Annotated in this window: 49 protein-coding genes and 2 pseudogenes (2 of these 51 running past the window's edge); 28 read left to right on the top strand and 23 right to left on the bottom strand. The window is 66.0% G+C overall.

Annotated features, from left to right (window positions below; genetic code table 11):
* A protein-coding gene (locus AC5RU7_RS08075) for an ABC transporter ATP-binding protein (RefSeq protein WP_494051825.1) crosses the window boundary here: on the top strand, positions 1–1,818 show its 3' portion. 201 nt of this gene lie to the left of the window's left edge; the window shows 1,818 of its 2,019 coding nt (coding positions 202–2,019); its start codon lies beyond the left edge, outside the window; its stop codon occupies positions 1,816–1,818.
* A gap of 81 nt (positions 1,819–1,899) precedes the next feature.
* On the opposite strand, the gene AC5RU7_RS08070 is transcribed toward AC5RU7_RS08075, so the two are convergent.
* Positions 1,900–3,261 carry an aspartate aminotransferase family protein gene (locus AC5RU7_RS08070; protein WP_494051824.1) on the bottom strand — a complete coding sequence of 454 codons (1,362 nt, stop codon included), beginning with the start codon at positions 3,259–3,261 and terminating at the stop codon, positions 1,900–1,902.
* A 30-nt stretch (positions 3,262–3,291) separates the two neighbouring features.
* Entirely contained in the window at positions 3,292–4,350 is a 1,059-nt protein-coding gene (locus AC5RU7_RS08065) for a phosphotransferase (RefSeq protein WP_494051823.1), read from the bottom strand.
* A 254-nt stretch (positions 4,351–4,604) separates the two neighbouring features.
* On the opposite strand from AC5RU7_RS08065, the gene AC5RU7_RS08060 reads away from it, so the two are divergent.
* Positions 4,605–5,279 (top strand): HAD family hydrolase, encoded by a 675-nt coding sequence (locus tag AC5RU7_RS08060; RefSeq protein ID WP_494051822.1) that lies wholly within the window; start codon positions 4,605–4,607, stop codon positions 5,277–5,279.
* A 59-nt stretch (positions 5,280–5,338) separates the two neighbouring features.
* Here AC5RU7_RS08060 and AC5RU7_RS08055 read toward each other — a convergent pair whose 3' ends face one another.
* Both AC5RU7_RS08055 and AC5RU7_RS08050 read right to left on the bottom strand, forming a co-directional pair.
* Positions 5,339–6,013, bottom strand: a complete 675-nt coding sequence (locus AC5RU7_RS08055; protein WP_494009568.1) for a GntR family transcriptional regulator — start codon at positions 6,011–6,013, stop codon at positions 5,339–5,341.
* A gap of 168 nt (positions 6,014–6,181) precedes the next feature.
* Positions 6,182–7,105 carry an ABC transporter substrate-binding protein gene (locus tag AC5RU7_RS08050; protein ID WP_494009567.1) on the bottom strand — a complete coding sequence of 308 codons (924 nt, stop codon included), beginning with the start codon at positions 7,103–7,105 and terminating at the stop codon, positions 6,182–6,184.
* Between the two features lie 323 nt (positions 7,106–7,428).
* Between AC5RU7_RS08050 and AC5RU7_RS08045 the strand changes: the two genes are divergently transcribed.
* The 4 genes and pseudogenes from AC5RU7_RS08045 (at position 7,429) to metH (ending at position 13,258) form a co-directional block, all read left to right on the top strand.
* Complete coding sequence (locus AC5RU7_RS08045; protein WP_494009566.1) at positions 7,429–7,659, top strand: cupin domain-containing protein; 231 nt, start codon at positions 7,429–7,431, stop codon at positions 7,657–7,659.
* 244 nt (positions 7,660–7,903) lie between these two features.
* Positions 7,904–8,512, top strand: a pseudogene (locus tag AC5RU7_RS08040) (ABC transporter ATP-binding protein); the annotation flags it as partial.
* Between the two features lie 28 nt (positions 8,513–8,540).
* A complete protein-coding gene (locus AC5RU7_RS08035; RefSeq protein ID WP_494051821.1) occupies positions 8,541–9,365 on the top strand; it encodes an SNIPE associated domain-containing protein in 825 nt (274 codons plus the stop codon).
* 245 nt (positions 9,366–9,610) lie between these two features.
* On the top strand, positions 9,611–13,258 hold the full coding sequence (metH, locus tag AC5RU7_RS08030; protein ID WP_494009564.1) for a methionine synthase: 3,648 nt from the start codon (positions 9,611–9,613) through the stop codon (positions 13,256–13,258).
* Here the strand turns inward: metH and AC5RU7_RS08025 are convergent.
* Both AC5RU7_RS08025 and AC5RU7_RS08020 read right to left on the bottom strand, forming a co-directional pair.
* Positions 13,248–16,112: an ATP-binding cassette domain-containing protein gene (locus AC5RU7_RS08025; protein WP_494051820.1), complete on the bottom strand. Its 2,865-nt coding sequence runs from the start codon at positions 16,110–16,112 to the stop codon at positions 13,248–13,250. The genes metH and AC5RU7_RS08025 overlap by 11 nt on opposite strands.
* Entirely contained in the window at positions 16,109–16,666 is a 558-nt protein-coding gene (locus AC5RU7_RS08020; protein ID WP_494051819.1) for a hypothetical protein, read from the bottom strand. The genes AC5RU7_RS08025 and AC5RU7_RS08020 overlap by 4 nt, the downstream gene beginning before the upstream one ends.
* Positions 16,667–17,028: 362 nt before the next feature.
* On the opposite strand from AC5RU7_RS08020, the gene AC5RU7_RS08015 reads away from it, so the two are divergent.
* The 11 genes and pseudogenes from AC5RU7_RS08015 to AC5RU7_RS07965 all read left to right on the top strand — a co-directional run bounded on the left by AC5RU7_RS08015 (position 17,029) and on the right by AC5RU7_RS07965 (position 26,995).
* A complete protein-coding gene (locus AC5RU7_RS08015) occupies positions 17,029–17,382 on the top strand; it encodes an ArsR/SmtB family transcription factor (RefSeq protein WP_494051818.1) in 354 nt (117 codons plus the stop codon).
* A 276-nt stretch (positions 17,383–17,658) separates the two neighbouring features.
* Positions 17,659–18,267: a gluconate 2-dehydrogenase subunit 3 family protein gene (locus AC5RU7_RS08010; protein WP_494051817.1), complete on the top strand. Its 609-nt coding sequence runs from the start codon at positions 17,659–17,661 to the stop codon at positions 18,265–18,267.
* Positions 18,260–19,978: a GMC family oxidoreductase gene (locus AC5RU7_RS08005; RefSeq protein ID WP_494051816.1), complete on the top strand. Its 1,719-nt coding sequence runs from the start codon at positions 18,260–18,262 to the stop codon at positions 19,976–19,978. The genes AC5RU7_RS08010 and AC5RU7_RS08005 overlap by 8 nt, the downstream gene beginning before the upstream one ends.
* Positions 19,979–19,993: 15 nt before the next feature.
* Positions 19,994–20,203: pseudogene (locus tag AC5RU7_RS08000) on the top strand (tautomerase family protein); the annotation flags it as partial.
* An 83-nt stretch (positions 20,204–20,286) separates the two neighbouring features.
* Entirely contained in the window at positions 20,287–21,099 is an 813-nt protein-coding gene (locus AC5RU7_RS07995) for a cyclase family protein (protein WP_494051815.1), read from the top strand.
* Positions 21,100–21,163: 64 nt separating this feature from the next.
* Complete coding sequence (locus AC5RU7_RS07990) at positions 21,164–22,573, top strand: MFS transporter (protein ID WP_494009557.1); 1,410 nt, start codon at positions 21,164–21,166, stop codon at positions 22,571–22,573.
* A gap of 72 nt (positions 22,574–22,645) precedes the next feature.
* Positions 22,646–23,056, top strand: a complete 411-nt coding sequence (locus AC5RU7_RS07985) for a GlcG/HbpS family heme-binding protein (RefSeq protein WP_494051814.1) — start codon at positions 22,646–22,648, stop codon at positions 23,054–23,056.
* Positions 23,057–23,065: 9 nt separating this feature from the next.
* On the top strand, positions 23,066–23,821 hold the full coding sequence (locus tag AC5RU7_RS07980; protein WP_494009555.1) for an SDR family NAD(P)-dependent oxidoreductase: 756 nt from the start codon (positions 23,066–23,068) through the stop codon (positions 23,819–23,821).
* 125 nt (positions 23,822–23,946) lie between these two features.
* The gene (locus AC5RU7_RS07975) at positions 23,947–24,465 is read left to right on the top strand and encodes an OsmC family protein (protein WP_494009554.1); all 519 of its coding nucleotides are present in this window, start codon (positions 23,947–23,949) and stop codon (positions 24,463–24,465) included.
* 537 nt (positions 24,466–25,002) lie between these two features.
* Positions 25,003–25,476: an SRPBCC family protein gene (locus AC5RU7_RS07970; protein ID WP_494051813.1), complete on the top strand. Its 474-nt coding sequence runs from the start codon at positions 25,003–25,005 to the stop codon at positions 25,474–25,476.
* 394 nt (positions 25,477–25,870) lie between these two features.
* Positions 25,871–26,995, top strand: a complete 1,125-nt coding sequence (locus tag AC5RU7_RS07965) for a response regulator (protein WP_494051812.1) — start codon at positions 25,871–25,873, stop codon at positions 26,993–26,995.
* 74 nt (positions 26,996–27,069) lie between these two features.
* Here AC5RU7_RS07965 and AC5RU7_RS07960 read toward each other — a convergent pair whose 3' ends face one another.
* From AC5RU7_RS07960 to AC5RU7_RS07945, 4 genes are all read right to left on the bottom strand, one after another.
* A complete protein-coding gene (locus AC5RU7_RS07960; protein ID WP_494051811.1) occupies positions 27,070–28,950 on the bottom strand; it encodes a pectinesterase family protein in 1,881 nt (626 codons plus the stop codon).
* On the bottom strand, positions 28,950–30,317 hold the full coding sequence (locus tag AC5RU7_RS07955; protein WP_494051810.1) for a pectate lyase family protein: 1,368 nt from the start codon (positions 30,315–30,317) through the stop codon (positions 28,950–28,952). The genes AC5RU7_RS07960 and AC5RU7_RS07955 overlap by 1 nt, the downstream gene beginning before the upstream one ends.
* 491 nt (positions 30,318–30,808) lie before the next feature.
* A complete protein-coding gene (locus tag AC5RU7_RS07950; protein ID WP_494009549.1) occupies positions 30,809–31,282 on the bottom strand; it encodes a GNAT family N-acetyltransferase in 474 nt (157 codons plus the stop codon).
* Positions 31,283–31,314: 32 nt separating this feature from the next.
* The gene (locus AC5RU7_RS07945) at positions 31,315–31,674 is read right to left on the bottom strand and encodes a VOC family protein (RefSeq protein ID WP_494051809.1); all 360 of its coding nucleotides are present in this window, start codon (positions 31,672–31,674) and stop codon (positions 31,315–31,317) included.
* Between the two features lie 77 nt (positions 31,675–31,751).
* On the opposite strand from AC5RU7_RS07945, the gene AC5RU7_RS07940 reads away from it, so the two are divergent.
* Complete coding sequence (locus AC5RU7_RS07940) at positions 31,752–32,495, top strand: GOLPH3/VPS74 family protein (protein WP_494009547.1); 744 nt, start codon at positions 31,752–31,754, stop codon at positions 32,493–32,495.
* A 3-nt stretch (positions 32,496–32,498) separates the two neighbouring features.
* Here AC5RU7_RS07940 and AC5RU7_RS07935 read toward each other — a convergent pair whose 3' ends face one another.
* The 4 genes from AC5RU7_RS07935 to AC5RU7_RS07920 form a co-directional block, all read right to left on the bottom strand.
* Positions 32,499–34,184, bottom strand: coding sequence for a DUF5671 domain-containing protein (locus tag AC5RU7_RS07935; protein ID WP_494051808.1), 1,686 nt, complete (start codon positions 34,182–34,184; stop codon positions 32,499–32,501).
* Positions 34,181–34,648 carry an LpqB family beta-propeller domain-containing protein gene (locus AC5RU7_RS07930; RefSeq protein WP_494051807.1) on the bottom strand — a complete coding sequence of 156 codons (468 nt, stop codon included), beginning with the start codon at positions 34,646–34,648 and terminating at the stop codon, positions 34,181–34,183. The genes AC5RU7_RS07935 and AC5RU7_RS07930 overlap by 4 nt, the downstream gene beginning before the upstream one ends.
* Positions 34,649–34,818: 170 nt before the next feature.
* Positions 34,819–35,604 carry a 5'/3'-nucleotidase SurE gene (gene surE / locus AC5RU7_RS07925; protein WP_494009544.1) on the bottom strand — a complete coding sequence of 262 codons (786 nt, stop codon included), beginning with the start codon at positions 35,602–35,604 and terminating at the stop codon, positions 34,819–34,821.
* A complete protein-coding gene (locus AC5RU7_RS07920) occupies positions 35,601–36,587 on the bottom strand; it encodes a PfkB family carbohydrate kinase (RefSeq protein ID WP_494051806.1) in 987 nt (328 codons plus the stop codon). Before AC5RU7_RS07920 ends, surE begins: the two co-directional genes overlap by 4 nt.
* A 393-nt stretch (positions 36,588–36,980) precedes the next feature.
* Between AC5RU7_RS07920 and AC5RU7_RS07915 the strand changes: the two genes are divergently transcribed.
* From AC5RU7_RS07915 to AC5RU7_RS07905, 3 genes are all read left to right on the top strand, one after another.
* Complete coding sequence (locus tag AC5RU7_RS07915) at positions 36,981–38,336, top strand: MFS transporter (RefSeq protein ID WP_494009542.1); 1,356 nt, start codon at positions 36,981–36,983, stop codon at positions 38,334–38,336.
* 51 nt (positions 38,337–38,387) lie between these two features.
* Positions 38,388–39,641 carry a M24 family metallopeptidase gene (locus AC5RU7_RS07910; protein WP_494009541.1) on the top strand — a complete coding sequence of 418 codons (1,254 nt, stop codon included), beginning with the start codon at positions 38,388–38,390 and terminating at the stop codon, positions 39,639–39,641.
* 72 nt (positions 39,642–39,713) lie between these two features.
* Positions 39,714–40,550: an IclR family transcriptional regulator gene (locus tag AC5RU7_RS07905; protein WP_494051805.1), complete on the top strand. Its 837-nt coding sequence runs from the start codon at positions 39,714–39,716 to the stop codon at positions 40,548–40,550.
* 9 nt (positions 40,551–40,559) lie between these two features.
* Here AC5RU7_RS07905 and AC5RU7_RS07900 read toward each other — a convergent pair whose 3' ends face one another.
* Entirely contained in the window at positions 40,560–42,128 is a 1,569-nt protein-coding gene (locus AC5RU7_RS07900; RefSeq protein WP_494051804.1) for a PucR family transcriptional regulator, read from the bottom strand.
* A gap of 106 nt (positions 42,129–42,234) precedes the next feature.
* On the opposite strand from AC5RU7_RS07900, the gene AC5RU7_RS07895 reads away from it, so the two are divergent.
* From AC5RU7_RS07895 to AC5RU7_RS07880, 4 genes are all read left to right on the top strand, one after another.
* On the top strand, positions 42,235–43,770 hold the full coding sequence (locus tag AC5RU7_RS07895; protein ID WP_494051803.1) for a purine-cytosine permease family protein: 1,536 nt from the start codon (positions 42,235–42,237) through the stop codon (positions 43,768–43,770).
* A gap of 56 nt (positions 43,771–43,826) precedes the next feature.
* Positions 43,827–44,774: a polysaccharide deacetylase family protein gene (locus AC5RU7_RS07890; protein ID WP_494051802.1), complete on the top strand. Its 948-nt coding sequence runs from the start codon at positions 43,827–43,829 to the stop codon at positions 44,772–44,774.
* A 97-nt stretch (positions 44,775–44,871) separates the two neighbouring features.
* Positions 44,872–45,066 carry a hypothetical protein gene (locus tag AC5RU7_RS07885; protein WP_494051801.1) on the top strand — a complete coding sequence of 65 codons (195 nt, stop codon included), beginning with the start codon at positions 44,872–44,874 and terminating at the stop codon, positions 45,064–45,066.
* Positions 45,063–45,272, top strand: a complete 210-nt coding sequence (locus AC5RU7_RS07880) for a hypothetical protein (protein WP_494051800.1) — start codon at positions 45,063–45,065, stop codon at positions 45,270–45,272. The genes AC5RU7_RS07885 and AC5RU7_RS07880 overlap by 4 nt, the downstream gene beginning before the upstream one ends.
* A gap of 208 nt (positions 45,273–45,480) precedes the next feature.
* Here AC5RU7_RS07880 and AC5RU7_RS07875 read toward each other — a convergent pair whose 3' ends face one another.
* From AC5RU7_RS07875 to AC5RU7_RS07855, 5 genes are read right to left on the bottom strand one after another with little or no spacing between them, the layout of a single operon-like run.
* Positions 45,481–46,854 carry a DUF3100 domain-containing protein gene (locus tag AC5RU7_RS07875; protein WP_494051799.1) on the bottom strand — a complete coding sequence of 458 codons (1,374 nt, stop codon included), beginning with the start codon at positions 46,852–46,854 and terminating at the stop codon, positions 45,481–45,483.
* On the bottom strand, positions 46,851–48,077 hold the full coding sequence (locus AC5RU7_RS07870) for an amidohydrolase (RefSeq protein ID WP_494051798.1): 1,227 nt from the start codon (positions 48,075–48,077) through the stop codon (positions 46,851–46,853). Before AC5RU7_RS07870 ends, AC5RU7_RS07875 begins: the two co-directional genes overlap by 4 nt.
* 30 nt (positions 48,078–48,107) lie before the next feature.
* Positions 48,108–49,655, bottom strand: coding sequence for an aldehyde dehydrogenase family protein (locus tag AC5RU7_RS07865; protein WP_494051797.1), 1,548 nt, complete (start codon positions 49,653–49,655; stop codon positions 48,108–48,110).
* Between the two features lie 32 nt (positions 49,656–49,687).
* Complete coding sequence (locus tag AC5RU7_RS07860; RefSeq protein WP_494051796.1) at positions 49,688–50,599, bottom strand: NAD(P)-dependent oxidoreductase; 912 nt, start codon at positions 50,597–50,599, stop codon at positions 49,688–49,690.
* Between the two features lie 31 nt (positions 50,600–50,630).
* Positions 50,631–51,536, bottom strand: coding sequence for a MurR/RpiR family transcriptional regulator (locus tag AC5RU7_RS07855; protein WP_494051795.1), 906 nt, complete (start codon positions 51,534–51,536; stop codon positions 50,631–50,633).
* 150 nt (positions 51,537–51,686) lie between these two features.
* Between AC5RU7_RS07855 and AC5RU7_RS07850 the strand changes: the two genes are divergently transcribed.
* Entirely contained in the window at positions 51,687–52,325 is a 639-nt protein-coding gene (locus AC5RU7_RS07850; protein ID WP_494051794.1) for a GOLPH3/VPS74 family protein, read from the top strand.
* A 122-nt stretch (positions 52,326–52,447) separates the two neighbouring features.
* On the opposite strand, the gene AC5RU7_RS07845 is transcribed toward AC5RU7_RS07850, so the two are convergent.
* Complete coding sequence (locus AC5RU7_RS07845) at positions 52,448–52,870, bottom strand: universal stress protein (RefSeq protein ID WP_494051793.1); 423 nt, start codon at positions 52,868–52,870, stop codon at positions 52,448–52,450.
* Positions 52,871–52,985: 115 nt separating this feature from the next.
* A complete protein-coding gene (locus AC5RU7_RS07840; protein WP_494051792.1) occupies positions 52,986–54,434 on the bottom strand; it encodes an HNH endonuclease in 1,449 nt (482 codons plus the stop codon).
* Positions 54,435–54,630: 196 nt separating this feature from the next.
* On the opposite strand from AC5RU7_RS07840, the gene AC5RU7_RS07835 reads away from it, so the two are divergent.
* Positions 54,631–55,449, top strand: coding sequence for an oxygenase MpaB family protein (locus tag AC5RU7_RS07835; protein WP_494051791.1), 819 nt, complete (start codon positions 54,631–54,633; stop codon positions 55,447–55,449).
* The gene (locus tag AC5RU7_RS07830) at positions 55,442–56,341 is read left to right on the top strand and encodes a DUF817 domain-containing protein (RefSeq protein WP_494051790.1); all 900 of its coding nucleotides are present in this window, start codon (positions 55,442–55,444) and stop codon (positions 56,339–56,341) included. Before AC5RU7_RS07835 ends, AC5RU7_RS07830 begins: the two co-directional genes overlap by 8 nt.
* A gap of 169 nt (positions 56,342–56,510) precedes the next feature.
* On the opposite strand, the gene AC5RU7_RS07825 is transcribed toward AC5RU7_RS07830, so the two are convergent.
* Positions 56,511–56,841: the 3' end of an LLM class flavin-dependent oxidoreductase gene (locus tag AC5RU7_RS07825; RefSeq protein WP_494051789.1), read on the bottom strand. Its footprint extends 1,049 nt past the window's final position; only the last 331 of its 1,380 coding nucleotides appear in the window; its start codon lies off the right edge, out of view; the stop codon is at positions 56,511–56,513.

The raw sequence follows: 56,841 nt of genomic DNA, 5'->3' as shown, positions 1-56,841 counted from the left end.
CGGGCGTGGCTGCTGCTGGTGTTCATCACGGCGGTGGCCGGGGTGGCGCTCTCGGTGATCGGGCCGCGGCTGCTGGGGGAGGGCACCAACCTGATCTTCGCCGGGGTGGTGTCCCGGGACCTGCCGGCCGGGACCACCAAGGAGCAGGTGATTGCGCAGCTGCGGGCGGCGGGGGAGAACCAGCAGGCGGACATGCTGACACCCATGGCGCTGACGCCGGGGCAGGGGATCGATTTTGCCGCGCTGGGGAACGTGCTGACGTGGGCGCTGGTGCTGTATGTGCTGTCGTCCGCGTTTATGTGGGTGCAGGCGTATGTGCTGAACGGGGTGGTGCAACGGACGGTGTTCGGGCTGCGCGGGGAGGTCGAGGCGAAGATCCACCGGCTGCCGCTGCGGTATTTCGACTCGATCCAGCGCGGTGAGCTGCTGAGCCGGGTGACCAACGACGTGGACAACATTTCGCAGAGCCTGCAGCAGACCATCAGCCAGGCGGTCACGTCGGTGCTGACGGTGCTGGGCGTGCTGGTGATGATGTTCATCCTCTCGCCCACGCTGGCGCTGATCGCGCTGGTGACCATTCCGCTGACGCTGGGGATCACGGCGCTGATCGCTAAGCGCTCGCAGAAGCTGTTCGTGGCGCAGTGGAAGCACACGGGGGAGCTGAACGGGCAGATCGAGGAGACCTACACCGGGCATGCGCTGGTGAAGGTGTTCGGCCGGCAGCAGGAGGTGGGCGAGCGGTTCCGGCAGAAGAACGCGGAGCTGTATTCCGCCAGTTTCGGGGCGCAGTTCATTTCCGGGCTGATCATGCCGGCCATGACGTTCATCGGGAACCTGGTGTACGTGGGGATTGCCGTGGTGGGCGGGCTGCAGGTGGCGTCCGGGGCCATGCAGCTGGGCGACGTGCAGGCATTCATCCAGTACTCCCGACAGTTCACCATGCCGCTGGCGCAGCTGGGGTCCATGGCCAACGTGCTGCAGTCCGGGGTTGCCTCAGCGGAGCGGGTGTTCGAGCTGCTGGATGAGGAGGAGGAATCTGTTGAGCCTGCTGCTTCTGCTTCGCCGGTGTTTGGGCGCGGGCGGCTGGTGTTTGAGGACGTGTCCTTCTCGTACTCGCCGGACAAGCCGCTGATCTCTTCGTTGTCTTTGGTGGCGGAGTCGGGGCAGACGGTGGCGATCGTGGGGCCCACCGGTGCAGGAAAGACCACGCTGGTGAACCTGATGATGCGGTTCTACGAGCTGGACGCCGGGAGAATAACGCTCGACGGCGTCGACGTCACCTCGGTCCCGCGGCGCGAGCTGCGCTCGCGGATGGGGATGGTGCTGCAGGATACGTGGCTGTTCGGCGGGACCATCCGCGACAACATCGCCTACGGCCGGCCAGGTGCTTCCGAATTTGAAATTCTCGAAGCCGCACGCGCGACGTATGTGGACCGGTTCGTGCGCTCACTGCCGGACGGGTACGACACCGTGCTGGACGACGAGGGCGCGAACGTCTCCGCGGGGGAGAAGCAGCTGCTGACGATTGCGCGGGCGTTCCTGGCCCGGCCGTCGGTACTGATTCTGGACGAGGCGACCTCTTCTGTGGATACCCGGACCGAGGTGCTGGTGCAGAAGGCCATGAGTGCGCTGCGGAGCGACCGTACGTCCTTCGTGATTGCGCACCGCCTCTCCACCATCCGCGACGCCGACCTCATCCTGGTGATGGAGGCCGGCCGGATCGTGGAGCAGGGCACGCACGCCACACTGCTGGCCGCCGGTGGGGCATATGCCCGGCTGTACGAGGCACAGTTCGCGGCGCCCGTGGCGGAGGTTTGACCGGCGGGGGTACCGCGTGATGGGCGGCACCCCCGCGGTGGCATCGACGCCAGGATGTCATGTGCTTTCCGGAACTTGCGTCTACCGCAGCGCCTTGAAAGCGCGGCCGATTCCATCCAGGAGGCGGTCGGCGTCGTTGCTGGAGAAGGGCATTGGCGGCCGGAGTTTCAGGACGTTTCCTTGGGCTCCGCAGGCGGAGATGAGGATCCGATCCTCGCGGAGGGCGTTCACGATGCCCGCGGCGGCGTCCCCGTCGGGTGTGAGTGAGGACCGGTCAGTGACGAGGTCAACGCCGATAAAGAAGCCGCTTCCGCGGACTTCTGCCACCTGGTCCAGGCCCTGGGCGAGGTCCTTCAACCCGGTGATGATCTTCTCGCCCACCTTCAAGGCGTTGTCGATCAGGGATTCCTCGCGGATCACGTTCAGGACGGCCTGGGCGGCTGCGATGGCTACAGAGTTGCCGCCGAATGTGTTGAAGTAGCGGATGTTCCTGCCGAACTCCACGAGCAGTTCGGGTTTGAAGATGGCCGCAGCGACGGGAATGCCGTTGCCCATGGGTTTGCCGATGGTGACGATGTCCGGAACGATTGCGTGGCGTTGGAAGCCCCACCAGTCCTGGCCCGTCCGGCCAAAGCCTGGCTGTACTTCATCGGCGATGTACAGGCCGCCGGCGGCGTGAACCTCTTCGATGATCGGGCGCAGGAAGCCTGCCGGGCCCGCGAAGACGCCGTCGGAGGAGAAGATGCTGTCGGCGATGAAGGCCGCCAGTCCAATGCCGTGCCGGTGGAGATCGGCGATGGCTGCACGCACCTGGTTCCGGAGGTGGTCCTCGAGGGAGACCTGATCCGATGAGTATCGCAGGGCGTCCGGGGCGTCGATGACGCGTACGTTTGCGCCAAGGGGCACGCCGATACCCAAGGACGGCGAGAAGGACGCGACCTCCGCTGTCAGGCCGTGGTACGCGCCGGAGGTGACGATGATGCCCTGGTTTCCGGTGGCGTATTTTGCCACGCGCATGGCGAGGTCATTGGCCTCGGACCCGGTGCAGGTGAACATGACATGGCCAAGCCCGGCGGGAAACGTGGACAGGAGGTCCTCGGAGTAATCAAGGATGGATTCCTGGACGTAACGGGTGTTGGTGTTCAGGGTCTGCATCTGTTCGTGGACAGCCGCGATGACCTTCGGGTGGCAGTGGCCCACCGAGGGGACGTTGTTGTATACGTCCAGGTATTCGTTTCCGTCCCGGTCAAAGAGTGTGACGCCCTTGCCGCGGACCACTTCCAGGGGAGTGTCGTAGAAGAGCCGGTATCCGGGTCCGAGGCTCTGGTCCCGTCGCCGGATGTTCTTCCGGATCTGATCCGGGAGCTCATCGGTGCGGTTGGGGTCAAATCCGTTGACCATGGCCTTGGAAGGCTTGCGGATGCTTTGGACGGTATTGCTCATCATTTCTCCTTGACGGCTTGGGTGTCTGACTCAGGGTGTGAAAGGGCAGTTTGGTGCAGGGGCTGCGGCTGTGGCGGCGAGCCGGTCCCAATCCGGTTTCGAGTGGGAGAGGAGATAATCGCGCCTTTGGGGCAGGTGTCTGGCCCGCCACTGCGTAATCAGTGCCCGCAGCAGGAGGCGGGCCTGGGCCGAGACCACCAGGGCTTCAAACTCCTGTCCCGGCAGCGGGTTGACGCTTTGGTATCCGTCCAGGACGGACAGTGCGCGCTCCCAGGGGCTTTCGGGGTCTGCCCCCAACAAATTGGCCATGGTCACGCTGACGTCGAAGATCACGGGAGTTCGGACCACGTCGCCGAAATCGATAATCCCCGTCACGTAGGCCGGGCTATTGGGGTTGACGAGGACATTAAACGGACTGAAATCCCCATGGACAACCTGCGAGGGAAGGGTATCCAGTAGTGGAACTACTTCTGCATCGAACTGGTCGAAAATGCCCTCGGCCAGGGAGCGCTTTTCCTTGTCATCAACGTAGCCAAGTAGCGACCGCATCCTATGAAAGTGCTTGAGGTCCCAAAGGAGCAGACGGTCCGCCCGCGGATGGTCGAAGTCCTGCAAGGCGAGGCCAACGCTTGCCAGGCTTGAGCCAACCAGCTGAAGATGGCCAGCGGACGCGTCGTGCTTGGCCAGCAACTCTCCCGGCATGAAGCGCATCACCCGAAGCACCCTGTCGAAGGGGCCAGTAGGCGCCGGGATGAGGACTTCCGCGGCTCCACCAAGGCTCCTGACAAGGCGCTGGACCGGCAACCCGGGAGCGGTCCGCTCCAGGTGAACCATGCACGCCGTCTGCAGTTGGACAATCCCTGGATCCTCTTCAGGTGAGGAAACCTTCACCAGAAAGGCCTCTTCTCCGCCTTGAAGGCGGAACGTCTCGTCCTTTTCCGTGGGAATCCGTACCAGCTTCCCCTGCAGGCCGTAGAAACGCTCAAGGAGTCGCTTCACAGTCGAGTCAGTGAGCTGCGACTGCTCTGTCAGGAGCCCGCTTTCTGCAACCACGGCATTAAAAAAATCGGAGTCGGTTCGGACGTCCATGGCTCTGGGCTCCTGTCGCTTGGTGAATAGATTCGACATGCTCGGTGCTCTGCTGTTCAACAGTTCTACAGAGTATGACACCGCGCACCCCGCCTGCGCAATGAAATGCCCGGCAGGTCTACTGTTCAACTGTTGACAATTTTGCTTGTGGAGTTTTAAAGTCGTTCTATGAGCGGACTCCCTTGGAGGACCGTAGTGATCACCATTCATCCGCCCTGTGCAGGGCCGCCTACACCTCAACGAACGGACAAACCATGGCTGACAACAACTCCCGGCCGAAGTACATCTCCTTCGATATCTACGGCACGCTGATCAACTGGGACACGGATTCCACTACCCGCCGCCTGCTCGCGGGCAGGCTGCCGGAAGAGCAGTGGCCGGCGTTCAAGAAGGTTTTCCGCGGATACCGCTTCGACGAGGTCCTCGGTGACTACAAGCCCTACGAGGAGATCCTCCAGAATTCCTTTGACCGCGTTTGCAGGTTCTTCGGCATTGGCCCCACTCCCGGCGCCGGCGCGGAGTTCGCTGAGACCGTCCGCGGCTTTGGTGCCCATGATGACGTACCGGCTCCATTGAAGCTCATGGGCGACAACTACAAGCTGGTTGCCCTGTCCAATGCGGACGACAGCTTCCTGGACATCAGCATCCCCAAGCTGGGCGCTAACTTCTATGCGGTGCTGACTGCTGAGCAGGCGCAGGCGTACAAACCGCGCTACCAGGCGTTCGAATACATGCTGGACACCTTGAACGCAAAGCCGGAGGACTTCCTGCACATCGCCTCGCACACCCGCTACGACATGCATCCGATGCACGATATGGGCTTCCGCAACCTCTGGGTGCTGGACCGTGGCTACGACCCCATTACCGGCGGCTACGACTACAACACGGTAAAGTCCCTGGACGAGATCAACCAGCATCTCGGCCTCTAGTTCCAGCCGACCTGGACAGAAAAGTAAAGACCGCGGCCCCAAGGCCGCGGTCTTTACTTTTACGTCGTTGAGTGCCTCTTGGCGATAACGTCGCGGATCGATTCGCGGTACTGGATGATCGTGTCCGAGATGACCTTTTCCGCCAGGACGGGGTCACGGGAGTCAAGAGCGTCCACGATGTTCTGGTGCTCGGCCTCGAGCGCGTCCGGGTCCTCGTATTCGTGGTGCTCAATCGAAAGCACGAACATGAAGTACCGCAGCTCGGTCACCAGCTGCTGATAGAACGTCCTCAACTTCTGGCTTCCGAGGATTCCCACGATGGCGCTGTGGACCGCAAGGTCCTTTTCGACAATCTTGAAGGGATCGCCAGTTTTCAACACTGCCCGGAACTCCTCCATGGCGGCGTGAACCTCATCGAGGGAGGTGCTTTCGGAGATGCTCCGCGCGGCAGTGGTTTCCAGATGATACCGCGCGTTATAGACGTCCATGATTTCCGCGTCGGTGGGGTCCCAGACGATGGCTCCCTGGTTTGCCCGGTGGCGGATGAGGCCGCCTGCCTGGACGATGCGGACCGCCTCGCGGACCGTATTCCTGGAAAGGCCGAGGTTCTCCGCAAGGAGGCTCTCCCGGAGGCGCTCACCGGGCTTGAGCCCTCCGCTGAGGATCATGGCTGTGAGCCCGTCCGCAACCTGTTGCACGGTGGACGAGTGCACTATCTTGATCTGCTCAACCATGCGTTTCATCCTACAGTCGTGGTCAACTGTAGGGCAGTGGACCATCTTTTCGGTAGTTTCTCTGGCCGTTGCCCGCCAGGGCCAATGCCCCGCATGCGCGAACGGGTCCGGAGCCAAAGCCGAGGCTTCAACTCCGGACCCGTCCCGCTTTAGGGTGGCACGCAGCCGTTAGCGGATTGCTGCTTCTGAAATAGCCGATTCGGCCAGGCCCCAGTACTCGAGGGATTCCTTGTACTCCGGGCTCTCGAGAACCGACTGGATGGCTGCCTGCAGGGCCGGCGTCAACGGTGATCCCTTCTTCAGCCCCATGGCAACATTGGTATTCGTCCGGGTATCCATCCTGGGCTCCAGGATGGAGAAATGGTCCGGCTGCTGGGCGTCCGCCCAGGCCAGGCCGCTGGCGTCGTAGAAGACGCCGTCGATCCGCTTGGAGTCCAGCTGTGTCAGAGCCTCCTGGACGTTGGGCAGGGTGATTGCGTTGATTGCGGGCTGCCCCTTTTCCTCACAGGTCCACTTGGAGACGTTGGGCAGGTGCTTGAGTTGCTGCGTGGAACCCTTGGTCACGCCGATGTTCCTGCCGCAGAGGGTGTCGTTGGTCAGGTTGAGCGGGTTGCCCTTCGTTACCGCCACGGCCGAGCCGCCCTTGAGGTAGTTGATCATGTCCATGACCTTCAGGCGCTCTTCCGTGGCGGACATGGTGGTCGCTGTGAAGTCGAAACGGCCGCCGTCGATGCCGGGGATGATCGTATCGAAGGCCGTGTTTTCGAACTTCAGCTTCAGCCCCAGCTTCTTTGCCACCAGGCGGGCCAGGTCAGGGTTCACGCCAATGGGCGTCAAATTGTCCTCGGCGAGGAACGTCATGGGCGGGGAACTCAGATCCATCGCGACCGTAAGCTCGCCCTTGGCTTTGTAGGACTCGGGGAGCAGGGCAACTGCCTCCGCATCCGGCTGGACACCTTCTGAGATGTCACGGGTGTTTTGCGTCTTGGGAACGTCAGTTGCCTCGGTGCCCGTGGCCGCGCCGCCACAAGCGCTCAGGGCCAGCAGGACTGCTAGTCCGGCGGCCACCGTCTGGATCTTTTTTCTGCCCATTATGTGCTTCCCTTCAGTGGGCTCAGCGGCAAGTGCCTACTGAGAATGCAGTTCTATCCATGCCTGCCGCTCGGGTATCGATGCGGCACCACGAGGGCTGCTAACCGCCGGCGCAGCAGCGAAGGTGTGATTCAGCTCTCGTTCCAGACACCAATAAAACTCCGCCGGGCGACGGTTGTCAACAGTAGAACAGTTGAGCTACGGGGGATGTCGCATGTATCCGAGGCCTCGGAGGTTGGGAATATGCATTGGTAGAAGCGCTGCCGGATAGTCCTCTACAGAGCTCAGTCGTCTCCCGGCCGGACGGAAGTTTCCCACCAAATGTGGGCCAGGGAGGATCTCAGGACGGGGATCTGGGAGGTTACCTCGGGCGAAGTCAAGAGCACTGGCCTGGCTACGACGAGATCTGCCAAATCCTCAGCGGGAGCGGAACCATCGCTGAACCGGACGGCAGCAGCTTTGAGGTCGGCCCCGGTACCCTCTTCGTGACTCCCGCCGGCTGGGAGGGTCACTGGACCATCCGCGAGACTGTCCGCAAGATGTGGGTTTGTTAAGAACGTCCCGGCAGCCGCCGAACAGTAAACGTCAAACCTGAGAACGGAGGGCATGGTGCAGCAGTTGCTGCCCATGCCCGCCTTTCTGTGTCTCGCCCTGCCCAACGCGGACTCCAGTTTCCTGGACAGCAGCATTCCCAAGCTCGGCTGCCGTTAACGTCCGGGGCGATGTCCCGGCGTTCATCACGCGGCAGTTCAACATGCCGCTGGCGCGTGGGGCCATGGCCAACGTGCTGCAGTCCGGTTGGTGGGGGAGCCGGGGCAGGCGGCGGCCATTGTGGGGACCACCGGGGCGGACAAGACCAGGCTGGTGAACCTGATGATGCGGTTCTACGAGCTGGATGCGGGACGGATAACGCTCGACGGCGTGGACGTCACCTCGGTGCCGCGGCGAGAGCTGCGCTCGCGGCTGGGGATGGTGCTGCAGGTGGCTGTTCGGCGGGACCATCCGGTACAACATCGCCTACGGCCGGCCAGGTGCTTCCGAATTTGAAATTCTCGAAGCCGCACGCGCGACGTATGTGGACCGGTTCGTGCGCTCACTGCCGGACGGGTACGACACCGTGCTGGATGACGAGGGCGCGAACCCGCGGGGGAGAAGCAGCTGCTGACGATTGCGCGGGCTTTCCTGGCCCGGCCGTCGGTGCTGATCCTGGATGAGGCCACGTCTTCCGTGGACACCCGTACGGAGGTGCTGGTGCAGAAGGCGATGAGTGCGCTGCGGTCCGACCGTACTTCTTTCGTCATTGCCCACCGCCTGTCCACCATCCGCGACGCCGACCTCATCTTGGCGATGGAGGCCGGCCAGATCGTGGAACAGGGGACGCACGCTTTATTGCTGGCCGCAGGGTAGCAAGTTCGTTCGCGACCTTTCTGCCCTGTTGCTTCGTGCCTACAACGCTGAGGCCGAGAACTGTGTAAAGACCGTGAAAGCCGGAAACCTTCACACTGCAGCAGCCCGCCTCGAGAAAGCGCGGGAGCAGATCGCAAAGCGGGGCACAGTGATAGGTCTGCAAATAACCAACGCCTTCCACTCATTGCGCGAGAAGGAACTTGAACTCGCGGCACGGCACCTGGAAGCCGTGGCAATTCAGAAGCAGATGGAAGCCGAGGCGAGAGCCGAAGCCAGGGAGGCTGCCAAGGCGCAGCGAGAGTGGGAAGCGCTAAAGGCCAAGCAGCAGAAGGAGGTCGACCACTATGCCAACGTTCTCATGCAGCTCCAGGCCGCGGGAGACCTTGAAGGTGTCCAGCGTGTCCAGGAGCAGCTCGAGGACGCAGAAGCAAAGCTCGCCGACGCAGAGGACAACGCGCTCAACACTCGCGCTGGGTATGTCTACGTCATCTCTAACCTAGGCGCATTCGGTGAAGGGGTAGTCAAGATTGGAATGACCCGCCGCCTCAACCCCATGGAACGAGTGCGCGAACTTGGCGATGCCTCGGTCCCGTTCCTCTTTGACGTCCACGCCCTGTTCTTCTCCAAGGACGCTGTGGGCATTGAAACGATGCTCCACCAGCATTTTGCTGGCCAGAGAGTGAACTTGGTAAATCTGCGCCGTGAGTACTCTTACGCGTCCCCTTCCGACGTGAAAGACGCCTTGGTGGAGCATCACGTGGAACTGGTGGAATACCACGAGAACGCACCCGCCGAGGAGTTCGCCGCATCCCAAGACCTGCGCGAGGCAGGGCTAATACCGGCCGCCGTCTAACACCACCTGCGGCAGTGAAGTGGAGCGGACTACGGCGGGAAGTTCCGACGTCGTTCGCTCCACTATCTGAGAGACGCACACTCTTGGTCCATTAGAGAGAAGTTACGCGGCCATCCCCGATGGCATCACGCTGCAGTTCGCCATCCGCTCTGAGCCCGCACGACGATCAGTTCGATGCAACCATCCCGACGTAGCACACAGAAACACTAAGCAATGTACTTGGCCTCCCCGCGTAACCTTGTTTGATGCCCCGTTTTGCGCTCGACATCGAATCCGTGCCCCGCCCTGCCCGCGCGCAGGAACTCCTGGACGCCGTGAACCACAGCGTGGTCATTGCCGACGGCGCCATGGGCACCATGCTGCAGGGCCGGGACCTCACCCTCGAAACAGACTTCCAGAACCTGGAAGGCTGCAACGAGATCCTCAACGACACCCGGCCGGACGTCATCGCCGACATCCACGACGCCTACTTCGCCACCGGCATCGACGCCGTGGAAACCAACACCTTCGGCGCCAACTGGTCCAACCTCTCCGACTACGGCATCGACGACCGCATCGCCGAGCTCGCCCTCAAGGGCGCCAAGATCGCCCGCGAACGCGCCGAAGCGGCCGAAGCAACAGACGGCCGGATGCGCTGGGTCCTCGGCTCCATGGGTCCGGGCACCAAGCTCCCCAGCCTTGGCCACACCAGCTACGACTACCTCAAGCAGACCTTCGCACTGCAGGCCGAGGGCCTCATCGACGGCGGCGCGGACGCGTTCCTCATCGAAACCAGCCAGGACCTCCTGCAGACCAAGGCCGCGGTCAACGGCTGCAAGCAGGCCATCGTCTCCCGCGGCGTCCGGCTCCCCATCTTCGTCGAAGTAACTGTCGAGACCACCGGCACCATGCTCATGGGCTCCGAAATCGGCGCCGCGCTCACCGCGCTCGAGCCGCTCGGCGTCGACGCCATCGGCCTGAACTGCGCCACCGGCCCGGATGAGATGAGCGAGCACCTCCGCCACCTCTCCAAGCAGTCCTCCGTCGCCATCGCATGCATGCCCAACGCCGGCCTGCCCGTCCTCGGCGCCAACGGCGCGCACTATCCGCTCTCACCCACCGAACTCGCCACCGCGCACGAGCAGTTCGTCCGCGAATTCGGCCTGGGCCTGGTGGGCGGCTGCTGCGGTACGACGCCGGAACATATGGCCGCCGTCGTCGAACGCCTTGCCCCCTTCCGCGCCCAGGCGACGAAAGCCGGCAGCGGCAAGACGCAGCCCGCCCGCGTGCCCACCGAGCGCGAGGCCGGCATCGCCTCCCTCTACCAGCACGTGAACTTCGACCAGGAATCCGCCTACCTAGCCATCGGTGAGCGCACCAACGCCAATGGCTCCAAGGCCTTCCGCCAGGCCATGCTCGAAGAGCGCTGGGACGACTGTGTGGACATCGCCCGCGAGCAGATCCGCGTCGGCGCGCACCTGCTGGACGTCTGCGTGGACTACGTGGGGCGCGACGGCGTCGCGGACGTCAAGGAGATCGTCTCCCGTTTCGCGTCGGCCTCCACCCTCCCGCTCGTCATCGACTCCACCGAACCGCCCGTCCTGCAGGCCGGCCTGGAACTCATCGGCGGCCGACCGGTGGTCAACTCCGTCAACTACGAGGACGGCGACGGACCCAACAGCCGCTTCGCCCGCATCATGCCGCTGGTCAAGGAACACGGCACCGCTGTTATCGCCCTGACCATCGACGAACAGGGCCAGGCCCGCACCACCGACGGCAAGGTGGCCATTGCCTCCCGCCTCGTCGACGCCCTGGTGGGTGAATGGGGAATGCGCGTCGAGGACATCATCGTGGACGCCCTGACCTTCCCAGTCGCCACCGGCCAGGAAGAAACCCGCCGGGACGGCATCGAAACCATCGAGGCCATCCGCCAGATCACCGCCAAGTACCCCGGCATCAACACCACCCTGGGCGTCTCCAACGTCTCCTTCGGCCTGAACCCGGCCGCGCGCATCGTCCTGAACTCCGTGTTCCTGCACGAGGCCACTGAAGCGGGTCTGACCAGTGGCATCATCGACGCCGCCAAGATCGTCCCGCTCGCCTCGATCCCGGAAGACCAGCGCAAGGTGGCCCTGGACCTGGTCTGGGACCGCCGCGAATACGACGCCGACGGCAACACCACTTACGACCCCCTCGCCATCATGCTCGACATGTTCGCCGGCGTGGACACCGCAGCGCTCAAGGACCAGCGCGCCGCCGAACTCGCGGCGCTGCCCACGGGCGCGCGCCTGGAACGGCGCATCATCGACGGCGAAGGCAAGGGCCTCGAGGAGGACCTGGACCTGGCCCGCAGCGAGGGGCTGACCCCGCTCGGCATCATCAACGACCACCTGCTCGAGGGCATGAAGGTGGTGGGCGAACGCTTCGGCGCCGGCGAAATGCAGCTGCCGTTCGTGCTGCAGTCCGCCGAGGTGATGAAGAACGCCGTGGCCCTGCTCGAGCCGCACATGGAGAAGTCCGACTCCTCCGGCAAGGGCACCATGGTGATCGCCACCGTGCGCGGCGACGTGCACGATATCGGCAAGAACCTGGTGGACATCATCCTCACCAACAACGGCTACAAGGTAGTCAACATCGGCATCAAGCAGGGCATCGCCGAGATCATCGCCGCGGCCGAGGAACACGACGCCGACGTGATCGGCATGTCCGGGCTGCTGGTGAAGTCCACCGTGGTGATGAAGGAAAACCTCGCCGAGCTGCAGTCCCGCGGCCTGGCCAAGAAGTGGCCCGTGATCCTCGGCGGCGCGGCCTTGACCCGCGCCTACGTGGAGCAGGACCTGGCGGAGCAGTTTGACGGTACGGTCCGGTACGCCAAGGACGCCTTCGAGGGCCTGGCCCTCATGGAACCGCTGGTGCGCGTTGCCCGCGGCGAGTCGCCGGACGACGTCGGCCTGCCGCCGCTGAAGAAGCGCATCCATAAGGGCGGTGCCAAGTTCACGGTGACTGAGCCGGAGGCCATGCCCGGCCGGTCCGACGTCGCCGCCGACAATCCCGTGCCCGCCCCGCCGTTCTGGGGCACCCGCATCGTGCGCGGCGTGGCGCTCCACGACTTCGCCGCGTTCCTGGACGAGCGGGCCACCTTCATGGGCCAGTGGGGCCTCAAGCCGGGCCGCGGCGAGGACGGCGCCTCCTACGAGGAACTGGTGGAACGTGAGGGCCGGCCGCGCCTGCGCTACTGGCTGGACCGCATCCTCGCCGAGGGCATGCTGGACGCCTCCGTCGCCTACGGCTACTTCCCCGTCGTTTCCGAAGGGGAACAGGTGGTAGTGCTGCACCACGGTGAAGACCGCGACGGCGTCCTCGGCACCCCGGGCCTGCTCGCCCCCGACGGCGGTTCAGGCGGCCCCATCGGCACCGACCGGCTGCGCTTCGACTTCCCGCGCCAGCGCCGCGACCGGCACCTGTGCCTCGCCGACTTCGTAAAGTCCCGCGAGTCAGGCCAGATCGACGTGCTGCCCGTGCAGCTGGTCACCGCCGGCTCGAAGATCGACGAGTTCACCGCCGAGATGTTCGCCGGCAACCACTACCGCGACTACTACGAGCTCAACGGCCTGGTCATGCAGCTCACCGAGGCACTGGCCGAGTTCTGGCACGCCCGTATCCGCAAGGAGCTTGGTTTCGCCGCCGAGGAACCGAAGGACACGGCTGGGTATTTCAAGCTCGACTACCGGGGCGCCCGGTTCTCGCTCGGCTACCCCGCGTGCCCGGACATGGAGGACCGCCGCAAGGTGACGGAGCTCCTGAAGCCCGAGCGCATGGGCGTGGTCCTCAGCGACGAGCTGATGCTGCACCCCGAGCAGTCCACGGACGCGTTCGTGTTCCACCACCCGGAGGCGAAGTACTTCAAGGTGTGAGCTGGTGCCGGTCGCCGGCCTTTGCGGACTGGGCCTGGGCGGACCGCCGTTCCAGGCTTCCGTCCGGGCCGGCGACCGGCTTCACCCGCCGGAACGCGGCGAGCACGGCCCGTCCGATCACCGTTATGCCGATGATCGTGGTGACCGCGCGCAGGGTGTCCCAGCCCGCCGTCGACGTGACCAGCGAGTACAGCAGGAAGCTGGACAGGTTGGTGCCGAGCGGCGCCCCCGGCTGGTACGAGATGCCCGTGCCGGCGCCGACGGCGAAGGGCCAGAACCACAGGTTGGTCAGCAGGCCGAACAAGTAGGACGCCACCGCGCCGTAGCCGCACAGCATCCACAGCTCCGCCTTACCGCGCACCCGCCGGGGGAGCAGGCCGGCCCCGGCACCCACCCACGCGCAGGCGAAGATCTGGAACGGCGTCCACGGCCCGATCCCGCCCCACAGCACGCTGGAGACGGCGATGGTGGCGGCGCCCAGCAGGAGGCCGAAGCGGGCACCGAACGCGCGGCCGGCCAGGATCAGCAGGATAAAGACTGCCTCAACGCCCCCGACGCCGGTGCTGGCCACCCGGACCGCGGAACCGACGGCTGCCAGGACGCCGAGCAGCGCCACCATGTGTGCCGAACGGACGGACCCGTCGAGGGATAGGACGACGGCGACGGCGGCGAGCGGCGCGATGGCCAGCGCCGCGTACGGGACGGCCGCGGCGGCATCCTGCGGGAGGGCCGTGGCGAGCAACGGCCAGCAGAAGGCGCCGAGGGCCAGCAGGTTAGCGGCCGCGAGGACCGGAAGCTCGACGGCGCGCGGCAGCCGGATGCGGCGCGGTTTCACAGCACCGGGAAGATCTGCCCGCCTGCCTGTGAACTGTGGTGCCGCAACGGGTGCCGGGGCAGCGCTGACGGCTTTAGCCGGGGCCGCTTCCACTGAAGGCGCGACGCCGTCACGCATAGGCAGGATCCGGGCGCCGAGACGCTGTGCGAAATCGTGGTCGTGGGTGGCGATCAGGACGGCCGCGCCCGCCTCCGCTGCCGCCTGAAGCGCCGCAGCGACCGCCGTGCGCGCCGCCGGATCCAGCCCCCGGGTGGGTTCGTCGATCAGGAGAACCTGCGGATCGTTCATGGTCTGCAGCGCGATGGCCAGGATCCGGCGCTCGCCAGCTGAAAGATCCCGGGGATGCTCGTCCCCGATGGGGATTGCCACGTCTCCCCGCAGCCGGGCAAGGTGGGACGCCGCAAAGCCGGACGCGGGATGGGCGCCGTTCTTTCGGCGCGCAAGCCTGCGCTCTGCCGCGCCGAGCTCGCCGGCAACGGTGTCCCGGGTGAAGAGGTCGTCCGAGGCGTCCGGCACCAGGGCCACCCGGCCGCCGCCGGACGTGATGTTCCCGCTGATACCGTCACCCGCCTTGCCGTCACGCAGGGCGAGCGCCACCAGCAGGGACGACTTCCCTGCACCGTTCGGCCCCACCAGGGCCACCACTTCGCCGCGGTGCAGGGTCAGGGACGCGTCGCGCACCAGCGGCTGGCCCTTGCGGCGCACCGCGAAGTTCACCGCCGCCAGCACGGGGGTTTCCTGCGCAGGCTCGGCCTGGGACGGAAGGACTTCAGCAGCCCGCGGGAAGGCGGACGGCGCGGCACCCGGAACCCCTGCAGTTGGGATCAATGCGCCGTCGTCGATGGTCCACCAGGAGTCGGCGACGGGCACGAGCGGCTCCGCGCGGTGCTCCGCGACGATGACGCAGACACCGGCGTCGCGGGCGAGGGCGTGCAGCACGGCGGTGACGCGTGCGCGTGCTGCGGTGTCGAGGTCGGCCAGGGGCTCGTCCACCAGGAGCAGGGCGGGATGTTCGACGACGGCGGCAGCGATGGCCACGAGCGTCGCCTCACCCGCCGAGAGGGTGCTGAGGTTGCGGTCCAGCAGCGCGGTCACCCCGACGCTCTCCGCCACCTCCAGCACCCGTGCCTTCGACGCGTCGGACGGCACGCCGCGCAGCTCAAGAGCGAGGGAGATTTCGTCCCGGACCCTGGTGCTGGCAAAGGCGGCGCGGGGGTTCTGCAGGACGACGCCGACCAGGCGTGCGGTGTCGCGCGGGGGAGTGGCGGCGCGGTCTGCCCCGGCCACGCGCACGGTGCCGGCGATAGCGCCGCCGTCGACATGGGAAAGGAGCCCGGCGATGCCGCGGAGGATGGTGGACTTCCCCGAACCCGTGGGCCCGGTGATCACAGCGATGGACCCGGGCGGCGGCGCGAATTCGCAGACGTGCACCTGCGCGTCACCGATGCGGAAGTGCGCGTCCCGGATCAGGACGGGTTCTGCGCCGCCGCGTGCGGGCTGGTGGGACGCCCGGCTGCCAAACCCGCGGAGCTCCAGGGCGGCGGCAACCCCGCCGGCGTGTTCGAGGGTGCGCTCAAGGACAGGAACAAGGGCGCGGGGCCCGAAGCGTTCGCCCCGCAACCGGAACGCCAGGCGGACGGAGTGCACGGCGTCGGCGAGGGCCGGTAGCGCAGCCCACGCCACCACAAGCATCCGGGCGATGCCCTGCATGGGGCCGCCGCGGGCCAGGTGGACGAAGCCGCGGGCAACGTCCACAAAGGAGTTGAGGATGCCAAAGCCCAGGATGATGCCGGCAATCGGCAGGGCGGACAGGACCGCCTCCCACAGGCCGGATCCCGTGACCGGGCCGAAGAGCACCACATGCGCGTACGGCGCGGGCAGCCGCACCGGCGGCAGGTCGAGCAGGACCGGGGCGCCCCTGCTGGCGCCGTTGAAGAGGACGCGGTAGATGACCCGCGCCGCGATGAAGATGGCGGCCAGGGCCACCCCAACACGTAGCGGCGCGGGTCGGAAGGTCATGCCTTGGGCGCGGCCGGTTCGCCGTCGACCGTGTAGAGCAGTTCCAGGCTCTCGCCGGGGCTCACCTTCAGGGTGGCGAGGCCTTCCTGGGCGTAGGCCCACTCACCGTCGGCCGGCTTGACCCAGAGGGACCAGTAGGCGAAGGCGGCGGGCATGCCCTTGCATTCTTCGCGGTACGTGCCGCCCTTGTGGGTGATGTCGAGGTCCGCGGCGGGCACGCCGTTCACCCGGCAGACCAGCTCGGTGGGGTACTGCTCGGTGCCCTCGGTTTTGATGTCTGCCTCGGCGAGAATTTCAGATGCCACGGTGGGCTCGGTGGCGGACACGCACGTGGAGGTGTCGGCGGCATCCTGCTTCAGGGCGCCGGAATCCACGATGACCTGCACGCCGTCGCAGTCCCCGGAGGCTGCGGCGGACGACGCCGCGGCGGTGGTGGCCGGTGCGGAGGCGGCGGGCTGGGTGGCGGCCGGTGCTGAACAGGCGGCGAGGGAAAACAGGAGACCTGCGGCGGCGAGGGAGCTCGCGGCGGCGGTGCGGATGTTAGTCAAAGTCACCTGATAAGGGTAGGGCGTGGCCAGTCAGGATCGGGATGCCGCCACGTTGTGTGACGCCAGGCTTCACGACAGCCGGCGGGACGCCCCACGCGGAACAGCACCGACGACGGCGGGAGGTTCCGCCGTCGTCCGCCGGAACGTGCGGCTTCCTGGCTCATACCGTGATGTCTGTACCTGCTCCTCCCCGTCCCACCGGCAAGAACCGGAAGGCGAAGACCGTCCCACAGGTAGGCGGAAGGTCGCATTGATAAAACTGCCCTCTGCAGGTAGGACGCAATCTTGCGATAATGGCATCGGCAGCAGCAACGGCTGGTCGCAGCCGAGCCAGCTGCCTTTGTCCAGTTGATGAAAGCAAGCGCGCTATGACCGAACCGACGCGGGCAGTAGGCGTCCGGCACCCGGTCGGACAGGACCGGCGACGGGTCGAGATGGCCTCCGACACACTGCGGATGCTCGCCGAACCAACGCGGCTGCAGCTGCTCTTGGCGCTGACCGCCGGACCGGCCACGGTCTCGGAGCTGATCGAGGCCACCGGAGCCGGCCGAACCACTGTGAGCCAGCATCTGGCTAAGCTGCGCCGGAGCGGCTTTATCGATGCCCGCAAAGTCGGTCGCAATGTTATCTACTCCATTCAAGACCGACACCTGAACCGGCTGATTGAGGAAGTCCTGATCTACACCGGCACCCGCCTCGCAGTCGAGTCTGAAGGTGATTGACTGGCTCCCTGGCTCACGCGCTTTCAGACTTTTGCCCCGGATAGCAGTCCCCGTGAGAGTCAGTCAGAACCTCGTCTTGCGGTCTGTTGACTTATGGTTTGGAGGGGAGCAAAATTCTGATCATATCCGATAGGTGCGCCGGCGCTGTCGTGTTTCTTTGGTAGCCACGCACCGCGCAAACCTCTCGTCCGGGCCTTTTGCTGGTAGTGCCGGAGCAGCCATTGCCACCGCCCTTATCCTGACGCGACGCGGACGACGCTGAAGGAGGCGCTGTCCATGAACGCGATGAGTGGCTCTTCGGGTGCCATCACCTTCCTCAACGCCCATGAGGCGGCGACCCTCGATGTGCTGGCGGGGTTGATAATTCCCGGTTCGGAGGATGATCCCGGGGCCCGCGAGGCGGGAGCTGTCACGTACATTGACCGGGCCCTGGCCGGCCCCTACCGGCACCTGCAGCGGTTGTACCGTGCTGGCCTTGCCACTCTCGATAGCACCTGCCGTGAGCGACAGGGCCACAGGTTCATTGATCTTGACGAAGGCGAGCAGAACTCCGTCCTGGAGCGGCTTGCCCAGGGTGGGCTGGATACTGCCGTTGCCGCCGAACGTTCGGAGGCTGCGGGTGAGGAGATGTCCGGCATCGGATTTCTGCCATATTTCTTTGCGGTCGTGCGGCAGCACGTGGTCGAGGGCACGTTCGGGGATCCGGCGTACGGGGGTAACAGGAACGCCGTCGGATGGCGCCTGCTGGGCTTCCCCGGAGCCCATTGGGGTTACGGCGAGGAGGAGATGCGATACGGGTTTGATGCCTCCGCACTCCCGATCGTAACCCTCCAGGATCTGCGGAACGAGCGAGAGCAGCGGAAGGGAGAGCCTGATCGTGGCTGAGCATGCTGACATAGTGATCGTCGGTCTGGGAGCTGCCGGCGGAGTGCTGGCGAATGAGATGGCGCAGGCCGGAATGCGCGTCGTCGCCCTGGAAAAGGGTCCGCGCTATGCGGATGAGGATGTCGAGGTCAAGCACGACGAGCTGCGGTACTTCGTCCGTCAGGAAATTTCCCCTCATATGGCCAGCGATCCCATCACCTGGCGGCCTAACGCGGACACGACCGGAAAAGTCCTGCCGTGGTCCTCAGGGCCGCTTGCGCTCGGACCTCTGTTCGTCCCTCCGTCCATCGGAGTGGGCGGTGGAACTATCCACTGGGCGGCCTGGGCCTGGCGGTTCCGGGACGCCGAGCTTCGCCTCCGGTCAACGCTGATCGAGCGTCTCGGAAAGGACTCCGTGGCGGATACGGCCATCGTCGATTGGCCGATGGGGTATGACGAGCTGGAACCGTACTACGAGCGTGCCGAGTACGAGATCGGAGTGGCCGGTAAGGCCGGCAACCTCAATGGGGAGATTCAAGACGGGGGCAACCCATTCGAACCACCACGAAGGCGGGAGTATCCGATGCCGCCGCTGCGTATGACGGCCGGGGACAGACCGTTCTCCGAAGCAGCAAAGCGGCTCGGCCTACACCCGTTCCCCGCCCCGGCCGCGGTGAACTCGGTGGAGTACCAGGGGCGAAGCGCCTGCGTGTACTGCGGTTTTTGCAGGGACTACCCCTGCCACGTCCGTGCCAAGTCCAGCAGCGCAGTGGCGCTCCTTCCCAGGGCCCTGGAGACCGGGAACCTCGACATCCGCCCTTATTCGCGGGTCTTCGAGGTGAAGCGGGACGCGGCCGGACGGGCCGCCGGGGTCCGTTACTTGGACCTTGTTCGGGAAGAGGAACGTGAGATCGACGCCGGGTACGTGGTCCTGTCGGCGTACGCGCTAGAGAACACGCGGCTCCTGCTGGCTTCGGGCATCGACGGGAACGGCATCGTCGGCAAGTACTTTATGACGCACAACTACGGCTGGTTCACGGGAACGCTGCCAGACTGGAGCAACCCGTTCGCTGGTCCCGCAGTTGCGACCAGCGTCGTGGATGACTACACCTCGGAGCTCGTCACGGGGGACGGCGCGGTCTGGGGCAGCCCCATCATTGGCTTTGGCGGGGACGTCCAGCCGGTGGAAGCCACCAGGAACATGCCCGATTCCGCGCCTAAATTCGGGCCGGGGTTCAAAGACTGGATGCGGGACAATTACCGCCGCACCTTCAGCATGTACCATCAAACCGCTACGTTCCCGCGCGAGGAATTCTTCTGCGACCTCGATCCGAAGGTCAAGGATGCCTACGGTCAGCCCGCGCTGCGTATCACCCATGACTGGACGGCCCGAGATCAACAGGACGTGGAGTTCATGCAGGGCAAGAAGCGCGAGATCGCCCGCGAAATGGGAATGCGCGGGTGGTGGGAGGCGCCGAGCGCCCCGCCGTACCACGTCTCGACCCACGAGGTGGGGACTCATCGCATGGGTGATGACCCGAGTACCTCGGTGGTGGACCGTTACGGCCAGTGCCACACAGTGCCCAACCTGTACGTCCTGGGCGGGGGACAGTTCCCCACCTACGGCGCCTACAACCCCACCCTGACGATCTACGCCCTGGCCTACCTTGCAGCCGATCACCTTCGCGCGGAGGCCGGAGCGAAGGCCGCAGGGGAAGTACGTAGCAGCTGACCGGAGAGGTGCAAGGCAGTGCCAGTCGTACAGGTCCACATGCGGGCAGGCCGCTCGGTCGAGGAGAAGCGCCGGCTCATCGAGGCGATAACCGACGCCGTGACTGGGGTCCTGGGCTCAAAGCGGCAAAGAGTGGTGGTCATCCTTGATGAGATCGACCCGGAAAGCTGGGGACAGGGCGGCCAGCTTTTGGCTGACGAACTATCAAATCCGGAGAAGGCATAACAGATGCTACTTATGGCCTGGGTATCGGGAAACTATTCACCGGCGTTATCCCCTCTGAGAGGTGACGCGGGAAGTGTCGTGAGATGACTGCCGAATCGGTGGCTTCGCTGCTCACGACGTTCAGCCACGCCACCCTTTATGACCTTGAGCAGCCCCGCTACGCAGGAGCCCCGATCTTCGCTGCACACCGTCCCGGCTTCGTATACACGCTCCACCGCAGGCACGAACCCGGAACAGGTGAACCCAGGACCAGCGCCTCGGGCCTGATCATCGCCGCTGAACACTCCGGGACACACATTGATGCCCTCTGCCACCAGGCTCTGGGCCTGCAGATGTTCGGCGGACGCCAAGTGGATGCGCAGGTGCAGACTCCGGCAGGTTTCGGCGAACTCGGGGTGGAAACCATCGCACCCATGGTCACCCGGGGAGTCCTCATCGATGTCCCCCGGTACCGGGGAGTGGACCGGCTCCCGGAAGGCACCACCGTGGGGGCGGATGAGCTGGAGGCAGCCGCCTCCGTCCAGCATGTCTCGGTAGGAGCAGGTGATGTCGTCCTCGTACGAACCGGAGACGGATCACAGTGGCAAGACCCCGAGGCATACCTCCGGGGCTCGGGTATCTCCGCTGAAGCGTCCGAGTGGCTCGCCGGACAGCGCGTGCAGGCAGTAGGAGCCGACAACGTAGCCTGGGACTCCACCCAGCCAGATCCCCAGCGCGGGAGCCTCCCCGGCCACGTGGTCCTCATAGTCCAAAACGGAATCTACATTCTTGAAAACCTCCAGCTCGAAGGGCTTGCCGCATCCGGGCACCAGGAGTTCCTCTTCGTGTGCCTCCCGCTGAAAATGGTCGGCGTGACAGGATCCCCGGTCCGCCCCCTGGCGGTGGTGCCAGCATGAGACCCGGATCTCCATCCAACCAACAACAGCACGGTGACAGCCTGACCTGAGAGGAGAAGGCAAAATGGCAACGGAACAGCCGGCCGGCGGGCCGGAGCGGGCAACTCCCAGGAACCGAGGCCGCGTTCCGGCAACCGCGGTCGGGGCGCTCATTTTCCTGTGGCTGGTCTACGCAATGAACGCCAATACCCGCCAAATCTTCTACTATGTGCTGCCACCGATGGTTGAAGAGTTCGAGCTGTCGCCGGAGGAGGCAGGCATCGTCAGCACAATCGTGACCGTGGCCACGGCAGCGCTGGCAATTCCGGCCGGCGCCTGGTTCGACCGGGGCGGGCACGGCTGGGCACGCAAGTACCGCAACGCAATCGTGGCGGCCGGGTATTTCCTGTTCTCCATACTCACCGGCATTGCCGCGCTGACGAAGACGATCTGGAACGTCGTCGTGATCCAGTCGATCAAAAATGCCTTCGGCGGCGCCGGCGAAGCGGTCGAAGTGACTGCAATGGTCGAGTGGTACCCGGTGGAGAAGCGGGGTCTGGCACTCGGGATACAGCACGCCGCCTATCCATGGGGAACGGGTCTCGGCGCCATCGCTACGGGGGCAATCCTGGCAACCTTCGGCCCCGAGAACTGGCGCTACGTCTTCCTGATCATCCCGCTGGCGATGATCCCCATCTGGATTAGCTGGTGGTGGTACAGCTCCCCGAAACGCTACCGGAAGTTCGAAGAGGAAACAGAGGCGGCAGGGCTAACGAAGCCTCTCGCCGCTGGAGCCGGCGGCGCAGAGCAGCAGCACGCCCAACCCGGTGCCTTGCGCCGAAGCCTGGCTAATCCGAACATCCTGGTTCCGGCGCTGGCATCCATGTTCGGGATCATGATTTACACCGGGATCAGCTTCTGGCTGCCCGCATATATCGCCTTCGTGGGCGGCTTCAGCTTCGCGGAAGCCGCCGCCTACAGCGCCGTGTTCACCATCACCGGCGGGATTGGCCAGATCTTCTGGGGCATTGTCTCCGACTACATCGGACGAAAGATCAGTCTGATCATCGCGTTCACATGGCTGGCACTCGGCCTCTACCTGCTGCGGTTCTCTGCGGTGAGTTTGACCGTGCTGATTGTGGTCCAGCTCATCGCGGGCCTGGCCACGAATGCCATCTTCCCTGTCCTCTACGCCTTCGGCTCGGACTCCGCAGAGAGAGGCGCGGTAGGGACTGCGAACTCGATCCTCCTGTTCTTCCTTTACCTTGGAGGTGTCTCCCCCCTCGTCATCGGATGGCTGATCGGACTTGGAGGAGGATTCGCAAATGAAACGGGATACTTCTACGCCCTCTACTTCCTCGTGGCTGTTTCGCTCATCTCTGCAATCCTCATCGCGCTGTTCACCCGCGAAACGGTAGGGCGCTTCAAGGACCGTGACCGCGCCCTGGTCTCCCGCGAACGGACTAATGTGCGGCCGGGACTTCCCCAAGAGTGAGGCCCTTACCTGCCGCCCCCGGGCTGAGGCCCATGTCATTGATCTGATCCGATGAACAAGGAGGAGAAACCGATGGGAATGAGTTACGAGCAGGCACGTCAGGCATTGGACGCGGCACTGGCCAAGGCCAGGGAGATTGGCTCTCCCTCCAGCGTGGCCATCGTCGACGCAGGACGTGAGCTCCTGGCCTTCGCGCGACAGGACGATGCACTCCTGGCCAGCACCGAGATTTCGGCGGGGAAGGCCTACACCGCTTGTTCGATGAGGATGGCAACCAAAGACATCGGGCCGTTGACCCAGCCGGGCCAGCCTCTATACGGCCTAGAGCACACACACCAGCGTCCCCTCATTACCTTCGGAGGCGGACGGCCCTTGGAAATCGGCGGTGAGATTGTTGGGGCCGTTGGAGTCGCCGGCGGCACCGTGGATCAAGACGACGAGATAGCGGCCGCCGCGGCCGCAGCGTTCAGCCAGCAGCCTTAGGAGGACTGGATGCAGCTCGAAGGAAAAAGGGCGATCATCACCGGTGCCGCTACGGGCATCGGGGCAGTCACCGCCCAGATGTTCGCCCGGGAAGGTGCGGCGGTTATCGTAGCGGATATCAACCAGGAGAACGGTCAACGCACCGTCGAGGAGATCCGTAACCAGGGCGGCGCAGCGCACTTCATCCAGACCGACGTGACTAAGGAGAGCGACGTCGAGGCGCTCATCCAGCAGGGAGTAGAGGCACTGGGCGGCCTTGACATCCTATTCAATAACGCAGGAGCACAGCGCTCGGGCCCGATAACCGAGTTCGATCAGACCCAATGGGACCTGCTCATGGCAGTAAACCCCCGTTCTTGCTTCTTCGGAATCAAGCATGCCGTCCCTGTCCTTCGCGCCCAGGGCGGCGGTTCCATCATCAACATGGCTTCCCTGGCCGCCGTGAAGGGAGGCGCGGGCCTGACCGCATACGCCGCGTCAAAAGGTGCCATCGTGGCCTTCACCAAGGCATTGGCCCCGGAGCTTGCCCCGCACGGGATCAGGGTCAACTGCGTATGCCCCGGATGGATAGACACCCCATTCAACAGGCCCGCGATCGATTACATGGGCGGGCCGGAGGAACAGGAACGCGTCGTCAAAAAAATCGTCCCGATGGGCCGGCAAGGAAAGCCTGAGGAAATCGCGCCGATAGTCGTATACCTCGCCTCGGAAGGCTCTTCCTATATGACCGGCCAGGCGCTCGTGGTGGACGGGGGCGTGTACTAGCGTCAAGCAGCTACCGACCGGCTTCAGAAGGTCCAGCATTAGAGCACCGTGATGCTGCACATCAGTGGTTGGAATGATGGGTGCGGGAAGTCCCGGTCAAACATGAACCTGCCGAGGGAGAGCAGATGAGCGAATCACGGATTGCCGAGGCGATTGCATCCGTCAAGGCCTACCTGACTGCCCACCCTGACGAGGCCCGCTACCGGGACTCGGCTGCGTCCGCCGTCGTAGAGGACGGCCTCCGGGTCCGCGTAACCGGAGTCGACGGTGCATCGCTCGTCACGGACATGGTGGCGGGGGTCGGTGGAACGGCATCGGCGCCGTCGCCGGGTTGGCTTTTCCGTGCAGCTTACGCGTCGTGCACCGCCACCTTGATCGTGATGCGCGCCGCCGAACAGGGGGTGGCTTTGTCAGGTTTGAAGGTTGACGTGGACAGCGAGTCTGATGACCGGGGGATCCTCGGGATTACGGAGGAAGTCCCTGCTGGTCCTGCCAGCATGAAAGTCATAGTTCATGCAGCCTCGGACGATGACGAAGGAGCGGTCCGGGAAGTTATCACGTGGGGGCTCAACCATTGCCCTGTGGACGATGCGGTTCGGCGCCATGTTCCGGTTGAGCTCGAGGTCCAAATAACCGAAGTCTAGAAGGAAGGTGCCCCTTTCCTAGGCATTCCTCCTTCCTGTTCTGCCGCATAAATATGGTAAGCACACTTGGTATCTGTGGGGCTAGGGGGATTCTCCTCCCGCCGTCGATTATTTTCGGTTGGACTCCATTTAGCAGCTAACGACGCTTGGTGTTCACGCTGTTGGAACCGGTGCGACCTTGGCCGTTCTTTTGTAGCCGGAAGTCTCATAAGGCATGGCAGCCTGGAGTCCCGTCGCTGGACTGCAAACATCCCTGCTGTTACAAGGAGTACTCCGTCAACGCCACCAACTACGTCCGGTTCAGCGTCGCAGGCAGCTCGGACGGTGCCGAGGTCCTGAGCTGGGAAAAGGCCCCCTTCAGCTCGTAAAGCCGGCACGTCAGTAAGGTAACGACGGCGGGCGCCCACCCGCCGTCGTTCGGGGTCTGGACACGGGCGGCGGCCGGATTTATGGTGCAAATGTGGCGGCTGCCTGACTGGCAGGAAGGCAAATGCTGCCAGTCCGCTGTTGCTGCCGCCCGTCAGAAGGAGGAAGCAGATGGAACACGTCGAAGAGACCGTGGAAGTCGATGTCCCGGTGCGGACCGCGTACAACCAGTGGACCCAGTTCGAATCCTTTCCGCAGTTCATGTCCGGTGTGGAATCCGTAACCCAGCTGACCGACAGGACGAACCACTGGGTCACCAAGGTGGGTGGTGTCAAACGGGAATTTGATACCGAAATCGTTGACCAGGAACCCGACGACCGGATCGCCTGGCGCAGCACCGACGGCAAGTCCCACGCCGGCATCATCAGGTTCACGCCGGTGGATGCCAACCACACCAAGGTCAGGGTCCACTTCGAATGGGCCCCGGAGACCGTCACCGAAAAAGCTGGCGCGGCACTGAAGATCGACGAGATGCAGGTGAAGGCCGACATGCGCAAGTTCAAGGCCTTCATTGAGTCGCGCGGCACCGAAACCGGTGGCTGGCGCGGCGAAGTCAAGGACACCGGCCCCACCGGGCAGTTCTAGGAGTGCCGGCGGGACCAAGTGGGGAAGCAATGCCCCACAAACAGGAAGCGGACGACGGCGGGTGCCCACCCGCCGTCGTCCGTTTTTCTTTTGTCCTGGTTGCCTTCGAGGCAATCCCAGCCACAGGTCACACCTGCGGGACGCACTCACCGGTCCCAGCGCCCCTTGTTCCCCCAAACCATCTCCTTCGATGGTCCGCTCAGCATAGTGGCCCTTCGTCACAGCCGCGAGGAAAGTGTCATAACGCCAAACGCACCGTCGCCGCCCCGGCAGGGCTTTTCCGTGGGACGATAGCACCAGCGGGCCGCTGGGTGGCCGTGCATGACGATGAATGGCCGGGGGCATCATGGCACTTGATTCGAACTGGACTGCGACGGGAAGGCCTGCGCTTGACATGGCAGCCGTAAAGGCTCCCGGCGTGCCGGACGATCCCCAGGCATCAATGACGGTGCTGGTGGCCGACGACGATGCAGGATCGCTGCTGGTGGCCAAGGCCGCCGTCGAGAAGTACGGGCACCAATGCATCGTGGCCGCGGATGGCGCGACGGCATGGCAGCTGTTCCAGGAGTGGCGCCCGCAGGTGGTAGTCAGCGACCTGGTGATGCCGGGGCTCAACGGGTTTGACCTCTGCCGCGCCATCCGGGCCTCGGAAGCAAGTTCCTACACGTACGTGGTGCTGCTGACCTCCCATGGCGCGCAGGAGGACGTGCTGGAAGGAATGCGGGCCGGAGCGGACGACTACATCAGCAAGCCGCTGGACCCCTTCGTCCTTCACACGCGCCTGCTGGCCGCCCGGCGTGTGACAGCAGTCCACCATGCCCTGGCCGACGCGCTGGATGAGGCCAAGGATAGCAATGAACGGCTCGCTGAATTCACCGGGCGGGTCAGCCATGACCTTCGAAATCCGCTCACGTCCATCCTGGGCTATGTCGAGCTGGGTGCCACGGACGCAGAATCCGGCCACACCGAGGAGGCGGCCGAGTACCTGGAAATCGTGGGTGGCAGCGCGCGTCGGATGCTGTCCATGGTCGAGGAGCTGCTGGCATTCGCTTCCATCGGCGGTTCGCTGTCCAGGGCCCGGCTTTCGCTGGCCAACCTCGTGGAGGAAGTCACCCAGGACCTGCGGCTGGGCCTGCGGGAAGCCGATGCCGTGGTGCACTGTGAGGATTTCGCTTTCGACGCTGACGAAAGCCAGCTGCGCGTGGCCCTGCAGAACCTGATCCAGAACGCCGTGGCCTACCGCCGTCCCGAAGTTCCCCCGGTCATCACCGTCACGGGCCACGCCGCTGGAGCGGGCGTCGCAGTGCGGGTACAGGACAACGGCAAGGGCATCGACGCCGGGGATCGGCGCAAGGTGGTTGAACCGCTGGTCCGCCTGCACCGCGACGGCGATCCGGCCGGCACGGGGCTGGGCCTGGCCACCTGCGCCCGGATCGCCGCCGCCCACGGGGGAAGGCTGGAGATTTCTCCCAGCCCCGTCGGCGGGACCACCGTCAGCATCTACCTCGGATCGCCGTAGGGCGCACCTTTCCACCCGCCAGCGATAAAGGGGAACGGACGACGGCGGGAGGTCCCGCCGTCGTCCGCCCCGGCTTAGGCGCCTGCCACCACTGGCACCAAGCTGCTGTCCGCCGCGGTGCCGGCGAGCTGCGGCGCCCAGCCGTCCGTACTTTGCAGATAGCTCCGAACCGTGTAGTTGCCCGCCTCGCCTGCGGGCAGCTGCGGGCGGTCGGCGGTCACCTGCGCGCCGGGGCCGTTGTTGTTGTATTCGTGGAACCGCGCCTCCCGCCAGGAGAAGCCGCTCATGTCCGTCCACGGCGTCCCCGAAATGTGGGCGCCGAGCCAGGAGTCCCTGACCAGGACCTGGGCGACCGCGCGGGGATCGCCGCCGGGGTGCCACGGCCTGCCCAGGTGGACGCTGTTGGCTCCAGCATCCGAGACCAGCCGGCACTGGTCAAAGAGGTAGCCGTACTTGATGGACAGGTCCTGGCTTCCCGCCGTGACGTACCCGTTGTTCGTCGCCGAACCGCGGTCCAAAGACTTGATCTCGCAGCCGCTGAAAACGGCAGTGCCGCGCCCGAAGATGAAGTCCACGTCCCCTTCCACATAGCACTTGTCGAAGTAGAAGCGGGCCGGGACCCCCGTGCCCGGCGAATTGACCAGCAGGGTGTCCTGGTTGCCCAGCATCCTGACGTTGGACAGCACGGACCGGTCGGCCGTGATGTGCAGCGCCACCGCTTGCCGGTCCTTCATGCCCATGTTGGCGGCCTCGTCGAAATCGTTGCTGATGGTCAGGTTCCGGGCCTCGAAGTCGGGGCCATCGATCCGGACCGAGGCACTGCCGGAGGTGCCGTAATTTCCCGTGCCGTCCGGCTTGGGTGTGCCGGAGGCGTTGTTGAAGACCAGCACCACGTCCTCCGGTCTGCCGCCCTGCCCGATGAACGAGATCCGCGGCTTGCTGCTGGGCACCCGGATCATCTCCCGGTAGGTGCCGGGATGGATTCGGATCACGGTCCGCTGGGTGCTGTTGGACGGAACGGAGTCGACGGCGGCCTGCACGGTCGCGAAGGTCCGGCCCGGTCCGACGTCGAGTGTCACCGGGAGGTCGACCGGGCGTTCAGCAGGCCAGTACATGCCGAGCAGGGGGTCCGTGCCGGCGTCGATGTTCAGGAAGTAGCCCGGCGGGACGATCTGCTTGGCCTGGAGTTCGCGGGCTACCAGCTTGGCAACGGCCAGGGCGCCGGCGGCCTGGAAGTGCGTGTTGTCCTCCGAGCCTTGCGGATACTGCGGGTGCTTGCCCGGAGCCAGGAAGAGGAAGTGTTCCTTGGTGCCCTCCGGTCCCAGCTGCTGCCACAGCTGCTTGGAGGAAGCCGTCAGGTCCACCAGCGGGGTACCGGTGGAGGCAGCGAGTTCCCGCACGGCTTGCGGGTAGGCACCGTGCGAATCCTGGGCGGTTCCAAAGGAATCGAAACGGCGGCGTTCCACGCTGGTGACCAGCACGGGCTTGCCCCCGCGGGCCCTGGCACCGTCGATGTACCGGCTCAGATACTCCTTGTAGGAGGTGTCCGGGAGCGTGCCCCGCGCCGGGTCCGCCACCTTTTCGTCGTTGTGGCCGAAGGAGATCAGCAGATAGTCGCCCGGCTGCATCAGCGCCAGCACCCGGTCCAGCAGGCCGGCGTCCGCAAAGCTCTTCGAGGAGGCGCCGGACCAGGCGTAGTCGAAGACGGTGGCCTGCGGCCCCAGCAGGAGCGGCAGCGCCTGCCCCCATCCGGCGCGGGGCCGCTCGGACTGCTGGTACGCCGACGACGTCGAGTCCCCGACCACGAAGATCACCGGCCTGGTGCGGGGTTTGGTTGGATCCGTGTTCGCTTTGGCGATTGCGCCGGCCACGCCCGTGCCGGAGAGGGCCATAACCCCTGCGGTCAGCCCCAGGGAGGTGAGGACAGCCCGCCGGGTGGGCAGAATCGCGGCCATCAGTGTCCTCCTCCTGCGGTGAAGACCGGTCCGGTGTTGTTCTGGAGCAGGGCCGGGACGGCCTGCGCCGGGTGGACCTGCGTACGCAGAGTCGGGGTCCAGGATGTGTCTTCCGCCAGCTGGTCCGCGGGCGCGGCAGCGGCGTTGTAGGCGGCGCGAAGGTCGGTGATCTTCCCGTTGACGGCGTTGCCTACTGTAGTGATCGCGGTTCCCTTGAAGCGGGTGATGAGGTCCGCTGTCTCCACGCCGGCCGGCAACGTGAACGCGTTGGCCTCCGCGTACAGGTGGGAATCGAACCCGGCGCCGAAGGTGTAACCGTAGGGGACGGTGCTGTCCGCGTTCACCTTGAAGTGGTTGTTGTAGACGTCCACCTGGCCGAAGCGGACCCGCGGGGCGCGCTGGCCCACATTTTCGAAGACGTTGTGGTGGATGGTGACCCGCAGCTTGCCCGGGTCGCCGCGTCCGGGTGAATCGGTGGAGCCGATCAGGAGCAGCTTGTCATGGTCCGCGAAACGGTTGTAGGACATGGTCACCAGGTCCGAGCCGTTGGTGACGTCCACCGCGCCGTCATGCACCTGGTAGGGGCGGCCGAAGTAGAGCGGCTGGGAGCTGTCCAGGTTGGGGGCGTCGGTGAATTCGGAGTGGTCGATCCAGACATTGGTGGCTCTGTTGACCACTTGGAGCATGTCGTATTCGCTGTTCCAGTTGCCTTCGGCGCCGTCGGTCGGATCCCAGGACGGGAAGCAGTCGTGGGCATCCCTTACCGTGAGGTTGCGGACGATCACGTTGCTGGCGCCGTTGATCCGCAGTGCTGCGCCGGTGATGGTGCTCTCCGGGGTGGCGCCGACGATGGTGGTGTTGCTGGGAATGTCGATGCGGATGTTCAGGGCCTGCTTAGTGGCGGCTGCCTTCCGGGCGGTTTCCTGCGCGCCGACGGGACCCTGGCTGCGCCCGTAAGTGGCGGGGTCGTAATCCTGAAGGTACTGCTGCAGGCTGTAGCCGGTGCCTTCGGCGTAGTTCTCACAGGTCATGGCGGAACCGTCGGGTGCCGTGTTGGCATCAATAGTTCCGTGGACCCGCACGATTTTCGGGGCGGTTCCGGTGGCCGCGAGTGCGGCCTGAAGCTCTGCTTTGGTGGAGACGTCATAGACGTTGGCGTCCGTTGCCGCGGAACCTCCGGTGGTGCCAGTTCCGGCAGATGCCCAGCCGTTCCCCTCGGCGAGAACCTGGCGCTCCAGCGGCGTCTGTGCCGTCTGGGCTGCGGGGTCGGACGCCGAATTGGGCGACGCTCCGGCCGGAGCCGAGACCATCAGTGCTGCAGCTACTGCCACGGCTGCGGACATGGATAAGGTGCTGCTTTTTCGCATGTTCTCTCTTCCGTCATTGGAATGAACTCGCGCCCCTGCCGGCGGCTGCTATGACGCCGGTTCTTGTTAGCGCTGACATGGACACTACCGAGAAACCGCTTTCTCGGCAATGCTCAAGGTGAACCGCTTGTGACCAAATGGGACCCCGTGGTTGCCATGCTGCGGGAGGAATGTCCGATAATCGGGATTAGGTCCGGTCTGTCTGCCGGCTCCTCTACCCCAAAATTCACGAATCCAGGAATACCCCTATGGACAGTTCAGGTTTCATTGCACTCTTCCTCGCCGGAAAGGACGGCACGGCCCAGAGCGCCCTGCCGCACGCGCCGCGGCAGCGCCGGACGCCCAAACCTTGAGTTGTCACGCTGGGAAGTTACCCGCGGTCACGCCGCCAGTGCACTCCACCGCCTTGCGTGGGCCATCGAGCCGGACACGGACCGCATCTCCTGACCGGACCGCCGTCGAGCAGGACCTCGGCCTGTCATCCGGCTCGGTTAGAGCCGGAGCTCCATGAACACGCTGTTGGGATCCAGCGAGTAGTCCGCAAACGGCGGGCATTCGGTGAAGCCGTGCCGGGCATACAGGCGCCGGGCGGGCGCGAAGTAGTCCTCGGTTCCGGTCTCGAGGCAGACGCGTTCAAGGTTCCGCGCGCGGGCGTCGTCGAGGATGTGCCGGAGCATCAGGGTGGCAACGCCCCGTCCGCGTGCGCCCGCCGCGGTGCGCATGGACTTGATCTCGCCGTACTGGGCCGCGCCAGGCGCCAGTCCCAGGAGCTTGAGGGCGCCACACCCCAGCAGCGCTGCGTTCTCGCGGGCGGTCCAGAACGTGATGGAGGGTGCGGACAACGCGGAGTGGTCCAGTGCGTGGACGCTCTCTGCCGGCGAGGTGGCTAACATATCCGCCAGGTGCTCGCTCAGGAGCTGGCGGACGTCAGCGCGTGCGGGATCGTCCCGGTCAATCGAAATCATCGTCTCCAATGTACCGGCAGCGGCCCGGGCAGCTACCCCGCGCTCTTGTCGATCACGCAGAAGCGGTTCCCGTCGGGGTCTTCGAGGACAAGGAAGTCCGGGTCCTCCGGGTACAGGTCCCAGTCCACCCGCCGGGCTCCGAGTGAGACCAGCCGCTCCACCTCCGCCACCTGGTCATCCGCGTACAGGTCCAGGTGGACGCGCGGGTGCTCCTGGACCGGCGTCTCGCTGCGCATCAGCGAGAGCTGGGCTCCCGGGCCCGACGCCGGAACAAGGGTTACCCAGGTGTCGTCACCGGGTTCGCGGGGGACATAGCCGAGGGCAGCGTGCCAGAAGTCGGTGGCGCGGGCGACGTCATTGACGCCGAGGACAAGGGTGCCGATGGTCAACATTTGCCCAGCCTAAACCGGCCGGGCAGAACCTGTCTGCGGGCATTGTGGGAGCGGCGCGCCGGGAGCACCATGGTCATATGGACGCCCAAACACCCGGAACCGTAGAGCTGAACCTGCCCCAGGCCTTCCTCCTGCTGGCCACGAACGATCAAGACGGAAAACTCGAAGTGCCGGTGTTCGCGCTGCGGACCACCCTGGCCGGGGCGATCCTCGCAGAGCTGGACATGATCGGCGCTATCCGCCTGCAGGGAAAGCACGTCCGGGCCACGGGCACCACCCCCGCCACGGATTTCCAGCACGAACTGGACCTCATTCGCCGTAAATCAAGGCCGCACACGCCCAAGGCCTGGGTTTCCATGTTGGAGGGCCGGGCGGAAGTGCAGCGGGTCTACGAGGGAATGGTGTCCCGGGGCATCGTGGAGCATGTGGGGGAGAAGCACCTGGGCGTTTTCCAGACCGTGCGGTATCCGGAGAAGGACCATGCTCCTGAAGCGGCACTCCTGAAAAAGCTCGAAGCCGCATTCAGCGATACGTCGGCACCTCCCCAGGTCCCGGACTCCACGGAAGCAGTCAACGCTGCCTCTGCCGCCGGAGTTCCTGACGCTGCCCCTGCCTCTGCAAAGCCTGCCGCCAAGGCACACGAACCCAGGACCCTGGCCCTGATCGCGCTGCTCGAGGCGGCCGGGCTGCTCCCCAAGCTGTTCCCGGCGGCGGACAGGGTATGGGCGGACGAGCTTGCCAAGGATTATTGGCCGGCCCGCGCTGTGGAGGATGAGCTGCGCATGATCAGGCTCGCTGAGGAAGAAGCCGCAACCCTGTAGCCGTTACGCGCCCCTTCCCTCCAGCGGGATCACCTCCACGCGGGCATCGCCGCCAAGGATCACCAGGACGTGCCGGGCTGTGATGCCCTCGAGGGCTTGTTCCAGCCGGCGCACGCCCTCTCCGGTGGCAGGAAAGGTGCCAGGCCCCGGAGGTGCCGTCCCGCCGTCGTCGGCCCGCCGCCACACCGTAACCCTCGCACCTCCGGTGATCTCGATGAGGGCCTTTTCCATTGCCTCGGAACCGGAACCGGCCACCAGGGTGACCTGGTCGATCATCCGTTTGCGGACGGGACCGGCTGCGGCGAGAAGGGCGCGGTCACGCCGCCACAGCGCGAAGTGGTACCCGGCTACCAGCCCGGCGGCCACCAGGAGCCCGAGCGGTCCGCGGATCCGGTCAACCACGCTGCCGCCCAACACCCCGCCCAGCAGGAACTCGAAGATCCGGTACGCAATCACCAGCAGTGCGATCAGTGCCACCACCGCGCTCACGCCGAAGAACGCGATGAGGTAGATCCGCCTCCCCGGCGGAATCGCATCCGCGCTTGGCGGCTGCTTGTCCGGTTTCCACGCCAGCCACCAGGCCGGGCCACCTACCACCAGGGAACTGATGCCGCCCAGGAGCAGGGTCCGCTCCGTGCCGCCGGCCAGCGGTGATACCGCTGCGGCCAGAAGTGAATTGATGATTACGCCAATCCCGGAGGCTGCCGCGGCCAGGGCAACAGCTGAGGTGACCAGGAGGCTCGCGCGCCGGTTTTCAACGGAACGGTGGACCGCCACCGCCCGGTGGTAGCGCCACACCACCGCCCCGACCAGGCCTGCAGCCAGGGCTGTTGCCAAGGGCTCCAGGATGTCACCGGTCGGATCGGTGGGGTCAAAGGCCAGCCTCAGGAGGACAAACAGCACCACAGCGCTTCCACCCAGCGCGGTAATCCCGGCCGCGAAGATTCCGACGGCGATGGTGCTGACGTCAACGAGCCCTGTCCGAAGCCGGCGTCCGTCCTCGTGAATCCAGTGCCACCACCAGACCGCACCTCCACCGGCCGCCCACACAACAGACCGGAGCACGGCATGCCACCACGGCGCCGCTCCGGTCAGCGAAAGACTGCCGCGGATGGCGGCGTCGAAGAGCCTACCCAACGCGGAAATCGCGGCGATAGTACCGACTACGAGGCCGAAAACCGTTCCGATGGTGGTGCGGATGTCCGCCAGGTGGGCGGCCCCTTTTTCCGGGTGCTGCCACATCCAGCGGTGCCAGACCCAGACGGCGGTCCAGACCAGGCCATTGGCCAACGGGGACGCCCACTGAGCCCGTGACGTGCCGATCCAGGAGGCCGCAAATTCCAACAGCGACGTGGTGGCGATGATCAGCGAGACCGCGTACATCCCGGCCAGGTACAGGCCCCAGCCGGTTGCCGTGCGCTCCGCCTCGTCCAGCCTGCGCCACAGAAACCACCACAGGAGCAGGGCCAGCGGCCCGCCGATCAGGGTGAAGGAAAGTCCGCCGGCGAGCCCCTGCGCATCGGTGGTGGCGAGTACGGACGCGGACTCGAACAGGAGTTCCAGCAGCCCGCTGACGCCGGAGGCTGCAATCGCCACCAGGGCAAACAGGAGGGCGTACTGGATCAGCCGGCGCAGTGTCATCTGGGCGTGGGACAGTGACGAGGTTCCCGGCTGCAGCTGGAGGTTCATGGCCTTGACGCTGTTCCGGTGCAGGAAAGCAGGGTGTACGGGGCCGCGGCGATCTTCCACGCTCCGCCGTCTTTCACGAGCGAGAAGGAGTCCTCTGATTCAAACTCGGACGGGCCGAAGGGGCCGCCGCCGGAAGACTCGACGATGGAGACCGTCACCGTGGCCGAATCCGCCCGTTCGTTGGTGTCCACCAGGACCACCCGGTCGGGACGGGGCATGCCGATGTATTTTCCGTCGCCGCACTGGGCCCGGGCTTCTTCTGTCAGATAGGCGCTGCCCGCTGCGGTGTCCCCGTCGATCACTGCCGCGCTGTACCGCTGGACCACGCCGGCGGGGCTGTTCTCGTCCAGCGGCTTCGGGTCACCCCGCAGGAACACCACGGCCAGCGCAACGGCCACCAGCACGCCAATGACACCGAGCAGAACCGCGAGGATCCGGTTGGGTTTTCCCGCTGCACCATCCATGCCGCAAGTATGGGCTATGGAACGCACATCGGCTGTTGGCTTTCGGGAGCGATTTGGTCACCTTTTCAACACCCGCGGAACGCCTTTGGAAGGCGGGCACGGCAAGCGTACGACGGTGGGAGGCGCCGCCGTCGTACGCCTCCGCCGGGTGTACGCCCGGTTGGGCTGGGTTACCTCCCAGCCGCGGCGCGGGGCAATGCGTCAAGGGACGGCAGCGCCGTCCCGGTAACCGACTGGAGGGCCGTCACTGTGGCGAAGCCTGCTGCCAGCAGTGCCGCATCGCTGTCCGGGTCAGGCGTCTCGGCCGTGTCCGCGATAGCCAGGCGCACGTGCTGCTGGCCGCGTTCGGCAAGCGTGGTCTGCACGATGCCGAACCTTGTCAGCGTGGCCGTGCGGTACTCGGGCAGCTCAGGGCCTGCGCTGTTGGGGACGTTGAGGTTCAGGACGCTGCCCGGGTCCTGGTCCATCAGGAACGGCAGCAGGCCGGTGGCCAGCTGCGCGGCCGTGTCCCAGTGGATCGTGTCGGGGTTGAGGCCGGTGTCCAGGGAGACCGCCAGGCCACGGACATCATTGATGCCGGCTGTGAGCGCAGCCCCCACGGTTCCGGAGTGCAGGATGGCCCGCCCCACATTGGCCCCGCGGTTCACCCCGGACAGGACAATGTCCGGCGGGGGGCCGAAAGCGCCGTGGGTGGCGATCATGGTGATGAACGCCGGGGCGCCGTGGACGGCGAAGGCTTCAACGCCGTCCAGGTCCTCCAGTTGCCGCTCTTCGATGGAAATCTTTCCGTCCTCTTCCACTGCGGTGATCGAGGAACTGCTGCCGCTCGCCTCGGCGGCAGGTGCCGCGACCACCACGCTCAGGCCCGCGCGCACTGCCCCGGCAGCCAGGGCGTGCAGGCCGGGGGAGCCGATGCCGTCGTCGTTGGTGATAAGGACGCGCGTGGGCTGGTTCATGATGTCCTGACCTTTCGTGCCAGCTCGTCGGGGCTCACCTGCTGCGCCGGTTCGTCCCAGCCGCTGTCCTCCAAGGGAACGATCCGGACAAGCTTGGCCACTTCGTGGATGGCTCCCGCCTCGCCCGATCCCAGGCCGTGGCGGGTGACGTTTTGGGCGCCAGCGGCGGTTCCGAGCACAACGGCGTCGTGCAGGTTTCCACCGTCGGCGAGGACGGCGGCCACGCCGGCGGTGAGGGAATCACCGGCACCGCTGGTTTCCACGGTCTCGAACAGTGGAGCGTGGATCTCGCTGACTTCGCCGTCATGGAGGAGGAGCGAGGGCTGGTTGGCGCGGGTGATAATGACAGTTTCGGCGCCCTCGTCGGCCAGCGTGTGCATGGCCTTGATGAGCTGGTCTGTCTCGGCTGCCTCGGCGCGGCCGCTGTCCACCACTTCGGAATCGGACATTTTGATGACTGCCGGTTTGCCGGCCAGGACGCCCTTGAGCCTTTCACCGGCAAGGTCAGCGATAACCGTGCATCCGGCGGTGCGGAGGTCTGCGGTCAGCCTCCGGTACAGATCGGGTGGAACCGAATCCTCGCGGCCGGTGCCGCTAAGGATCACGGTCCCGGCCTCCATCCCTGCCTGCAGCGCCACCCCGTACAGCTCATCCAGCTCATGGCGCGTCAGGCGGTGTCCGGGCGATTCCGCCACGACATCCCGCTCGCCGCCGCGGCGGTCATGCACGTAGGCGCCACTGTTGCCTTCACCGGATACGGCAAGGACCCCGACCCCTTCGTCGTCGATGAGGTGCCGCAAGATACGTCCGGTTTCCCCGGAAAAGACGGCACACATGGTGACGGTGGCGCCGAGCGCCTTCAGCATTCGGGCCTGCCACACGCCCTGGCCGCCGGCATGGACGTGGATGTCGGCGGTGTCCTCGACTTCCTCCACCGTGACGGTGAGGACCGGGGACGGCGCAAAGATCACTACGGAACCCATGCGTCCCCCTGCCCCCTCAGTGCTGCAACTGGAACCGATGCCATGGTTGCCCCTTCCCCGGAGTCCTCCGGTTGTCGTCGGTAAGACACGCCCTTTAATACTAAGCATCCTTAGTAGTTGCCTTGCCAGAGCGTATCGCGGAAGAGGGTACCGGTGCGCCTCCTGAAACAGGATCTCGGTCCGTCATTCTGATGCCCAAGAGCGCTTATGTGGCAACGCGGTTGCATTCCAAGCAACGCATGGGACAGCGCGGGCTGCAAGCCGGGCTGGTGATATCGTCGGAATAACCGAAGAACAACTTTCCTTTGAGCCCTTGACTGTGCCGCACATCACGATCTACCTTTGAGCAACAAGGTTGCAAAGAATGCAACTCCAAATTTTCTTGGTGGTCACATGAGTAACGAATCAACCCCGGCCGGGGCAGAGGTGCTTGCCAACAATGCCAACACCGCTGCCCTGAACCCTGCACCGACGGCGAACAAGGACGTTCGCCGCCGGGTGGTCACGGCCAGCTTCATTGGCAACTTCGTGGAATGGTTTGACTACGCGGTCTACGGCTACCTCGCCGTCACGATCGCGACGGTCTTTTTTCCCGAATCGGATCCCCAGACCGGCCTCCTGCTGACGTTCGCCCTCTTCGCGATTTCATTCCTGGTCCGCCCGCTGGGCGGGTTCGTCTGGGGACACATCGGAGACAAGGTGGGGCGGCGGACAGCCCTCTCGCTGTCCATCCTGATCATGTCCGGAGCAACGTTCTGCATAGCGCTGATCCCCGGCTACGACACGATTGGTATCTGGGCGCCTGTCCTGCTCCTGATCATCAGGGTTGTCCAAGGCTTTTCCGCGTCCGGTGAATACGCCGGGGCGTCAGCCTTCCTGGTGGAGTACGCCCCTGCGGGCAAACGTGGCCTCTACGCTGCGGTGGTACCGGCCAGCACCGCCGCCGGCCTGCTCCTCGGTTCACTGATCGCCGGCCTGCTCACAACCCTATTGTCCGCCGAAGCATTGCACAGCTGGGGCTGGCGGCTTCCGTTCCTCTTGGCAGCCCCGATGGGCCTCATTGGCCGGTATATCCGGAACAAGCTCGAAGACACCCCGGTATTCCGTGAACTGGCCGCCGAGGACCATGCTGACAAGGCGCCCGTGTCCAGCCTGTTCCGGAACCACTGGCGGCAGCTGCTGCAGGCCGTCGGTGCGGTGCTGCTCAACGCCGTCGGCTTCTACGTGATCCTCAGCTACATGCCCACGTACCTGTCCTCGGAGCTGGGCTTGGGCGAAACCGAGTCATTCCTGGCCACAACCATCGCGCTGATCACCTACATCGGCTTCATCTTCCTTACGGGCATGCTCTCGGACCGGTACGGGCGCAAGAAGGTGCTCATCAGCGCGTCCATCGCCTTCATCGTCCTGACCGTCCCTGCCTTCGCGCTGCTGGGGACCGGAAACTTCCTGGTCATCGTCCTGGTTCAGGTCCTCCTCGGCGCCATGCTCACCCTCAACGACGGCACCCTGCCCAGCTTCCTGGCGGAAATGTTCCCAACCCGCGTCCGCTACAGCGGCTTCGCCGTGAGCTTCAACTTGTCCAACGCCCTCTTCGGCGGCACGGCTCCATTCATGGCAACGCTGCTCATTGCGGCCACCGCCAGCGACCTGGCTCCGGCCTGGTACCTCGTAGCTGCCGCCGTCGTCTCCCTGGTGGCCGTGGCTCTCTCCAGGGAAACCGGCAAAGAACCCCTGCGCCACGAATAGCTTCCTTCCAAACCAACACGCATCAAACGCACGATAGAAAGGCAACACCCCATGACCACCACCTTCGACAACGCTTCCTCCATCGCCGAACTCGAGCGCCTCAAGGTCCTCCACAACGGCACCAAGGGCAAGCTCACGTTCTCTGATGCAGAATTCGAGCGCCGCCTGCGCGGCCTCCGCCAGATCATGGCCGCCAAGGACCTGGACGCGGTCATCCTCACCAGCTACCACGGCATCAAGTACTACTCCGATTTCCTGTACACCACGTTCGGCCGCAACTACGCCCTGGTGGTCACCGCCAACGACTCCGTCACGGTCACCGCCAACATCGACGCCGGCATGCCGTGGCGCACCTCGTACGGCGAGAACATCGTGTACACGGACTGGCGCCGCGACAACTTCTACTTCGGCCTGCAGGAGGCCCTGCGCCAGCGCGGCGTCAAGGCGAACCGGCTCGGCGTCGAGGACGACTTCCTGCCGGGCCTGACCCGCGAGAAGATCGCCGCCGCCTTCCCGGGCGCCGAACTCCTGGACGTCTCCCAGGACGCCATGCGCCAGCGCATGTTCAAGTCCGCCGAGGAGATCGAGGTCATCAAGCACGGCGCCCGCATCGGCGACCTCGGCGGCGAGGCCATCCGCGCCGCGATCCGCGAGGGCATCACCGAGTACGAGGTGGCCCTGATCGGCACCGAGGCCATGGTGCACGAGATCGCCAGGACCTTCCCGGACCGGGAAGTCCGCGACACCTGGGTGTGGTTCCAGTCCGGCATCAACACCGACGGCGCCCACAACTGGGCCACCACCCGGAAGCTGCAGCAGGGCGACATCCTGTCCCTGAACTGCTTCCCGATGACCTCCGGCTACTACACGGCCCTGGAGCGCACGCTCTTCCTCGGCCAGCCGGACGAGCGGTCCCTGGAGCTGTGGAACATCAACGTTGAGGTCCACAAGCGCGGCCTGGAACTCATCAAGCCCGGCGCCGTGTGCAAGGACATCGCCGCCGAGCTGAACGAGATCTACATCAGCCACGGCCTGCTGGCCAACCGCACCTTCGGCTACGGACACTCCTTCGGCGTCCTCAGCCACTACTACGGCCGCGAAGCCGGACTCGAGCTCCGCGAGGACATCGACACCGTCCTGGAGCCCGGCATGGTGGTTTCCATGGAACCGATGCTCACGGTCCTGGACGGCCAGCCCGGCGCCGGCGGCTACCGCGAGCACGACATCCTGGTGGTGGGCGAGGACAGCGTGGAGAACATCACCAAGTTCCCGTTCGGCCCCGAGCACAACATCATCGGCGCGTAAGCGCCCAACACCCAGGCGGCGCTGCGGTCCACGCGGCGCCGCTTTCGGCGTCTCCGGCGAAGATAAGGAAAGATGATGCCTACCATGACTCCAGCAGCAGCCAAAGAAACCGACGTCAACGGCACCAACGGAAGTGCGGACACGAAAGGCGCCTCCGTCGTCGTCAATGCCATCGCCGTGCTGCGCACCTTCACCGCCGACGAGCCGCTGCTGGGCGTCACCGAAATCGCCAACCGCGTGGGCATGCACAAGAGTTCCGTCTCCCGGATTTTGGCCACCCTGGAGCAGGAAAACCTGGTGGAACGCGACCCGGAAACCCGCCGCTTCCGCCTGGGCCTTGGGTTGATCGCCGTGGCCGGGCCGCTGCTGGCGGAGATGGAGGAACGCCGCGTGGCCTACCCGGTCCTCCGCCGGCTCACCGAGCAGACCGGCGAAACCAGCGCGCTCATGCTCTGGAACGGCGACGAAGCCATCTGCGTGGAACAAATCGCCAGCCACCACCAGATCAAGCACACCACGCCCCTCGGCGCCCGCTACCGGGACGCCATGAGCGCCTCCGTGCAGGTCTTCCTCTCAACCCTGCCCACCGAACGCGTCCGCGAACTGCTCCGCAGCGGAACCATTACCTTCCCCGGAATGGACGACGCCGGCCTGGCCGCCTACGAGGCCCGGCTAAAGGAAGTTGCGGGCCGTGGTTGGGCGGAAAACTACGGCGAATCCTCCATGGACGAGGTGGGGGTTGCCGCGCCCGCCTTCGACCACCGCGGGGACGTTGTGGCCGTCGTACTCATACCCGCGCCGCGTTTCCGCGTCTCCCGCGAGCGGCTGGAGAACCTGGCCGAGGCCTGCGTCGCTGCGGCTGCGCAGGTGACCACCCGCCTGGGCGGACGCGCCGTCGCCGCCGGTTAGGCCGGTGCCCTAAGGCAGGCCCGCCATCCGCACCGCCAGGTGCAGCGCCGCCAGCCTGCCCGTGCCGCGGGGATCGCCGCCGCACAGCTCGAAGATCCGCTGCAGCCGGTGGTGCATCGACTGCCGTTCCAGGTGCAGTTCCCGCGCCGACTGCGCCGTGTTGCACCCGGAGTCCAGCCACACCTGCAGGGTCTCCAGCAGCTGCGACTGGCGCTGTGCATCATGGTCCAGGATGGCCCGCAGCTGCCGGTTCACGAACGCGTCCCGGACCGATGTGTTGATGCCCTTCAACGCTAGGCTCTCCACGGCGGTGTCCTCGGCATCCAGCACCACCAGCCCATGGGACGGGTGCCGCCTCCGCGCTGACGCGTTCCGGCGCCGGATCTGGCGGACATCCAGGGCGCGGCGTGCTTCCGCCAGCGACCAGGCAGCCTCCGCCACCGTGCCTGCCGGCGGCCCCAGGGCAATCGTGGCATCCTGGTCACCGTCCAGCCCCTGCAGGGACTCCAGGAGCTTGCGCCGTCCGCCGGTGGCATCGGTCCCGACGAGGGCCATCATCACCACGAGCTCCGCGTCGTCCTGGTACGCGGCACTGGGAATCCGGCTGGAGCTCAGGAACGATTCGATGGCGCGGCGGAGTTTCTGCGGCGCCGCCGCGTGAATGGCGGCCACTACGGCAGGGGATTCCGGCGGGAACCCGGCGGCCGGAGCCAGCTGCTCCAGCCGCCAGGCGGGCGCGACCGTCAGGACTGCCCGCATGAGTTCCGCGCCGGCCTGGGCATGCAGCCCGGGTGGGGTGTGCTGCAGGAGTGCCAAACCCAGGATGTCGACGGCGCGGTCACCGGCCACGCGGGCCAGGCCGGCGTCCACGCCGGCCGGGATCTCGATCTCCAGCCGGCCCATCAGCACGCCGCGCACAGGGATATCCACGTTGATTACCGTCCGGGCGGCCGTGTCCGTAAGGTGCTCCGGCCCGCCCGGGCTGCTGCCGTCGTCGTCCTTTTCCTGCCAGCCGGCGGGGACGGCGCTGCCCAGGGCGACGCCCCAGGGCGAGACGAGGCTGACGGCCGAACTGATGATGCCCGCCAGCACGCCCAGGATCTGGTCCAGCGACGCGCCGTGGGCCAACTCGGCAGCCATGGCGCGGGTGGCGGCATCGGCCTGCTGCAGGTGGCCCGCGGATTCGCTCACCAGGATGGAGTTGATGGCCTGCATGATGCCGACGAACGGCACCACTTTCCGCAGCTCCACCACGGCCAGGCCGTGCTCCCGCGCCGCCTCCAGCATGGCCGGCGGGATCTCCGGCAGGACGCCGCCGGTCTCCACCGCCAGCGCGGCGATGCCGCGCTGGGCAAGATCGCGCACGTAGGCGGCGCGTTTCTCCGGCGTTGCGGACGCCAGCGTGATGCCGCCGCACAGGAGCAGCTCGCCGCCGCGCAGCAGGGGAGCGATGTCCAGCACTTCGCTGGAGTGGACCCAGCGGACGGGCAGGTCCGCTGAAAGGCCAGCGGAGTGCACCACGGGATCGGCGGCGGAAAGGACGGGGTGGGCGAGGATTTCGCCAAGGGAGACTGACATGACATTCCGTACGGTACTAGAGGCATCTGTTAGACACATCGTATCTTGTTGCTTGTGATGGGGGCCACATAGCCTTGAGGTACTCATTCACCTCATGGAGGCTCCCATGCAAGAAAAGCTTTCTTCAGCAGCGCAAAGACGCGCTGCTGCCGCAGGAACCCAGAGCACGCAAGGCCACTCCGAAGACCACGAGGCCTGGCTCCAGCCCATCCCCGAGTCCGCGCGCACCCGCAAGGTCTCCGGCCAGTTCTGGATCTGGGCGGGCGCCAACCTGGCACCCATTAACTGGGTGCTCGGCGCCCTCGGAATCCACCTGGGACTGGGGTTCGCGGACACCGTGACTGTCCTGGTGCTCGGCAACCTGATCGGCATGCTCCTGTTCGGCTGCTTCGTCCTCCTGGGCCAGAAGACCGGCGCCACCGGCATGGTCCTGGCCCGCGCAGCCTTCGGCCGGAGGGGCAACTATCTTCCCGCCGCCATCCAGGCCCTGCTGGTCATCGGCTGGTGCGCCGTCAACACCTGGATCATCCTGGACCTGGTGATGGCCCTCTTCGGCACCCTCGGCTGGGTGGACCCGAACGCGCAGAACTACGCCTGGAAGATCGCGGTTGCCACCGGCATCATGGCGGCCCAGGTGGCCATCGCCTGGTTCGGCTACAAGGCCATCGCCGCCTTCGAAAAGTGGACCGTCCCACCCACCATCGTTATCCTGGCCGTCATGTCCGCCGTGGCCTGGTTCGGCATGGAGATCGACTGGGGCTACGCCGGGCCTGCCGGCAACATCCTTGAAGGCTCGGAACGAATTGCGGCCATGAGCGCCGTGATGACGGCCATCGGCATCGGCTGGGGCATCACCTGGTTCACCTACGCCGCGGACTACTCCCGCTTTGTCAGCACCGAAGTTCCCAAGAAAAAGGTCTACCTGGCCTCCGTCCTGGGCCAGTTCATCCCGGTGGTCTGGCTGGGCGTCCTGGGCGCCAGCCTGGCAACGAACAGCGGCGAGGTTGATCCCGGCAAGCTCATTGTGCAGAACTTCGGCGTCCTGGCACTGCCGGTGCTGCTGATGGTGCTCCACGGACCCATCGCCACAAACATCCTGAACATCTACACCTTCTCCGTGGCGACGCAGGCGCTGGACATCTCCATCAGCCGGCGCAAGCTGAACCTGTTCGTCGGCGTCTTCTCGCTCATCGCCGTCGTCTTCTTCATCTTCCAGGAGGACTTCGCAGCGGTCCTGGACGCCTGGCTGATCGGCCTGGTGGCCTGGGTTGCCGCCTGGGGCGGGGTCATGCTGGTGCATTACTTCTGGCTGGACAAGCGCTGGCCGGGTGACCCCGAGCGGCTGTTCGACGGCGTGGGCACCCACCGGCTTCCCGGCGTCAACTGGGCGGGCGTCACCTCCCTCCTGGCCGGCATCTTCGCCACCTGGCTGTTCATGTACGGGCTCATCCCCGTCATGCAGGGCCCCATCGCCGTGGCCCTGGGCGGCTGGGACCTGTCCTGGCTGGCAGGCGGCCTGACCAGCGCCGGCGTCTACGCGGTCCTCGGTCCCCGGGCCCACGTCGGCTACATCGGCCTCAAGAGCCCCGCCGCTTCCAAATCCGAGGGCAGCGGCACCACCGCCGTCCTCCCCGTCCTCTAACTTCCTCCGCTACACCCGGGCGGGCGCGCCTGCTGCGCCCGCCGAAAGGATCCATCGTGAACCAGCCCGCCATCGCGGACCTCCTGCATCCCATGACCTGGCCTGAGGGCTTCAAGGCTGCAGCATCCTTCACCTTCGACGTGGACGCCGAGTCCTGCACCATTGCCCACGACCCCGCCAGCACCCGGCGGATGTCGCTGATGACCCACCAGTCCTACGGGCCCAAGGTGGCGGTGCCGCGGCTCCTGAAGATGCTGGAGCGGCAGGACATCCGGGCAACGTTCTTCATCCCCGGCTTCACCGCCGAGTCCTACCCGGACGTGGTCCGCGCGATCGTGGACGGCGGACACGAGGTGGCACACCACGGTTACCTCCACGAGCCGATGCAGGGGATCGACGCCGCCACGGAGGCCCGCTACCTGGACCGGGGCCTGGAGGCGCTTGCCAAGGTGGCGGGGATCCGTCCGGTGGGGTACCGGGCGCCGTGGTGGGAGCTGAACTGGCACTCGCCCGGGCTGCTGGCGGACCGCGGCTTCCTCTACGATTCCAGCCTGCTCGACGGCGATGCCCCCTACCGCATGGCGGTCGCCGCCGATGATCCCCGGGACATTGTGGAGATCCCCGTGGACTGGGCCCTGGATGACTGGGAGCAGTACGCCTTCTATCCCGGGGTGACCGGCAGCGGCGTGATCGAAAGCCCGGCCAAGGTGCTGGAGATGTGGACGCTCGAGGCCGAGGCGCACCATTCCCAGGGCAGCTGCTTCGTCCTGACCAACCACCCGTTCATCTCCGGCCGGCCGTCCAAAGCCGTGGCGCTGGAGCAGCTGATCGAGCGGGTCAAGGGCATGGAGGGCATGTGGGTGACCACCATGGAGGAGATCGCGCTTCACACCAAGGCAGCCGTTGACGCGGTCCACACGCACGGCCGGATCGACGTGCCCACCTACCCGGGCGCCGGCGCCCGCCTGGAACCCGCGACGGTGCGGGAGGGCGCGCTGAAGTAGGACCGCAGAAAAGGTGGGCGGACGACGGCGGGCATGCACCGCCGTCGTCCGCCTCCTGCGCCTTCCCGCCGCCCCTGCCGGGTGGGACGATGTCACTATGCAAGAGAAAAAGACTGGCGGCCCGAACGACGCAGGCCCGCACCTGCATGCGCATACGGCACCCACCACGGACCAGATACGTACAGTGGGCCAGCGCCGCCGTGAGGCGGAGGAAAAGCTGGAACAGCACCTCCAGGAGGCGCGCCATAAGAATCAGCAGCACGAGGACGAGCCGGAAGGGGACCCCCAGTGAATGACGACGACAACCTGCATGAAAGCTCCCACATCGCCACTCCGGAAACCATCGCGGAGGAGATCAAGGACGAGATCCACCTGGGTCATGTGCAGGACGATGTCAGCCACGTGCTCGAGGAACGCCTGGAGGAGGAGGGCATCGACATGCGCCCCGAAGACGTGGACGAGCTCGCCGAGGAAATCGAACGGGACGCGTCAACCTGAGTACCCCTGCCTAGTATTTAAGGGCGGGCACGAAACGGCAGGGAACAACCTGGGCTAGTGCGCTGGCCGTGTTGGGCGCATGGCTCCGCCAGGAGTCATACCGGTGGTCCAGGTGGCCCGCGCCCCGCAATAGATGGCGATGCGGACGGCGGCGGGAGCCCCGCCGCCGTCCGCATGCCTTGCCGCGCGAAGCGGCGCGCGCCGTGCCCTACTGCCAGAGCCCCAGCGCAAACTCGGCAATCACCGTGGAAAGCAGGAACGATGCCGTGATGGCCACCAGGCCCACGGGGATGATCTTCCAGCCGATGTTCTTCAGCAGCGGGATGTCCTTGCCGAGGGACAGGCCCGCGAGCGTCAGCATCACCGTGGCGATGGACAGGAAGTCAACGGTCTTGACCGCGGCGCTGAGCGGCTCGGCCCCGAAGAACCACGGGCTGGAAATGTACGCACCGATGGTGGTGATAAACACGATGGCCGAGATCTTCCGGGTGGCCTTGGCCAGCGCGATGCTGAGCAGCACCAGGCCAAGCATGACGGCGTACCCGGCCACAATGTCCAGGCTGAAGCCCTTGGCAGCCACCGAGGCCGTGCCGATTCCCAGGATGGTCAGCACTGACAGGGACAGCCACAGGGGAAGCCGGATCGCGGCGGAGGACTCGGCAACGCGCTCGCGGAACCGCCGGTTCTCCTCCGCCTGCGCAGCCTCGCGGTCCAGGTCCGCGGCGGTGCGTTCCGCCGGTGCTCCGGCCGTTACGGCAGCAGCCTGCCGGGCTTCCTGCTTGCGGGTCAGCGCCCGGTAGAACTTGTCCGCCAGCGGCAGGGCGATGTAGATGCCTACGTAAACTCCCAGCACGGTGGTGATCAGGTTGGACACCGCGGCCATGCCCAGGATGGCCTCCTGGTCCGCCGGGTAGGCGGCCACAATGCTCGCCGCCGACGCCGCCATCATGGAACCGGATCCCACGCCGGCGCCCATGGCCAGGGCCAGCGGATCGAAGATCTTCCAGTTGGCCACGAGGGACGTCAGCAGCGTGATGAACACGGCCCCGAAGAGCGTGCCGAACACGTACATGGCCAGCACGCCGCGGTACTGGTCCGAGTCCGGCCCGTACTTTTCCGACACCATGGCGAAGGACGGCTCACGGTCCAGCGAGAAGGTGGCGCCAACCGTCGCCTTGCCCATCCGCAGCAGCACGGCCAGGGGGAGGGCCAGCGCAATGGTGCCCAGCAGGTGGCCCACCTCCTGGAGCAGCAGGGCGGGGCCAGCCTTCAGCAGGGTGGGCAGGCTCGGCCCGATATTGAACGCGAGCCGCGCCACGAGCAGCAGCACTGCGACGCCCACCAGGGCGGCCGCGACGCGCTGCAGGTCAAGGCCCAGCGGCTTGAACTTCTGGACCGAGACCAGCAGGCCCAGGATGAGGCCCCAGACCATGGGGAAGATGATGATGGCGCCGATGCCCAGGTCGATCTTCGCCTGGCCGATGAACTGGACGGCGAGGGCGATCACGAATGCGAGGGCGGCGATCGGGACCGTGAGCTTGGTGCCGGCCTTGTCAATCCTGGCCGCTTTGGTGGTGCTCATGATGTGCCTTCCTGGGTGAAAGAACGACGGCGGTACGCCGCTTGGGTGAAGCGTTCGCGTTGGGTGGGGGTTGAGGCGGCTCCCGCGACCGTCCAGGCCAGCGCGGTGGCTGCCTCGAACATCACGCCGTACGCCTCGGAAGTGTCCGCAAGCGCGGCAAACGCATGCGAATGGATGGGCACGTCCGCACCGGGAATGCTCAGCCAGGGATGCAGTGACGGGATCACCTGGGAAATGTTGCCCATGTCCGTGGATCCGCCGCCCAGGCCGGCCGACGGCGTCGTGTCCTTGCCGAAGGAAGCCATCGCCCCGGTCCAGTGCGCCGCCAGGTCGTCGTCCTGCAGCAGCGGCTCGTAGAGCGGTTCGGTGTCCTCGAAAACCAGCGTGGTTCCGGTGGCCAGCGCCGCGCCCTCGAAGCAGCGGCGGACCCGCTCCAGCAGGGCGTGGAACTCCGGCAGGGTGAAGGCCCGGCACTCAAACTCCACCACGGCCCGCTCGGGGATGATGTTGGTGACGTGCCCGGCTTCGGCAACGTAGCAGGCTATCCGGTGGTCGCCGGGGATCTGTTGCCGGAGCAGGCCGATGGCCACCTGGCTCAGCACGGCGGCGTCGGCCGCGTTCACTGCCTGGTGCGGGGCCGCGGCCGCGTGCGCAGCCTTGCCCGTGAACGTCACCTTGTACCTGCCCACTGCCTGCGCGCTGGTGCCGGCGGGGTTGTACGTGATCCCGTCCTGGACAGGGTGGACCATCAAAGCCAGCCCGACGCCGTCGAACACTCCGCGTTCCAGCATCAGTGCCTTTCCGCCGCCGTGCTCTTCCGCGGGTGTGCCGATGGCCTTCAGCGTGATGCCCAGTTCGTCCACGAATGGCCGCAGCGCCAGGGCGGCGCCTACCGATGCGCCGGCGATCAGGTTGTGCCCGCAGGCGTGCCCGATGTTCGGAAGCGCGTCGTACTCCACGCACAACGCCACGGTGAGCTCACCGGTGCCGGCGCTCGCCGTAAAGGCCGTGGGCAGCCCGCCGGTGCCGCGTTCCACCTCGAAGCCGCCCTCTTCCAGCAGGGCCGCGAGGGCCGCAGACGAGCGGACCTCCTCGAACGAGATTTCCTTGAGGGCGTGGATTTCCCTCGCTACCGCCTGCACCCGCGGTTTCCAGTGTTCGACGCCGTCCGCCAAGGCGCTGCGCAGGGCACCCAGCGCTGGGGTTGTGTCAGTCAGTTCCATAGAAGCGCCTGCCTGTTCTGTTGGGTGGCTTTAGTAGGACAGCGACGGGAACGGGGAACCTGCCGCGCGGGTGGGCACCCAGATGGCCTTGGTCTGGGTGTACTCGTCCAGCACGCCGGGACCGGAGGAGCGGCCGTGGCCGGAATCGGCGAAGCCGCCGAACGGGACCGCCACGTGGATGGTCTTGTACGAGTTGATCCAGAACGTGCCGGCCTTCACCTCGCGGGCCACATGATGGGCACGGGAGACGTCCGAGGTCCACACCGCGCCGGCCAGGCCGAAGTTGGTGTTGTTGGCCCGGGCAATCGCCTCGGCTTCGGTGTCGAACGCGTCGGCGCCCACCACGGGGCCGAACACCTCAGTGGTTTCGAGCCGGTTCGCGGGGGTGACACCGTCCAGCAGGGTGGGCATCACCCAGTGCCCGCCGGCGAGCCCGGACCCGGCCAGTTCCTTCGGCAGAGTGGCCCCGGTAACCCGGCGGCCGCCGTCGCTCATTCCTGCCTGGATGAGCGTGGTGACGGTGGCGAACTGCTGGGCGGTGATGATGGGGCCCACCTCGGTGTCCGCGTGCAGCGGGTCGCCCACCCGCAGCCGGGCTGCCTTGGCGGCCACCATGTCGACGAACTGGGCATGCACGCTCCGTTCCACCAGCAGGCGCGACCCCGCCACGCAGGACTGCCCGGCGCCGGAGAAAATGGCCGAGACGGCGCCGTCGGCCGCCCGGTCCAGGTCGGCGTCGGCGAAGACGATGTTGGCGCTCTTGCCGCCGAGTTCCAGCAGGGCGGGAATCCCTGCCTGCGCGGCGGCCACTGCCACCCGGCGGCCGGTGGGGACGGAGCCGATGAAGCTGACCTTGCCCACCCGCCAGTCCGTGGTCAGGGTGGCGCCCACCGTCTGGCCCAGCCCGGCGGCAACATTGAACACGCCGGGCGGCAGCCCGGCATCGTGCGCGATTTGGGCCAACCGGACGGAGGAGGCCGGAGTGAACTCGCTGGGCTTGATGATGACGGCGTTGCCGGCAGCCAGGGGCGCGGCCGAGTTCCATCCGGCCGTGAACATCGGGGCGTTCCACGGGGTGATGGCAACCACGACGCCCCACGGCACCCGCTCCGTGTAGGTGTGCCAGTTGCCCGGGACGGGAATGGTCTGGCCGGTGAGCTTGTCCGCCCAGCCCGAGTAGTAGCCGAACATTTCGGCCACTTTCACCGCTTCCACCCGGGCATCGCGGATGGGCTTGCCCGTGGTGGCCGATTCGAGGATGGCCAGTTCCTCGGCGTGCTCCTCCACGGCACGGCTGACATCCCGCAGGATGGCCGCCCGCTCAAAGCCGCTCATCGCGCCCCACGTGGCGGCGCCCTCCGTCGCGCTTTCGAGGATGGCTTCGGCACCCTCGGCGCCGGCGTCGGCGAACGTGGCGAAGGCTTCGCCGGTCGCCGCGGCGGTGAGGGTGATGCTTTCGCCGCTGCCGGCCAGGACCCGGCCGTCGACGAACGAGCCGAGGCCGGCGGGGAACGAGGCGTCCAAGACTGCCTTGGCGGTGCCTGCCGAGGACGAGGTTGGGGCTGTGGTGATGGTCAAGGTGGGGGTCCTTAGATGATGTGCGCTTGGGTTCAGGCGGCGGGGGTGGTGCCCGGGGCGCCCGCCGGAGTGACCGCCGGGGCAACGGTGCGGGCGATTTCGGTAAAGTCGGCGCGCGGGCCGAGGATTGCCAGGGCTTCCTGCCACTGGCTGGCGACGGCGGCGAGCAGAGACGGCGTTTCGCCGATCTGTGCGGCGACGTCCACCGCGAGGGCGGCGTCCCGGGCCATCAGGCCCATCGAGAAGCCGGAATCGTGGGTGCCGGTGAGGACCCAGTTGGGGTACATGGCGGCGGAAACCTTGCTGCCGCCGGAGGCTTCGCTGATGCTGGCCGCGGCTTTGGCCGGGTCGATGCCGTAGGCCTTGGCAACACCCAAGGCCTCACCCACGGAAACCAGGTTGGCGGCCGCCAGCACGTTGTTGAGGAGCTTGACCACGTTACCGCTGCCGGGGCCGCCGATGTGGCTGTACTTGCCGCCGGTGAGGGCGAGCAGGACAGGTTCGGCGGCGGCGAGTGCGGCGTCGGTGGCCCCAACGAACGCGCTCAAGGATCCGGTGGCGGCGCCGTCACGGCCGCCCGACACCGGGGCGTCAACGAAGGCCGCTCCCTTTGCCGCGGCGAGTTCTGCCATCTGCTTGCTGGTGGCGGGTTCGGAGGTAGTGGTGTCGATGATGGCTATGGTTCCGGGTGCGGCGAGAAGTTGCGGGACGGTGGTCTCCACGATGCTGGCCGCGGGGAGGGAGAGCACCGCGTAGGGGGTGCCGGCAACGTCACGGAGGTTGGCGGTGGTGGCGATGCCAGCTGCTTCTGCGGCAGCGCGGGCGCCGTCGAAGGGGTCGAACCCGGTGACCTCCCAGCCTGCCTTGTGCAGGGTCGAGGCCATTGCCCCGCCCATGGCGCCGAGGCCGATGACGGCGATCCGACGGCTGTTCGTGTGGTTCATGGGGGTACTCCTGAAAGTCTGGGTAGCGGTGTCAGTCGATATAGATGTCAAGGTCTTTCCACAGCTGCTGCGTTCGCCGGATGGCTGCGCGGCTCCGCTCGGGATGCGCCGCCTCCATCCCGGCGAGCAGGCCGTAGACCAGGGAGTTCGCGGCGGTGACGGACTGGAAGAAGGAAATCCCTTCGGAAGCCACCACCAGGAGGTGGTCAGCCGCCGCTGCCAGCCGGCCGCGGCGCATGTCGCTGATGGCGATGACCGTGGCACCGGCCTGCTTGGCCGCTTCGGCAGCCAGGATGATCTGCTTGACGGAGCGCCACATGTTGATAACCACCAGCACGTCGCCCTTGCCCAGGGTGTTGGTGCTGGACGCCAGGTGCACGCCGCCCCGGTTCTCGAGGGAGATGGGGTAGCCCATGGTGGCGCCGAGGTGGGCCATCACGCTGGCGGGGCCGGCAAAGGAGCCAATTCCGACGACGGTGATGGACGTGGCGGCGGCCATCGCCGCGATGGCCGCCTCGGCGTCGTCCGCGGTATTGGAGTCGAGCGTCAGGCGGAGGTTTTCGATGTCGTGGTTCAGGGCGTCGTGGAGCGGGCTGCGGTGTTCGCCGTGTTCGGTGAGCGTGTCCTCGGTGGAGATCATCACCAGGTACCGCGACCGCAGTTCCCGCTGCAGGTCCGGCCAGCCGCGGTAGCCCAGGTGCTGGGCCGCCCGGACCACGGTGGAGCTGTTGACGTCCGCGCGCTTCGCGATCTCGGCGATGTCCGCGTAGGAGGAGAGCTGGGGATTGCGGGCGATAACTTCCACCACCCGGCTCTGGGATTTGGTCAGCGGGACGTCCGGAAGCGCGTCGCCAAGCCATGCCTGGGAGCTGTCGGTGGAACCGGGAACTCCTGCGTCGGCGTCGGCGGCTTCCACTGCTGCGGCATTCGAGTTCAAGGGACGGAACCTGTTTCCTGTAACGCAGATCACGCTGCAAGTTGAATTGCATTAAATGTACTCTGCAATTCTTCTTGCGGCTAGTGGTTATGGGTTTCAGCCGTCTAAATCCTCGTTGTGGTAAGCGCCCGGCAGCGGGACCATGGACATATGGATGCTCAAACTCCGAAGGCCTGGGACCTGAGCCTTCCCCAGGCATTCCTTCTCTTGGCTACCAACGACACCGACGGCGAGCCCGAGGTGCCGCAGCCCGTCCTCCAGGCCGGTGTGGCGGGGGCGATTTTGGCTGAGCTTGATCTGCTCGGCGCCATTGAGCTGCGGGGCAAACACGTCTGGGCCACCGGCGTCGACGTGGAGTCCGACTACCACGAGCAGCTGGATCTGATCCGCCATAAGGCGCGGCCGCACACGCCCAAGCGCTGGGTGTCCATCCTGGAGAGCCGTGCCGTGGTGCACCGGATCTACGAGGGAATGGCGGTGCGCGGCATCGTGGACCACGTGGGCGAAAAGCACCTTGGCTTGTTTCGCACCACGCGGTACCCGGAGAAGGACCACGCCCCGGAAGCGGCCCTCCTCAAGCAGATCGACGAGGCCCTGCGCGGCGGCGGGGCCGATGCCCGGACTAATGCCCTGACCGCCCTGGCGTCAGTGACGGGACTCCTGGACAGGCTGTTCCCGGACGCCAATCGCAGCCGGGCCAGGGAGCTGGCCGCCGACCATTGGCCCTCGCATGCGGTAGCTGAGGAAATCCGCATGATCAGGGTGGTGGAGGCGGAAGCCGCAAGCTAGGGATGGCCGGGGCTCGCCACAAGGGCAAACAACGGCAGAGGCGGACGGCGGCGGAAAAGTTCCGCGGCCGTCCGCCTCTAAGATTCCTTTGTTATGAGGGGTCCCGTGATTGGGTGGCGAGCCTAATCTTCGTAGGTGTTGGCGATGTAGACGTCGCACGGGGCGTTGTGCGCCACGCTGTTGGCCACGCTGCCCAGGAGCCGGCCGATGCCGCGCATCCTCCGGTTGCCCACCACGATCAGCTTCGCGTCCAGGCGCATGGCTTCCTTGATCAGGGCGTCTGCGGGCTTGCCCCGGGCCGCGGAGTGGGTCACCTGCACGCCGGGACGGGCCCTGGACAGTTCCTGTGCCACGATTTCGGCGCTGTCTGCCTTCGAGATCCGGACCTGGTCGGACCCGGCGCCGAACGTCTCAGCCTTGTCGACATCAAAGGCGGTCACCACGTGCAGCGAGGCTCTCAGCGATTCGGCCAGATCCAGGGCCATTTCCGCTGCTTTCCTCGCGGACGCGCTGGCATCCACCCCTACAACCACTACTCCACTCATGATGTTGCCCCTTTGCTCGTTGGTGTTCCTGGCGTCCTTCCCCGTGCCCGACCTTACTAGAGGACACACTGCAATCAACGGACCACGGAGGCCTGGCCTGCCCCCTGCAGGTTAGTCAGGGCCCTCCGCTTGGTTCAAATAAGGGCGCAATTTTGCGTTGCCGGCTGGAGGATGCACCTGCAGCGCGCCATGGAGTCCCGGGGAGCGGGGGTGCCGTTGATCGGTAGAGATGCCCGGTGGGTGTCCGGGTTTGGACTGTGTGCCGGAGGCCCGGTGTCAGTAGCGGTTTTGCTGTCCAGCCTAGGGCTTCTTTGGTGTGGTTGCAGGCTTCGCAGAGCCCTTGGCCATTCTTCGCGGTGGTGGTTCCGCCGTTGTGCCAAGCGGTGATGTGGTCGTGGTGGCGGATGGGCGCGTCGCAGTACGGTGTGCGGCAGGTGTCATCCCGGACCTGGAGGAAGCGTTTGAGCCCTGCCGGGAAGAGCCTGGCCCGTAAGTCCATCGCGACCAGTTCTCCCGCTCCGGGTGCGGTGAAAAGCCGACGGACCCAGAGGGCCAGGTCTTGCCTGTCATGCGCTCCGGTGCCGGTGCCGGTGCTGGTGCTGGTTTCGGTGTCGGCTGCAGCCGCGTTCGCCCTGCCAGCTTTCCTTGCGTCGAGGAGGAGGGTGCGGGCGGTTTCGGCGGGGATGATGCCGTAGCCGGGGATCCTGGCCGGGGCGCTGTCGCCCTGGAACAGGGCCCGGTCGGTCATGACGACCTGGAGCTCGATGCCGGTGATCCCGCCCCGGGTGCCGGTGACCCGTTCAACCAGGGTGTCAGCCATGACCTGCCCGCGGGTCCGTGCCTCCCCCGCCGACCGGGCAGCATCGGCGTCCCGGGCCAGCGCGGCGTAGGCGGCCACGCCCTGGGCGACGGGCAGAAGCGCGGTCAGGTACGTCATGGTGTCCGGAGCCGGCCGCAACGACACTGTCCGCTCCGTCACAGCATGGGCTGCTCGCTTCGCAACAGAACGCGGGTCACGCCGGTAGGCCGCGGTGCGGACGGCGTTAGTGATGGCGCGGTCCCCGGCCCCGTCGAAAGTGCCGGTATCGGCGGCGAGTTCCTCATCGACCGCTGCCCGGTCCTCGGTGGTCAGGCAGGCTGTCTCTTTCACCACCAGGGTGGTCCGCCACTCGTTCAGCTGCCCGGACCTGAACGCCGTGAACGTCCGCGGCATCCCCGTGAGCGCCTTCGCCATCCCAAGAAGTCGTCCGCCCCGGGCGGGGGATTCCCGGCGTGCCAACGCAATCTGGGCAGCAACACCCGTGCCCCGCTCCTCGGCGGGGACACCGGCCGCGGCCTGCTCCCGCCGCTGGTACACATCAAAGGCAACAGCGATCTCGGCCTGCCGGGCGGCGGCCAGGGACTTCAGATCCTCCAACTGACGCAACTGCCCGATCATCCCCGCACCATCAGAGGCGACAGGCACAGCAGCCAGGATCGCCAGGGCATCGGCGATCGCGGCGACACCACAATGCCCCGCCACCGTACCGTTCTTCGGCCCTGCCGCTGCCCCAACCGCCTCCATGAATAGAGTCTTCCAGCGACGCCTGACGATCCGGTTCAGGCAAGAACGCTATGTGGAAAACCGCGGTCAACGGGATTAGAGGAGCTCCACGCTACAACCGATGCCGCGAAATCAGCAGCCCCAAACACCAAGGTGGGTTTCCACATGCCGGGCATCCGGCATCGTCCGTTGATGCCCCCTCCGGTAGCCTGTTGAAATGGTGCGAGGAATGGCCGACTACGGCGCAGAAACCATCCTGCTCGCGGGGGCGGGAAGGGCGCTGCTGCTGCAGCTTGCAGACCCCGCCGTGGGGCGCGGCGTGGACGAGCACAGCTCGTTTGTCGGCCGCCCGGTCAACAGGCTCAAGGGCACACTGACCTATGTCTACGCCATCGTCTACGGCACCGACGAGCAGGTGAAAGAGGTCCGGCGCAGGGTGAACCTCGCCCACGTGCCCGTCCGCAAAGCCGATTCCGAGGCATCGCCTGGCTACAACGCCTACGATCCGGAACTCCAGCTCTGGGTGGTTGCCACGCTCTATGACACCGCGGTGACCATCATCGAGAAGATCTACGGCCCGCTCGACGACGAATCAGCCGATGCGATGTACCAGGACTACGCACGGATCGGGACGGCCCTGCAGCTGCCCCGGGAGCTATGGCCGGCAGACCGGGACGCCTTCCGCCGCTACTGGAACGGGCGTATTTCCACGCTGCGGGCGGAGGCCGGCGGCCTGCGGGTGGGCCGCGGGCTTCTCTATCCCAAGCACACAGCACTCTGGTACCGCGCCATCATTCCGTCCGCCAGGTTCCTCACCGCCGGGCTCCTGCCGGAGCAACTCCGTGAAGACTTCGGCCTGCCGTGGAATGAGCGCCGGCAGCGCCGGTTCGACCGCACCATGAAGGTCCTGGCCGTGGCGTATCCCCGGCTTCCGCGGCGAATCAGGCACTGGTTCAAGGACTACTGCCTGGCCGAACTTGATAAAGACCTTCGCAAGAACCGCCAGCCCATACAGCGTCAGGGAGCCAGTGCGTAGTTCCACTTCAGTTGAGCAGCGGATCGATGAACGCGCCCGCCGCTTCCTGGCCACCGCCCCTACCGGCGGCTCTAGAGCGAAACTCACCGAGTTTGCGGTGTTCGGCCTCAAGCAGGGCTGGGCGTGCATCTTCGGTGCCACGCTCCTCGCCGTCCTGATGGCCGCACGGCTCTGGTACCCGGACACCGCGGCCCTGGCCCGGAATGATTTCCTGACCCTCGCCGCTGTCGCCATCCAGGTCCTCATGGTGCTGTTCAAGCTGGAGACACTCCGCGAACTGCGGGTGATCATCCTGTTCCACATCGTGGGTACCGTGATGGAGCTGTTCAAGACCGACGCCGGCTCCTGGTCCTACGAGGCCGAGGGATTCCTGCGCATCGGCGCGGTGCCCCTGTTCAGCGGCTTCATGTACGCCGCTGTGGGTTCCTACATGGTCCGGGTCTACCGGCTGTTCGACCTCCGTTTCGCGGCGTACCCCCGGCGCTGGATCACAGCGGTCCTGGGCGCGGCCATCTACGCGAATTTCTTCACCCACCACTACATCTGGGACCTACGCTGGCTGCTGCTGGCCGCCGTCGTCATCATTTATGGGCGGTGCGTCATGCACTTCCGGGTGTTCCGCAGGCAGTTCCGCATGCCGCTGGTGGCCGCGTTCCTGCTGGTGGCGCTGTTCATCTGGATCGCGGAGAACATCGCCACCTGGTCCGGAGCCTGGCTGTACCCGAGCCAGCTGGCCGGCTGGCACCCTGTGGGGCTGGAAAAGCTCGTGGCGTGGTTCCTGCTGATGATCATCTCGGTGGTGCTGGTGGCCTGGGTCTACAAACCCCAACCGCCGGAGGACGAAGACGGACGACGGCGGGAAGTCCCGGCGGCAGCAAAGGTGCGGCAGTAAGGGGCACTGCCATAACCCGTTTCAGCAGGGCCCTCGCTGGAACTTTGGCCCCGGGGTTTGATGAAGGCTGTGGACGCCACTACATCCGTCATCAGCAGCAAGAAGGCCCCGGCGTCGGATCTCCGCGACCATCACCCGGCGCACTGGGGCGGCGTCTTACTGTGGGGTTTCAGAATGCCGCGCCGATTGAGGCCAGCTGCGCAGCCGCGGCGTCGGCGTACTGGTTCCCGGGCCGTGCCAGGCCGTAGTGCTCGCGAAGCGTACGGCCGGTGTAGTCGGTGCGGAACAGCCCGCGCTCCTGGAGGATGGGCACCACCCGGTCCACGAAGGCGTCCAGCCCGGAGGGCAGCACCGGCGGCATGATGTTGAAGCCGTCGGCCGCCCCGCCGTCGAACCATTCCTGGATGGCGTCCGCCACCTGCACCGGGGTGCCGGCGAAGGTACGGTGCCCGCGGCCGCCGCCCAGCCGGCCGATCAGCTGCCGCACGGTGAGCTGCTCG

The organism is Arthrobacter sp. K410C (assembly GCF_059090105.1).
This window is presented reverse-complemented; position numbering and strand designations above follow the sequence as displayed.

Excerpts from the sequence above, each read along its gene's own strand:
- metH (WP_494009564.1), top strand. The coding sequence starts at position 9,611 with ATGCCCCGTTTTGCGCTCGACATCGAATCCGTGCCCCGCCCTGCCCGC.
- AC5RU7_RS07915 (WP_494009542.1), top strand. The coding sequence starts at position 36,981 with ATGAGTAACGAATCAACCCCGGCCGGGGCAGAGGTGCTTGCCAACAAT.
- AC5RU7_RS07955 (WP_494051810.1), bottom strand. The coding sequence starts at position 30,317 with ATGCGAAAAAGCAGCACCTTATCCATGTCCGCAGCCGTGGCAGTAGCT.
- AC5RU7_RS08070 (WP_494051824.1), bottom strand. The coding sequence starts at position 3,261 with ATGAGCAATACCGTCCAAAGCATCCGCAAGCCTTCCAAGGCCATGGTC.
- AC5RU7_RS07995 (WP_494051815.1), top strand. The coding sequence starts at position 20,287 with ATGACTGCCGAATCGGTGGCTTCGCTGCTCACGACGTTCAGCCACGCC.
- AC5RU7_RS07875 (WP_494051799.1), bottom strand. The coding sequence starts at position 46,854 with ATGAGCACCACCAAAGCGGCCAGGATTGACAAGGCCGGCACCAAGCTC.
- AC5RU7_RS07975 (WP_494009554.1), top strand. The coding sequence starts at position 23,947 with ATGAGCGAATCACGGATTGCCGAGGCGATTGCATCCGTCAAGGCCTAC.
- AC5RU7_RS07945 (WP_494051809.1), bottom strand. The coding sequence starts at position 31,674 with ATGTTGACCATCGGCACCCTTGTCCTCGGCGTCAATGACGTCGCCCGC.
- AC5RU7_RS08055 (WP_494009568.1), bottom strand. The coding sequence starts at position 6,013 with ATGGTTGAGCAGATCAAGATAGTGCACTCGTCCACCGTGCAACAGGTT.
- AC5RU7_RS07970 (WP_494051813.1), top strand. The coding sequence starts at position 25,003 with ATGGAACACGTCGAAGAGACCGTGGAAGTCGATGTCCCGGTGCGGACC.
- AC5RU7_RS07920 (WP_494051806.1), bottom strand. The coding sequence starts at position 36,587 with ATGGGTTCCGTAGTGATCTTTGCGCCGTCCCCGGTCCTCACCGTCACG.
- AC5RU7_RS07960 (WP_494051811.1), bottom strand. The coding sequence starts at position 28,950 with ATGGCCGCGATTCTGCCCACCCGGCGGGCTGTCCTCACCTCCCTGGGG.
- AC5RU7_RS07940 (WP_494009547.1), top strand. The coding sequence starts at position 31,752 with ATGGACGCCCAAACACCCGGAACCGTAGAGCTGAACCTGCCCCAGGCC.
- AC5RU7_RS08060 (WP_494051822.1), top strand. The coding sequence starts at position 4,605 with ATGGCTGACAACAACTCCCGGCCGAAGTACATCTCCTTCGATATCTAC.
- AC5RU7_RS07980 (WP_494009555.1), top strand. The coding sequence starts at position 23,066 with ATGCAGCTCGAAGGAAAAAGGGCGATCATCACCGGTGCCGCTACGGGC.
- AC5RU7_RS07860 (WP_494051796.1), bottom strand. The coding sequence starts at position 50,599 with ATGAACCACACGAACAGCCGTCGGATCGCCGTCATCGGCCTCGGCGCC.
- AC5RU7_RS07850 (WP_494051794.1), top strand. The coding sequence starts at position 51,687 with ATGGATGCTCAAACTCCGAAGGCCTGGGACCTGAGCCTTCCCCAGGCA.
- AC5RU7_RS07935 (WP_494051808.1), bottom strand. The coding sequence starts at position 34,184 with ATGAACCTCCAGCTGCAGCCGGGAACCTCGTCACTGTCCCACGCCCAG.
- AC5RU7_RS07900 (WP_494051804.1), bottom strand. The coding sequence starts at position 42,128 with ATGTCAGTCTCCCTTGGCGAAATCCTCGCCCACCCCGTCCTTTCCGCC.
- AC5RU7_RS07990 (WP_494009557.1), top strand. The coding sequence starts at position 21,164 with ATGGCAACGGAACAGCCGGCCGGCGGGCCGGAGCGGGCAACTCCCAGG.
- AC5RU7_RS08065 (WP_494051823.1), bottom strand. The coding sequence starts at position 4,350 with ATGGACGTCCGAACCGACTCCGATTTTTTTAATGCCGTGGTTGCAGAA.
- AC5RU7_RS07885 (WP_494051801.1), top strand. The coding sequence starts at position 44,872 with ATGCAAGAGAAAAAGACTGGCGGCCCGAACGACGCAGGCCCGCACCTG.
- AC5RU7_RS07985 (WP_494051814.1), top strand. The coding sequence starts at position 22,646 with ATGGGAATGAGTTACGAGCAGGCACGTCAGGCATTGGACGCGGCACTG.
- AC5RU7_RS07965 (WP_494051812.1), top strand. The coding sequence starts at position 25,871 with ATGGCAGCCGTAAAGGCTCCCGGCGTGCCGGACGATCCCCAGGCATCA.
- AC5RU7_RS07870 (WP_494051798.1), bottom strand. The coding sequence starts at position 48,077 with ATGGAACTGACTGACACAACCCCAGCGCTGGGTGCCCTGCGCAGCGCC.
- AC5RU7_RS08015 (WP_494051818.1), top strand. The coding sequence starts at position 17,029 with ATGACCGAACCGACGCGGGCAGTAGGCGTCCGGCACCCGGTCGGACAG.
- AC5RU7_RS07845 (WP_494051793.1), bottom strand. The coding sequence starts at position 52,870 with ATGAGTGGAGTAGTGGTTGTAGGGGTGGATGCCAGCGCGTCCGCGAGG.
- AC5RU7_RS08025 (WP_494051820.1), bottom strand. The coding sequence starts at position 16,112 with ATGACCTTCCGACCCGCGCCGCTACGTGTTGGGGTGGCCCTGGCCGCC.
- surE (WP_494009544.1), bottom strand. The coding sequence starts at position 35,604 with ATGAACCAGCCCACGCGCGTCCTTATCACCAACGACGACGGCATCGGC.
- AC5RU7_RS07835 (WP_494051791.1), top strand. The coding sequence starts at position 54,631 with ATGGTGCGAGGAATGGCCGACTACGGCGCAGAAACCATCCTGCTCGCG.
- AC5RU7_RS08050 (WP_494009567.1), bottom strand. The coding sequence starts at position 7,105 with ATGGGCAGAAAAAAGATCCAGACGGTGGCCGCCGGACTAGCAGTCCTG.
- AC5RU7_RS07905 (WP_494051805.1), top strand. The coding sequence starts at position 39,714 with ATGATGCCTACCATGACTCCAGCAGCAGCCAAAGAAACCGACGTCAAC.
- AC5RU7_RS07895 (WP_494051803.1), top strand. The coding sequence starts at position 42,235 with ATGCAAGAAAAGCTTTCTTCAGCAGCGCAAAGACGCGCTGCTGCCGCA.
- AC5RU7_RS07840 (WP_494051792.1), bottom strand. The coding sequence starts at position 54,434 with ATGGAGGCGGTTGGGGCAGCGGCAGGGCCGAAGAACGGTACGGTGGCG.
- AC5RU7_RS08010 (WP_494051817.1), top strand. The coding sequence starts at position 17,659 with ATGAACGCGATGAGTGGCTCTTCGGGTGCCATCACCTTCCTCAACGCC.
- AC5RU7_RS07930 (WP_494051807.1), bottom strand. The coding sequence starts at position 34,648 with ATGGATGGTGCAGCGGGAAAACCCAACCGGATCCTCGCGGTTCTGCTC.
- AC5RU7_RS07950 (WP_494009549.1), bottom strand. The coding sequence starts at position 31,282 with ATGATTTCGATTGACCGGGACGATCCCGCACGCGCTGACGTCCGCCAG.
- AC5RU7_RS07910 (WP_494009541.1), top strand. The coding sequence starts at position 38,388 with ATGACCACCACCTTCGACAACGCTTCCTCCATCGCCGAACTCGAGCGC.